This window comes from Lentzea sp. NPDC004789 (assembly GCF_053601075.1).
The window spans coordinates 56,608-114,278 of record NZ_JBSGBE010000001.1 but is presented as its reverse complement, the minus strand read 5'-3'; the positions used below and the strand labels follow the sequence as shown (position 1 = coordinate 114,278).

Genomic DNA, 57,671 nt, shown 5'->3' with positions numbered 1-57,671 from the left:
ACAGCGGCGGCCCGAAGTGCGGGCCCTGTCCGGCCGTGACGCCCAGCTCGCCCAGCCGCGCGGCCGAGGCCGCGGTCCGCACGTCCTCCGCGTAGAGCGGCAGGCGCAGGATCGACGCCCACTTCAGCAACGCCACCGACGCGCTCTCGTCCACCCGGTTCGCTCCGTCGTCCAGACCGCGCACGACGGCGCCGGTGAACTTCACGCCGCTCAACGGCAGCAGGCGCAGCCGGTCGACGCCGACGTTGCCACCGTTCACCTGGTCCAGCACGAGCCCGATGCCGCGCTCGGCGAGGATCGTCAGCTCTTCCAGCTGGTCGTCGTTCAACAACGACGGCAGGTGCTCGTGCAGCTCGAAGCGCAGCTGGGTGGCGGGCAGGCCGGTGCGGTCCAGCACCTGGGCGACCTCGGCGACCAGCTCGGGTTCCTGGCACAGCCGCAGCGGGAGGTCGATGGAGAGCACGGGCGCCTGAGAGCCCAGCGCGGCACACCACTCGGCGGCCTGTGCGCACGCCTCGGAGAGCGCCCACCGCACGAGGCGGACGATCATGCCGTTGTCGTTGGACTGGTCCATGAACAGCTCCGGGCACAGCACGCCGTGCACCGGGTGGTCCCAGACGATCTTCGCCTCCACGGCGAGCACGGCACCGTCGGCGAACGAGCGCACCGGGAAGTAGTCGACCCGGAACTGGCCCTCCTCCAGCGCGCCGGGGATCGACGCGGCGAGCGCGTACCGCTTCTTGTCGCGCAGGTCCCGGTCCCGGTCGTACAACGCCCACTGCGCCTTGCCGTCGCGCTTGGCCCAGCCGACCGTGACGTCCGCCGACCGCAGCAGGTCCACCGCGTCGCCACCGCGGGCGGCCCGCGCCACGATGCCCGCGCTGACCGTCACGCCGACGCCGTGCCCGCCGATCCAGATCGGCTCCTCCAGCCGCGCGGTGAAGTCCTCGACCAGCGCGATCACGCCCCGCACGTCGCGCGGGTCCTTGATCAGGACACCGAACTCGTCCTCGCCGATGCGCGCGACCTTGCCGACCCCCTCGGAGAAGACGGCCCGCAGGTGCGTGGCGACCTGCATCAGCACCCGGTTGCCCACCTCGTGCCCGAACGCGTCGTTCACACCGCGGAACCCGTCGACGTCGACCTGCACCAGCGCCAGCGTCTCCGGGCCCTTGGAGCCGACCGCGCCCTCCAGCCAGCCGAGGAACTGCGTCCGGTTCGGCAGCCCGGTCTGCATGTCGTTGAGGCTCTGGCGGACGAGCTGCGTCTGCAACGCCCGCATCTCGTTCATGTTCTCGATCATCGTGACGAAGTACGGCGGCGTGTCGTCGTTCTCGTGCACCAGCGAGATCGCCATGTGCGTCTGGATCGTCTCGCCGTCGCTGCGGATCATCCGCTTCTCGACCCTGATGTGGTCGAGGTCGGTGTTGATCAGCGTCTGGCCGATCTCCCGCAGCGCCTCGCGGTCCTCGGGGTGCGCGAGATCGCGGCCGGTGATCTTGTCCAGATCCTCGCGCCGGTAGTCGAGCATCGTCAGCAACGCCTCGTTGACGTCCATGATCTTGCCCTTGAGGTCGACCACGACGATCGGGAACGCGGAGCTCTGGAAGATCGCCCGGAACTTCGCCTCGCTCGCCCGCACCGCGTTCTCGGCGCGGCGCATCGTGTTGATCGCGGCCGTGCGGCTGATCTCCTGCTGGTCGAGCGTGCGGTCGCGCAGCCCCTCGGCGTACCCGGCGGCGAGCGCGGCCAGCTGGGCCGGCGTGGCGGGCGTGTGCTCACCGAGGTACGTGAGCGTCTGCTCCAGCGTCGCCGAGGAGATGAAGTCGTTCTTCACCATCGAGTGGCCGACCTGCCGCGCCGCGTCCACACCGCCACCGAGCAGCTGCTCGACGTACCCGCCGAGCAGTTCCTCGAGCTTCTCGCGAGTGAGGTTCGCGAGGAGGGTGCTGGAGATCGCCGCCGCCCAGGCAACGGCGGGCTCTCGGCTGTCGACCATGTTCATTCAGCTCAGGTGGCCATTCGTGGGGACCGGTGTGATCTGCTGATCGATCGTCGGGCGCCAATCGATACGCCTGCACTGACCCACTTCCGCCAGATTCGGTCGAACGGGTGACATCCCGCGCGGTACCACCACCGGGTGTGGGTCCAGCGAACAAGCTTACTGATCACGCCTGGCCTGTCCAACCGAACCCCGATTCCCGGTCACGCGTCCCGGGATCGGCCGACAATTCACCCTTTTGAACTAGTGAATCACCTTGTCGAACGGCAACGGACCTATCGTCAGTGGGTCCGCGTCCACGTCGAACAACGGCCGGTACCCGGTCGCGAGGTACAACGCCCTCGCCTCCGGCTGGCGCGGCCCCGTGGTCAGGTAGATCCGGCGGTAGCCGAACGCCCGTGCCTCCCTCTCCAGCTCCTCCACGATCCGGCGCGCGAGCCCGCGCCGGCGATGGCGCGAGTGCGTCCAGATCCGCTTGAGTTCCGCGGTCTGTTCGTCGTACCGCATGAACGCCCCGCCCGCGACCGCTTCGCCGGCCTCCACGAGCAGCAGGAACTGCCCGTGCGGCGGCTCGAACACGTCCGCCGGGCGCTGCATCTCCTGCGCGCCCTGTGGCCCGTAGCGGGTCGTGTACTCGTACGTCAGCTCGGCCACCAACGGCGCCGCGTCCGGATCGGACTGCCGGACGCGGCGCACTTCGAGGGTGGTCATGCGGCCTTGGCCCGGTCTCGCTTCGCGACCTCTTCGCGCACCAGCGGGATCACGTACCGGCCGAAGTCGATCGCGTCGTCCAGCAGGTCGTAGCCGCGTGCCGACAGGATGTCGACGCCGAGGTCGTAGTAGTCCAGCAACGCCTGCGCGACGGTTTCCGGCGTGCCGACCAACGCGTTGGAGTTGCCCGCACCGCCGGTGGCCTTCGCCGTCGGTGTCCACAGTGCACGGTCGAAGCGCTCGCCGCGTTCCGCGACGGCCAGAAGCCGTTGCGAACCGGTGTTCTCCGGACTGGTCAGCGAATGTCGGCGGCTCAACGGGCCGTTGGCCTTCCGCGCCTCGATCCGGTCCAGCGTCCGATACGCCTTCTCCCAGGCCAGTTCCTCGGTCGGCGCGATGATCGGCCGGAACGCCACCTGGATCCGCGGCACGTCGGTGCGGCCCGCGTTCCTCGCCGCCTGCCGGACGGACTCGATCTGCTGCGCGGTCTCGGCCAGCGGTTCGCCCCACAGGCAGAAGATGTCCGCCTCCGCGCCGCCCGCCTCGTAGGCCGCGGCGGAGGAGCCGCCGAACGACACGTTCGGACGTGGTTGCTGCACCGGGAAAACGTCGCTCACGAAGTCCGCGAAGTGGTAGTGCTCGCCGTCGTGATCGAAGGCTTCCCTGCTGAGCCAGGCCTTCTTGACGATCTGGATGTACTCGCGGGTGCGGCCGTAGCGCTGGTCCTTGGTCAGGTAGTCGCCCTCGCGCTGCTGCTCGTGGTCGGTGCCGCCGGTGATGAAGTGGACCGTGAGCCTGCCGTCGCTGATCTGGTCGAGCGTCGCGAACGTCTTGGCCGCGAACGTCGGGTACGACACGTTCGGCCGGTGCGCCAGCAGGATCTGCAGCTTGTCGAGCTTCGCGGCCAGGTACGCCGCCGCGGACGCGGGTTCCGGCGCGCCCGACCCGTACGCGAACAGCACGCGGTCCCAGCCGTGCTCCTCGTGCGCCCGAGCGAGCCTGATCGTGTAGTCCTTGTCGAACGCACGGCCTGAGCGCGGTGTCGTCTCCGACCCGTCGTTCGTGGCGGCGATCCCGAGAAACTCGACTGGCATGGCGGATTCCCCAGAGTTGGCGGTGAGATCTTCCGGTGCGTTGAGGGAGACGCCCTGCGAGTCCAGCACCGGCCCGCCCCGGTCGCAACGACGTCCACAGAGCGGGATTTGCTTGCACACGCGGGGTACTCTGGTGGTGTTCGCGTTGAGGGGCGCGGTTCGTTTCTCGTTGGCCGTCAACGGAAAGACGCGCATGCGCTCACTCGTGATCATCGGCGGCGGCCCTCGTGCCGTCGGCCTGCTCGAACGCATCGCCGCCCAGGAACCGTCGCTGGAGCTCGCGGTGCACGTCGTCGACCCGTTTCCGCCTGGTGCGGGCCGGGTGTGGCGGCATGCGCAATCACCGTTGCTGCGCATGAACTCCATGGCCGAGGACGTGACCGTCTTCACCGATTCCAGCTTCGGCGGCGCCGGTCCGGTTCGTCCTGGCCCGTCGCTGTCCGAGTGGTGCGACGTCGACCCGACGTCGTTCCCGTCACGTCAGGTGCAGAGCGGATATCTGTCGTGGTTCTTCGACCACGTGAGGGAATCTCTGCCGCAGAACATCTCGGTGACCGTGCATTCGGCACGGGCGTCGAAGGTCGTCGGCAACCGGGTGTGGCTCGACAGCGGGGAGTCGCTGCGGGCCGACGCGCTCGTGCTGGCGCTCGGGCACCTCGACGCCGAACCGGAGCCCGAGCACCGCAAGCTCGCCGAGCACGCCTCGGCGCACGGCCTGGTCTACGTGCCGCCGCTGTACTCCGCCGACGCTGATCTGTCGGAGGTCGCGGGAGACGTCGTGCTGCGCGGGTTCGGGCTCGCCTTCATCGACCTGATGGTGTTGCTGACCGAGGGCCGTGGCGGTGCGTACGTGCGCTCTTCGGATCGGCTGGAATACCTTCCGTCCGGTGCCGAGCCGACGATCTACGTGGGCTCGCGGCGGGGCGTGCCGTACCACTCGAAGACCAGCTATCGCCTGCAGGGGGAGAGGCCCGCGTTGCCGCGCTTCTTCTCCGGTCCCGTGCCCTTCAGCGCCGAGACGTGGCCGTTGATGGCCAAGGAGATCGCGTGGGGCCACTACCACGAGCTGTTCACCGGTCATCCGGAGCTGGTGCGCCTGCCGTTCGCGGAGTTCGAGGCCGCCTTCGCCGAGTTGCCCTGGTACAGCGACGAAATGCGCGCGCTGGAGGCCCGTGCGGTACCCGACGTGGCCGACCGCATCGACTTCGAGAAGCTCGACCGTCCGCTCGACGGCCTGACGTTCACGTCGTCGGCGGACTTCCAGGAACACCTGCGTTCCTACGTCGAGGCGGATGTGGCGCGTCGCTCGAATCCTCGGTACAGCGCGGATCTGGGCGCTTTCCTGGCGTTGCTGTCGGTGTACGGCCAGCTGGGCGCTTCCGACGGCTGGTGGCACGGCTACTTCAGCTACCTGGCCTCCGGCCCGCCACCGGACCGGTTGGAGGAACTGCTGGCGTTGTCCCGCGCCGGAATCGTGCGCTTCCTCGGCGCCGACATGTGGGTGGAGGCCGTGGACGGCGCGTTCCTGGCAGGCAGTCCGACCACGCCCGAGGTGGTGCGCGCGAACGGTCTGGTCGAGGCTCGCCTGCCTGCCCACACCCTGTCGCGCACCGCGGATCCGGTGTTGAAGTCGTTGCGCGCGACCGGTGACATCACGGAGGACTCGGCAGGACTGGTCAAGGTCTCCGCGGCCGGCCGGCTGATCAACGACCGCGGCGAGGAGGACCCGGTGAGGTTCGCCGTCGGCCCCTTCACGACCGGGAAGTCCTTCGCCGCGTTCGCCCGGCCCAACACGAACGCGCCGGCGTTCCGGCAGAACGACGTGGTGGCACGGGAGCTGCTGAAGGTCCTAGGCGACTGACGTGTAGCGCCCCTGGTGCCGCACCAGGGGCGCGACGATGTCCGAGTGCGTGATGTCCAGCGGTTCGCCGACGAGCGCGATGTGGTCGCCGACCGCGATCCTGCGCGCGGTCCGGCACCGCAGCCGTACCGGCGCGTCCAGCAGCAGCGGCACGCCGTCGTCGTCCGGCCGCCAGCGGGTCTCGGGGCCGAACCGGTCGACGTTCTTGGTGGCGAACAGGTCCGCGAGCCCGGTCTGCGCGGCGTCCAGCAGGTGCACGGCGAACAGCGGCGCGGTCCGCAGCACCGGCCACACCGAAGCGCCCTCGCCGATCCACACGACCACGAGCGGAGGTTCGAAACTGGCCGAGGTGAAGGAGGACACCGTCGTGCCCACCGGCCCGTCGGCGCCATGAGCGGTCACGATCGTGACGGCCTGAGCGTGGTGCCGCAACGCGTTGCGCAGTTGTTCCTTCATCGCAGCACCTTCAGCGCGTCCAGGTCGAAGTCGGTCACGTCGGCGGGCAGCGAGGCCTCGTTGAGGAACAACGCCTGCGGTACCACGGCACCCAGCTCGGCCAGCACCGGCCGCAGGTGCACCTCGACGGCCAGCGCGTGCCGGTCCGAGGCCGCGATCTGCAGCGGCACCACCACCTTGCCGCGCAACCACCCGGACGGCGCCTGGTCCAGCACGGCCTTCAGCAACCCGGTGTACGCGGCCTTGTACGTCGGTGTCGCCACCACCAGCACGTCGGCCTGGCCCAGCGTCTCCAGCGCGGCCTTGATCGTGTCCGGTTCCGTGAACACGGCGGGTGCGAGCGTCGCCGCGTCCACCACCGGGCCCTCGACGGGCACGCCCAGCGTGGAGGCGAGGGCCTCGCGCAGGGCCAGGGCCGCCTGCAGGGTGCGCGAGGCGGGCCGCGGGTTGCCGACCAGAACACCGATCTGCGTCATGCGTCCAGCACAGCCGCAAGCCGGAGGACCGTCAACCCGCGTCCACCACGCGGGATCAGTGCGAAATCTCTTTGGCGACCCACGAGTTGATGGCATCGACCCGCGCGTAGATCGCCGGTGTGTTCGGCCGCGCGCAGCCGTCGCCCTTCGAGACGAGACCGATCAGCCTGCCGCCCGCGACGAACGGGCCGCCGGAGTCACCGTTGCACGCGTCGATGCCGCCCTTCATGACCGCGGCGCACATCATCGAGCGGTTCTCGTAGAAGTCGTTGCCCTCGTCGTCCTTGCCCCAGTAGACGCGGCACGTCTCGTCCTCGAGGATCGGGATCGAGGCCTTCATCAGGTAACCGTTGGTGCTGCCGCCCTCCTTGACCGCACCCCAGCCCAGCACGGTGGCCGACTTGCCGGGTGCGTACAGGTGCCGGTCGGCCGCGCCGGCCATCCTGATCGGCTTCTGCTTGAGCGACCGGTCGAGCGTGAGCACCGCCGAGTCGAACGAGATGCCGTCGTACTTCGGGTTGATGACGATCTTCGTGAGCTTGGCGACGACACCCTCGTCGGTGCTGTGGACGTTCTCCCGTCCCGCCACGACCACGCGCTTGTCGAGCGGGATCGGCTTCGGTCCCGTCACGCCCTCGTCCACGCAGTGCGCGGCGGTGAGGATCCTGTCCGGTGCCACGACCACACCGGTGCAGAACGGGAGCCGGGTATCGCCCGTCGGTGCCAGGTACACCGCGAACGGACTGTCCTTGATGGACGCTCGCGTACCGCCGACCACCTGGGCGGACGGATCCGCGACCGCCGTGCCCGCCACCGTCAGCGCGAGCAGGACAGCCGCGATTCCACCTCGTAGAAGCATTCGCCGTTCCTTCCGCAGGGAACTCCGTTACGCGGCAAGGAACGGCGGATGATCCGTCTCAGTTCGGCTCGGTAACTTAGGAAACGGCGTCGGCCGCCGAACGTCCGGCGACGCGGCCGGAGAACAGGCAGCCGCCGAGGAACGTTCCTTCCAGCGCACGGTAGCCGTGCACGCCACCGCCACCGAAGCCGGCGGCCTCACCGGCGGCGTAGAGGCCCGGCAGCACCTCACCGGACGTGTCGAGCACCCGTGACGAAAGGTCGGTGTGCAGGCCTCCCAGCGTCTTGCGGGTGATCACCGACAGCCGCACGGCGATCAGCGGACCGGCCTTGGGGTCGAGCAACCGGTGCGGCTCGACCACGCGGATCAGCTTGTCGGTGAGGAAGTGCCGAGCCGCGCGGATCGCGTTGACCTGCATGTCCTTGCCCAGCCCCGAAGTCACCTGCCGGTCGCGCTCGACGATGATCTTCTCCAGTGCGGCGGCGTCGATGCGGTCGTCCCCGGTCAGCGCGTTCATGCCGCGCGCCAGGTCAGCGACGGTTCCGGCCTGGATGAACTCCTCGGACTTCTGCGCGAACGCCTCGACCGGCGCCACCGCGCCCGGCAGCGCGCGCTTGAGCACCGCGCGGGTGTCCTTGCCGGTCAGATCCGGGTTCTGCTCGGAGCCCGACAGCGCGAACTCCTTGCCGATGATCTTCTTGTTCAGCACGAACCACGAGTGCTCGTGACCGTGCGTCGTGATGTGCTGCAACGATCCCAGCGCGTCGAACCCCGGGAACAGCGGGATCGGCAGCCGGTTGCCGTCCGCGTCGAGCCACAGCGGCGACGGGCCGGGCAGGATGCGGATGCCGTGCCTGCCCCACACCGGCGCGTAGTTCGCGATGCCCTCGGGGTAGTGCCACATGCGGTCGGCGTTGATGATCGACGCGCCCGCCTTCTGCGCGACCTCCATCATGTGCCCGTCCACGAAGTCCGGCACGCCGGACAGCATGAACTTCGGCGGCGTGCCCATCCGCTCGGGCCAGTTCCTCCGCACCAGGTCGTGGTTGCCGCCGATGCCACCCGACGTGACGATCACGGCCTGCGCCGAGAGCGAGAAGTCGCCGACGACCGTGCGCGAGCTGGGTTCGGCCCTGTTCACCGCGGACGGTTCCAGCACCTCGCCGGAAACCCCGTCGCACACGCCGTTGGAGACGTTGAGGTGGGTGACCCGGTGCCGGAACTTCAGCGTGACGAGCCCCTTGGCCACGCCCTCGCGCACCCGGCGCTCGAACGGCTCGACGACGCCGGGACCGGTGCCCCAGGTGACGTGGAAGCGCGGCACGGAGTTGCCGTGCCCGTTGGCCAGGTAGCCGCCGCGCTCGGCCCACTGGACGAACGGGAACCAGCGCACCCCCATGTTGTGCAGCCACGCGCGCTTCTCGCCACTGGCGAAGTCCACATAGGCCTGTGCCCACAACCGCGGCCAGTGGTCGCTGTCCCGGTCGAACGCCGCCGATCCCATCCAGTCCTGCAGCGCGAGGTCGTGCGAGTCCTTGACCCGCAGCCTGCGCTGCTCGGGGGTGTCCACCAGGAACAACCCGCCGAACGACCACCAGGCCTGACCGCCGAGCGTCGCCTCCGGCTCCTGGTCCAGGAGAATGACCTTGCGGCCCGCGTCCGCGAGCTCTGCGGTCGCGACGAGACCTGCGAGGCCCGCGCCGACGACGATGACATCCGCGTCATGTGCCATCGACCGAGTCTAGATCCACCGCTGGTCACGCACGAGACCTGAATTAAGTTCACTTTCTGGGGAGTACTCGCATGACCTTCCGACCGGCTTCCGAGGTTGGCTTCGGCACGAGGATCACCCGATTCGTGGCACCCGGATCGGTGACGAACGGCGAGTTCGGCCTGTTCGAGTGGCGCATGGACGCCCACCAGCAGTGACACTTCCAGAAGCTGTTGGTTGGCGCGCCCGCCCGCACTTCCACAAGACCTTCTCCGAGTCGTTCTACGTGCTCGAAGGCGAGGTCTCGCTGTACGACGGGGACGAGTGGATCAAGGGCGGCGAGGGCGACTTCCTGTACGTGCCGCCGAACCGGCCGCACGCGTTCCGCAACGACAGCGAGGCGCCCGTCCGGATGCCGATCCTGTTCTCACCCGGCATCGCCCGGGAGAACTTCTTCCTGGAGGTCGGGGAGGCGAAGAACCTCGGCCCGGAAGAGCTTCGGGCGTTCTACGAGCGGCACGACCAGTACAACCTGCCTGAGTGAGGGTGCCGCCGACCGCCACAACCGGTGAGGGGGGTTTCCGGTGTGCCGGCCGACGGCGGGTTGACCGCGGCGCGAGCACGCGACGCCTGCGGAAGGGCTTTTCCGACCTGGGGGTGTCGGATCGCCCTTGGCGCGCAGCTCGAGCGCCCGCGGCCAACCACGTTGTTGAACGTACAACCGGAGCGTGGTGTTCCGGTCGGCTTTGACTGTGACCGGGCTCAATTCCTTCAGGTTCCCTTCAGCTTCGACCGGGGTATGTCACCTGGTGTGACGGATGAGCTGCCCACGATCACGAATCTCGCCGACCTGGTCGGCCTTCTGGGTGACGACGTCTACGTGCGCTGGTCGAAGGGCCCGGACGCGGACGCCGCCTCGACGTCACGCGACTCGCTGACCGGCGTGGACCTGCCCGGCCTGTCCGCGAGCCCGTTGCGCATCGAACCGTGGTGGGGCGACCGCTCCCACGAGCTGTGGGTGGCGCGCCGGCTGTACGACTACCGCCACCTGCGCGACCTGCGCGGCCCCGACGTCCGCGCGTGGGTGCTGCGCGGCGCGGAGGTGGGCCGCGGCCCGGACAACGAGCCCTTGGTTCGCTGCCTGGAGCCGCTGGCGTGGGTGGCCGACGAGGCGTTGACGGAGTGCTCGAAGCTGGTCGACGCCCAGCACTCCGCCGAGTGGGGCCCGCTGGACCGGTCTAGCTCAGATCGCTGAGCTTGCGTTCCGCGGCCTTGCGGGCCTTCTCCGCGGCCGCCGTGACCCGCTTGGCGTCCTCCAGCCGTTCCGCGGCCCGGTCGAACGCCCGCTGCGCCGCCAGCTGGTCGGCCTGCGCCTCCCCGAGGGCCTGCTCGGCCTCGTCCAACGCCTGCTGCGCCTCCGCGCGCCTGCGCTCCTGCCGCTCCCGGCGCTTGCGGGCCAGCGCGTCCTCACCGTCACTCGGCGCGGGCTCCGGCACCGGCAGCGCGAACCCGAACCCGGAGTACTCCAGCGCCTTCGTGAGGTGCCCGGCACGCACCTGCTCGGCCGACTCGGGGTCGGACATCGCGGCCGTCAGCGTGTTGCGCACCTGCGTGACGGCGTCGTCCGCGAGCGGCCCGGTCAGCTCCAGCGTGCGGTAGACCAGCGTCTCCAGCAGCTCCTTGCGCTTGCGGCCGAGCTCACGCATGGTCAGCTGCGCCGTGGACAGCCCCAGCGCCTCCTCCAGGCCCTCCGGAGCGTCGCGCACCAGCCGGTTCACCGCCCACGCGCCCACGGTCGGCTTGCGCAGGTCGGCGATGGCCTTCGCGAGGTCCTTGTCGTCGGCCTGCTTGGCGGCGGCGTTGCGGGCCGCGGTGAACTCCTTCGGGGGCAGCCCGTAGAGCTCGTCGGCGACCAGCTTGAGGTCCATGCGCGCAAGGTAGCGCCTGATCAGCCGTCAGTCCTGCTGAATCGACGCAAGCGCTGCCCCCAGCATGGCCGTGACCGTGTTGTCGTCACCGTGCTGCACCAGGGCGGTGGTCAGCGCACTTTCCAGCATGGACCTGCCCCGTTCTGCCTCACCGCTGCGGAAGAGGGCCGTTCCGAACCTGCCCTCCGCCGCGAGGGTGAATGGATGGTTGGGTCCGAAGGTCTCCTGGAACGCGGTCCACACCCGCTCATGGGCGAGCAGCGCATCCTCGCGGCGACCTAACAGGTCGTAGGCGTCACCGAGCGCTGAGTGCATACCGATCGTCACGAAGTCCTGCGCTCGTTCGGCCGGCTGCTTCTCGATGATGTGCTCAAGAACCGCGATTGCCTCCTCTGTTCGTCCGGCCTCTTTGTAGGCCTGTCCGAGCTCGTACAGCGCATTTGCCCACTCGGCATTGCTCAGCGGCTGATCTCGCCACGACCCCAGCACTTGTTCGAGCAAGACGATGGCCTGATCGGTACTGCCGAGAGACCAGTAGCACTGGCTCAACATCAACACCGTGGTGAGATCAGCTGGCTTCTCATCGAGTTCTTGCCGCAGCTCGCTCGCCAGCGCCTCCGTACCGGTGCCACCGGCGATCGAGACGAATCGCCGTGCGTAGTGCATCAGTGGATGGTCCTCGCAGAGACGGGCGACGGCTTCCCTGTAGATCACTTCGGCGAGAGCGGTCGCAGGGGATATGTACCCGAGCTTGCCCAGAAAGCTTGCTTCCCAGAGTCGCAACGCGATCGCCGGTTCGACCACCTCCAGCGGGCTCGCCGAATGGACGTGCTGCCACAACGCCTCGACCTGGCGGACCAGTTCGTAGCCTGTCCGGCGTTGTGCCCAGACGTCGTCTTCGACCAGGCGGCCCCGGTACGCGAGGAGGTGCGTCGCGTCCAACATCGCGTCCTGGCCGCAGTCGCGAACCACTCGCTGCACCAACCGGTGCATGACCACAGACGAGTCGCCGGCGAACTCCACCAATGACGCGTCGTGCAACGCGATCAGCTCGTCATCGATGTCGTCACCCAGGATCTCCCTGGACACACCATCCGGGGAGAGCACGGACAGCAGGCCCACGAGCTTGTTGTCCCGGAACGGTTCCAGCGCCATGAGGATCGCGGTGGCCGCGCCGAGCGGGTACGGGTCGCCGTCCCGTCGGCGCAGCTGCTTCTCGGCAGGGAACTTCCGGAAGTTCTCCAGGTACTTCGCGCAGTCCCACCGGGCGGCCTTGATCCGGGCTGCGGCCTGCGCGAGCGCGAGCGGCAGGTACCCGACCTCGGCGGCGAGCTCCGCAGCCAGCGGATCGTCGAGCCCTGTGGCCTCACGCAGAAACCGCAGTGCGGTCTCGGGCGAGAACACCTCGACCCGAACCTCGTGCTCGATCCGTGCAGTACTGGTGATCACGACCTGAGCCGGTCCGACGGACGGCAGGTACGGCTTGACCGCGTCGAGCGACACCACGTTGTCGAACACCAGCAGCGCAGGTCCGGATCTGGTCTGCAGGTGGTTGCGCACCCGGACCGCGTTGACCTCGGCACTGTCCTCCGGTCGGTACAACCCGAGCCGGTCGGCGAGTTCGACCAGCCCGGCCCTGGTCTGGTCGGGCGTCTCCGCACCGATCCACGCCACCAGCCACCCGTCGCGCACCCGCTGCCGGGCGAGAGCGGCCGCGACCTGCGTCTTGCCGACCCCGCGCGGTCCCGTCAGCACGCAGACCGGCGAACTCAACAACGCGAGGGCGGGAGGCGTTTGGAAGTTGGGAGGTTCGTGCGGGATCAGCCCGGTGACGACCTGGTCGGCGGGCACCGCGGGCAGGCCCCGGAACGAGGCCGACAGCGGCAGGTCCTGGTTTCGCACCGAACAATGCTAAGCGTGTACACAGGATGGGGAGATGCACACCAGGTGGAGATGGGTCCTCTTCGGGCTCGGCGGGGCAGTGGCCGCCGGCGGGCCGATCGCGATGGCGGACGGCCCGTGGTACGCCTACTTCTTCGGCGGCCTGTGGTTCCTGATGGGCGGCACGGTGGCGTGGCGCAGCTTCCGCATGGGCACGAAGCTGACGGCGGAAGGCATTGCGTCGAACAGTCTCGACCGGCAGACGACCATTCAGTGGTGTGACGTCCAGGCGGTCGAACCCCACCGCCGCCGCAACCTGATCTTCTTCCACACCATCGCGCCGATTGTCAGGTTGCGGCACGGCAAGGAGACGTTGACCGAGCTGAGTCTGCTCTCGATCAAAAAGGACGTCGTGCCCGAACGCACGAGACGTCAGGTGGCCGAGTTGCAAATTGCATTGCGGCACCATCGCGCGAACTGCGCGGCCTGTGGCGCACAGCAGAAAGTGCTCACGACCGGCCAGGGCGTCCTGGGACGGCTGTGGTCGCGACTGCGCTCAAGACATCGCGCAAACTCGTGATCCTGTTACACGCCAATCCCATTCACCGTTGACGCACCCCTTGACATTCCCCTCCTTCAGCTCTTGACTGGAGGGCAACTGCTCGTTCCACGAGGGAAATCGAACGCGCAGCACTGAAAGCGCGCCCGGACAAGCCGCTGAACAGTCCAATGTGGATCTGAGAAATAGCCCGGGAAGACTATTGCCCCTCACGAGGCGAAGAGATGTGCTTCGGAGCACTCTTTACCCCACGAAGGGCACATGCGCCGTGAAGAACTGGAGACGCCGCACCGGAACGGTCTTGCTGACCGCGGTGCTGGGCACTGCCGGGCTCGGCTTCGCCGCCACCCCCGTTATCGCGCAGAACGCCGCGCAGCAGGACAAGCCGGCCGCCGACAAGCAGCTGGACAAGCACGACCGCGAGCTCGTCGACCAGGCTGCCCGTGAGGGCAAGCCGACCGTCGACCTGCTGGTCGCCGCCGAGAACGGCAAGACCGACGCCGCCGTCAGCGAACTGAAGGCGCTCGGTGCCACGGTCCAGAAGACCGAGAAGGACGTCGACTACGTCAAGGTCACCATCCCGCGCGAGAACGCGGAGAAGGCGGCCAAGCTGAAGTCCGTCAGCACCGTGGACGTCGACGGTCTCATCCAGCTCGACGACCCGCGCCCGGACGGTTCCGAGCAGCCGGCTCCGCAGACGCCGCCGAGCTCGTCGACGCCGCGCACCAACCCGTACATGCCGACGCAGGACACGCAGGCGGCGCAGTTCGCCACCGCGCACCCGAAGTGGGACGGCCGGGGCACGACGATCGCCATCATCGACTCCGGTGTCGACCTGGACACGCCTGCGCTGCAGACGACCACCACCGGTGAGCGCAAGATCATCGACTGGTACAACGCGAACGCCACGAACTCCGGTGACGGCACTTGGGTCCCCATGACCAAGACCGGCACCGTCGGCAAGTTCACCAACGGCGGCCGCGAGTGGACCGCGCCGTCGACCGGTGGCCCCTACTCGTTCGGTCTCTTCCGCGAGACCGCGCAGGACCTCGGCCAGGCCGGCAGCGAGACCGGCGGTGACATCAACCGCGACGGCGACCGCACTGACGCGTTCGGTGTGCTGCAGGACATCACGACGAAGGAAGTCTTCGTCGACACCGACGGTGACGGCGACTTCACCAACAACAAGCGGATGCTCGACTACAAGGTCAAGCAGGACTTCGGTTTCTTCGGCACCGACAACCCCGCGACCGCCGTGGTCGAGCGGATGGCGTTCGTCGTGCAGACCGACCGCTCGATCTACGACAACCAGGGCACGCCGTACGTCAACCTGGGCATCGCGGGCGCCGCGCACGGCACCCACGTCGCCGGTATCACCGCCGCGAACAAGCTGTTCGACGGCAAGATGGCCGGTGCCGCCCCCGGTGCGAAGCTGATGGCCGTCAAGGCCTGCCTCACCTCGTCGGCCTGCACCAGCTCCGGCCTCATCGACGGTGTCCTCTACGCCGCGCGCAACGGCGCCGACGTCGTGAACATCTCCATCGGTGGCCTGCCCGCGCTCAACGACGGCAACAACGCCCGCGCGGAGCTCTACAACCGCACGATCAACGAGTACAACGTCCAGCTGTTCATCTCGGCGGGCAACTCGGGTGCGGGCGCCAACACCGTCGGTGACCCGTCGGTCGCCACGGACGCGGTGAGCGTCGGCTCGTACATCACCAGCCAGACCTGGCTCTCCAACTACGGTTCGACGACCGCGCAGAAGCAGGGCCTGCACGGCTTCTCGTCGCGCGGCCCGCGTGAGGACGGCGGCTTCAAGCCGAACATCGTCGCGCCGGGTTCGGCCATCTCCACCACGCCGCGCTGGCAGCCGGGTGGCCCGGTGGCGGGCACCTACGCCCTCCCGCCCGGTTACTCGATGTTCAACGGCACCTCGATGGCCGCCCCGCAGGCGACCGGTGCCGCCGCGCTGCTCGTGAGCGCGTTCAAGGCCGAGCACAACGGCCGCAAGCCGACGAGCGCCGAGCTGCGCTACGCGATCCAGCGCAGCGCCAACTTCATCAGCGGTCTCGGCGCGTACGAGCAGGGTGCCGGTCTGTTCAACACCAACGCCGCGTGGTCGTTGCTGGACAAGCACTCCGAGCCCAACCAGATCAAGACGTCGGTCCAGGTCAACACCGTCCTCAGTGGACTGCTGGCCACCCCGAACACCGGTGTCGGCATCCACGACCGCGAAGGCGTGTCCGTGGGCCAGGAGTACACCCGCACCTACACGCTGACCCGCACCTCGGGCGACGACCACGACACCCACAACGTGACGTGGAAGGGCAACGACGGCACGTTCAAGTCGGACCGGACCGTCAACCTGCCGCTGAACACCCCGGTGGAGTTCACGGTTCGGGTCAAGCCCAAGACCGCCGGCGTGCACAGCGCCATCCTGCAGATCGACAACCCGGAGACGCCCGGCATCGACTCGCAGACCCTGAACACCGTGTTCGCGGCGGAGAAGTTCAGCGCCGCCAACCAGTTCTCGGTCACCAAGTCGGGCACGATCGCGCGCAACCAGTCGACCAGCCTCTTCGTGAACGTGCCGAAGGGCACGACCGCGCTGAAGGTCGACATGACCGCCGGTGGTGAGGCCGGCAAGGGCCAGGTCCGCTTCCTGCGCTTCACCCCGCAGGGCGTCGGCTTCGACTCCAACGCCTCGACCAGCTGCTACAACCCGGACGCCGGTGCCGGTTGTGCCGGTGGCACGCCCACCAGCCGCACGCTGACCAGCCCGATGGCCGGTGTGTGGGAGATCGTGATCGAGGCGCGCCGCACCTCCGACGCCGACGAGGCGCCGTACTCGGTGACCGCGTCCGTGCTCGGCACGGCGATCAGCCCGAACCCGGACGTCATCGCGTCCGCGGCGCTGAACACCCCGCTGAACCGCAACTACACCGTCACGAACACGCAGGCCTCGTTCAACGGCCGGCTCGTGGCCGGTTCGGTCGGCAGCGCCGTGACGGCCCGTCCGAAGATCGCGAACCTGGAGACCAAGTTCTTCGACATCCAGGTCAAGCCGGGCGCGTCGCGGCTCACCGCCACGATCGGCAACCCGTCCGACCAGGCCGCCGACCTCGACCTGTTCCTGCTCAACTGCACGTCCGGCACGTGCGTGGTCGCAGGTCAGTCGGCTGACGGTGACTCCGAGGAGTCCGCGACGGTGGCCAACCCGGCCGCCGGCCTGTGGCGCGTCCAGATCGACGGTTTCGCGGTGCCTCAGGGCACCACGGAGTACGACTACTTCGACGCGTTCGTCGCTCCCGGTCTCGGCACGCTGAGCGCGACCGACAGCAACGCCGACCGCGCCGCCGGTGCGGCCTGGAACGTCGCGGGCGTCATCACGCCGCTCGGCGATCCGGGTGCGGGCCGCGTGCTGCGCGGTGAGTTCGAGGTGCGCACGTCGGACGAGAACACCGTCGGCAACGGCGCTGTGATCATCCAGTCCGTCAGCTAGTCCCGGCAAGAACGTAGAAAGCCCCGGGGTCCACGTGATCCCGGGGCTTTCTACGGTTCAGGGAGCTTGTTGCTCAACGGCTCGTCCAGGTCCACTTTGGACACGCCAGCGATGAGGTACGCGTCCTCCACCTTGTCCACCGGCATCTCGGCCCGCAGGTAGCCGATCCTGGGATCCCGCGACTCGACGGTCGCGCCCAGCTTCGTCAGTGCCCGCGCGACCTCCTCGTCACGTCCCGGCTGCACGGAGATCATCAGTGGCACGGTGAGGTGGCCGTCGCGTTTCGCCTGCTCGATCCGGAGCCTGTCCGGTTTTGCTGAAGCCACGGCCGGAACCTCCGCGTACGGCACGGTTGGGGTTCCGTTCGTACCACAGCTGCCGAGAGCCAGCGCGCAGAACGCGACGGCGAGCGGTCTTCTCATGCGCCTAGGACGGAACGGCCTCGGCGAGCGGTTGCATCTTCGTCTCCGGCACGGTGAGCATCATCATGACCACCCCGCCGACCACCACGACCCCGATCACCGCGAACGTCACCGGCAGCCCCAGCCGCGGCCAGAGGATCGCGCCGAGCAGCACCGGCACGAACCCGGCCCCGATCCGGCTGATCGTCGAGGCCCAGCCGAACCCGCTGGCCCGCAGGCGCGTCGGGTAGAGCTCGGGCGCGAACGCGTACAGCGCGGGGATCGCGATCTGGATCAGCATCCCGTAGAGCGTGATCCACGCCTTCGCGGCCGTGTCCACGTTGATCTGCACCGCGAACATGACCAGGGCGACCGACGCGAGGGGCGCGGTCACCGCGATGACCCACTTGCGGCCGAACACGTCCACGAGCCAGGCGCTGATCAACGCGGCGACGACACCCACCGCCACGGTCCCCGTCGTGACCATGAACGCCGCGTACGTGCCGTACCCCTGCGCCTTGAGGATGCTCGGCAACCACGTGACGGCCCCGTAGTACAGCAGGAACACCGCGAGGAACATCAGCCACATCGCGCCGGTGCGCCGCGGGTCGAACCGCCAGATGTCCTTGAGCTGCGTGAACATGGCACTGGGGGAGAGGCGTTGCACCTGCTGCGGTTCGGGGAGGCGCCACTGCTGCGGCGGCTCCCCGGTCTTCGCGACCAGGTCGTCGACGACCTTCTTGGCCTCGTCCGGACGGCCCTTGGCGACCAGGAACATCGGCGACTCCGGGATGCCGCGCCGCACCCAGAACAGCAGCAACGCGGGCAGCACCATCGTGAGCATGAGAAGCCGCCAGCTGCCCAGGCCGGAGAGGTAGGCCGCGGTGAGCCCGCACAGCGTGGCCCCCAGCGGCCAGAACCCGTCCATCGCCGCCAGCACCCGGCCGCGAACCCTGGCCGGCGTGAACTCGCCGACCAGCGCGAAGTCCACCGGAATGCACCCGCCCAGCCCCACTCCGGCGAGGAACCGGAACGCGCAGAACGTCACGAAGTCCTGCGACGCGGCGCCGGCCACGGTGAAGACCGAGAACATCAGGATCGTCAGGCTGAACGCCTTCTTGCGCCCGATGGTGTCCGCGATCGCACCCCACGCGAACGCCCCCACGGCCATGCCGATCAGGTTCGCCGTGCCGACCCACCCGCGTGCGCCGAGGCTCAACCCCCACTCGGCGCTGACCAGCGGAATCAGGAACGCGTTGAGCGTGACGTCCCACGCGTCGAACAGGAACCCGAGCCCGCCGATGACGAAGATGGTGCCCTGCGCGCGCCACCGCCACGGCAGGCTCTGGACTACCTGATCCCCGGTTCTCATGCAGTCAGTGTCGTGGATGCCTCACGGATCGTCGCGGCCAGAAGTTCCGGATTCGTCCGGTGCGCCACGTGCCCCTCGCCCCTGAGCGTGACGAACGTGCCGCCGGTGTCCCGCACGAGCTCCCGCGCAGCAGGCCCGAAGATGTGGTCGGTGCGCTCGCCCACGATGACCGTGACCGGGACCCGCAGATTCGGCGGCTGGTAGCGGTAGGCGTCGATCTCCTTGAGCTCCTCGAACGTCGTGTCGAGCAGGTCCTGCGCCTCGCTCCACCGCTGCGGGTTCGTGTCGCGGAACGGGTGCTCGCCGGAGATCTCGGTGACGATGATCTCCAGCGCCCGGTCCCGGTCGCCGGCGCGCAGGGCCTGCCCGAACCTCTCGATCGCGGCGCTGTCCAGGCGCAACGGCGGGTCGTACAGCACGAGCGCCGTGAGGTCGTCCCGCTCCTGGGCCGTCAGCAGGGCGATGAGCCCGCCGTAGCTGTGCCCGATGAGCGTCGGGCTCGTGTGCCGGTCCAGGACCTCGTGCAGGTCCTCGACCTCGGTGCGCAGGCTGTAGTCGCCGGGCAGCGGGACCCCGCCGCGTCCGCGCCGTTGGGGTACCTCAGCGGGTTCCAGCAGCGCCTTGACCTGGTCCCAGTCCGCCGCGACGTTCTGTCCGCCGTGCACGATCACGTTCATGTCATCGACCGTACGGATCGACGCAAGCGTCGAGGAGCGTTCTACCTGGGCCCCGCAAACGCTTGCTCCCGCTGCGCCCCGTCCACGCTCTCACCGAACACCCGCGCGTCCGTGTGCTGGTCGCTGGTGGGCTGCAGCCTCTTGGTCCCCGTGACGGCCCGCGTCCTGACCTGCGGCAACGCGCTGTTGTGGTGCCGCTGCAGCCAGTCCACCAGATGTTCGCGGACCAGGCACCGCAGGTCCCACAACTTCCCGGCGTCGGCCGCGCTGACCAGCGCCCTGAGCCGTACGAAACCCTGCGTGGCGGCCGTCACCTGCAACACGGACACCCGTCCGTCCCACAGGTCGTTGCCCTCCAACATGGACCGCATCTCCTGCCGCATGGCCTCCACCGGCACGGTCCAGTCCAGATCGAGCTCCACGGCCCCCAGCAACGCCGACTGCGTGCGCGTCCAGTTCTCGAAGGGAGTCTTGAGGAAGTACGAGGTGGGCAGCACGAGCCGCCGGTCGTCCCACAGGTGCAGCACGACGTACGTCAGCGTGATGTCCTCGACACGCCCCCACTCACCTTCGACCACCACGACGTCGTCCAACCGCACCGCGTCGCTGAACGCGATCTGCAGTCCCGAGATCAGGTTGCCCAGCAACGACTGCGCGGAGAACGCCGCCACCGCACCGATGACCGCCGCGGACGCCAGCACGGTCGATCCGACCGCCCGCGCACCGGGGAACGTCATCAGGATCGCGCCGACCGCCAGCACCCCGATGACCACCAGCACCAGCCGCCTGACCAGCGTGATCTGCGTGTGGACCCGCCGCGCGTGCCGGTTGTCCGTGACGTCCGTGCGGATCCGCGACAGCGAGATGTCCACCAGGGTGCTGATGAACGCCGACAACAGCCACGCCCCGGCCAGGATCAGCGCGATGCCCAGCACGTGCAGGGTGATCGGGGCGTCCATCGGGTAGACGCTGAGGCTTATCTGCGTGGCCAGCAACGCCCCGAACAGCTGGCCGGGCCGGTACATCCTGCCGCTGTGGGTGAAGCGGCGGACCAGGCGGTGAACCACTTCGACCGCCAGGAGTGCGAAGGCGATCGAGCAGCCGAGCACCACGAACAGCACGTTGTTCCTCCTCCCGTAACGGGTTCGGATACCCGGCGTCTGGGGAGCGGAACACCATGAGCCCGCTCACGAAACGGGCCTGCGAACGGCGAAGGGGGTACTACGAGTTCGAGGACTACGGCCACCAGAAGTGAGGTGTTGGCAGCTCAGAGCGGCAGCGCGGGCTCGAACAGCCAACGCGTGAGCAGATCGCGGTGCCCCGCCAGCGACAGGAAGTCCTCTGTGGTCACCACACCGTGCCGGTTCCGCGCACACCACTCCCGCAGCAGCGCGAAGAACGAATCGTCACCCATCGCGCGACGCAACGTGTGCACGGTCAACGCCCCGCGCTTGTAGACCCGGTCGTCGAACCAGTCGGCCCGCCCGGGCCGGCCGATCACCAGGTCCTGCGGCAGCCGCGTCAGCAGGTCCCGTGCCGCGGCGGCACAGGCGTCGGCGGAACGGCCACCGGAAGCCTCCGACCACAGCCACTCCGAGTAGCACGCGAAGCCCTCGTTGAGCCAGATGTGCTCCCACGACGCGATGCCGACGGAGTTGCCGAACCACTGGTGCGCCAGCTCGTGCGCCACCAGCCGTTCGGAACCCCGGCGGCCGTCGACGTGGTTGGCGCCGAACGTCGACAGCCCCTGGGCCTCGACCGGGACGTCCAGCTCGTCGTCGGTCACCACGACCGAGTAGCGGGCGAACGGGTAGGGGCCGAACAAAGACGAGAACAGCGAGATCATCTGGTTCTGCCGGGCGAAGTCGTGCGCCACGGCCCGACGCAGCCGCGCTGGCGCCCACACGCCCGGCAGCGCCTCGACGTACTGGCCGATCTGGACGGTCGCCAGGTAGGTGGCCATCGGGGCGGCCATCGAGTAGGTCCACCGGGTGGTGCTGCCGGACACCTTGCCGTCGACGAGAACCCCGTTGCACACCACCGTGTACGGCGACGGTGCGGTCACGTCGAGCAGGTAGGAGGCCTTCGACGAGGGCTCGTCCAGGCACGGGAACCACGACGGCGCGCCGATCGGTTGCGACGCGACGATCGAACCGTCGGTGAGCTCGTCCCAGCCGAGGTCGCCCCACTCCGGCGTGGACACCGGCACCGGCGTCCCGGAGTAGCGGACCTCGACCGAGAAGGAGCCGCGCACGGCAGCGCGGATGTTCAGCACGCCACCGGCGTGCGTGTAGCGGGCGGGTTTGCCGTTCACGAGCACCTTCGACACGCGCAAGGGGCCGAAGGACAAGGAGAACGACGACAGGGAAACGCACGAAGCCTGCAGCACCGCACGCCCGGAGAGGCGTGCGGAGTGCGGCTTGTAGTCAAGCTCTAATGCGTAGTGATGTACCGAGAAGCTCATGTCCACGCGGAGATCGGGTTGCCCAGCCAACGGGTTCCCGACGGTACATCCTCTCCGCGCATCACCAGCGAGGCGGGTCCGATCGTGGTGTCGGAACCGACGGACGCGCCCGGCAGGACGATGCCGTGCGGGCCCAAAGTGGCGCCGTTGCCCAGAACCACGCGGTCCATGCGCAGGATGCGGTCGTGGAACAGGTGCGTTTGGACGACGCAGCCGCGGTTGACGGAAGCGCCGACGCCCAGTGTCACCAGGTCGGCCTCGGGCAGCCAGTACGACTCGCACCACACGCCACGCCCGACCGAGGCGCCCAGCGCGCGCAGCCAGAGGTTCATGATCGGCGTGCCGCCGGAGAATCCGACGAGCCACGGCACCGCGAGCACCTCGACGAACGTGTCCGCCAGCTCGTTGCGCCACACGAACGCCGACCACAGCGGGTACTCGCGCACCTTGAAGCGGCCCACGAGCGCCCACTTGGCGATCACGGCGACCAGGCAGGCCGCGACGCCGGCGCCCAGCAGCACGACACCGGACCACCACACGCCGAACTCGCGAAGGGCGAACAGCACGAGCACGACCAGGGCGACGTTCAGCATCACCGGGACGAACCGGCAGAGCTCGACCAGCGCCCGCGCCCACATCAGGTGCCGCGGCGGGTCGAACGTGCGCGACTGGTCGGACACCTCGGCGGCCCGCGGCAGCTTCATCGGCGGCATGCCCAGGTAGGACGAGCCGGCCTTGGCGCGCTTGGGAGCGGCGGACAGCACGCCGACGAGCCCGCCTTTGGGCACCGTGCGGCCGGGTGCGGTCATGCCCGAGTTGCCCAGGAACGCGCGCTTGCCCACGCGGGCCGTGGCGATGCGCAGCCAGCCACCGCCGAGCTCGTAGGACGCGACCATCGTGTCGTCGGCGAGGAACGCGCCGTCGCCCACGCGGGTCATCTTCGGCAGTGCGACCACAGTGGACGCTTCGACGCGGCGGCCGACCTTCATGCCGAGCAGGCGCAGCCAGACCGGCGTGAACAGCGAGGCGTACAGCGGGAACAGGGCCGAGCGCGCGTTGTTCATGAGGCGTTCGGTCGTCCACGCCTGCCACGCGACGCGGCTGTGCACGGGGTAGTGGCCCTCGCGCATGCCGATGCCCAGCAACCGCACGGAGACCAGCACCAGCAGCGCGTACGAGCCGAACCAGATCGCCGAGGCGACCGGCACGTCCCACAGGGCGGAGACGAGCGTCACGGGCCGCCGCAGCACGTACAGCACGGCGGGAGCGGCCGCGAGCAACGGCAGCGCGCCCAGCAGACCGGACGAGAAGCCGTACATGAGGTTCCAGAAGTACGACCGGGACGGGCGGCGCGACGGGAACGAGCGCGCGGCCTTGCCCTCGCGGATCGCGGGCACACCGGCCCAGCGCTGGCCCGTCGGCACCGAACCGGCGACGCCGGAACCGGGTGCGACCTCGGCCCGCTTGCCGATGCGCGCACCGGGGAACAACGTCGAGCGCGCACCCACGGTCGCCCCCGCGCCGATCCGGATGCGGCCCAGCACCAGGCGGTCGCCGTCGAGCCACCAGCCGGACAGGTCGACCTCGGGTTCGACGGCGGCGCCGCGGCCCACCTTCAGCATTCCGGTGACCGGCGGCAGCGAGTGCAGGTCGACGCCGGGGCCGATCTTCGCGCCCAGCGCCCGTGCGTAGTGCGTGACCCACGAGCCGGAAAGCTCGGTGGCGCGCGACATCTGCGCCAGCATCTCGGCGGTCCACAGTCGCATGTGGACGGAACCGCCGCGCGGGTACGTGCCCGGCTTCACGCCGCGCAACAGCAGACGGGCGCCACCGGCCGAGATCGCGAGACGGCCGACCGGCGAGATGAACACCGCCCAGCCGGCGACGACCCACCACCAGGACACAGAAGTCCAGCCCAGCACGTTCGACAACGCCGTCAGCGCGACGACCCATCGTGCACCGGAGATGGTCAGCAGTGGGATCATCAGCAACGTCTGCAGCACACCGGTCCGCCGCGGCGTCGGCGCGACCTCGCGCACCTCGGCCGTGGCGCCGTAGGACTCCAGGCGGCGCGCAAGCTTGTGCAGCGTCGTGTTCTGGTAGACGTCCGACACCGACGTGCTCGGGTACCGCGTGCGCACCAGCGAGACGAGCTGCGCCGCGGACAGCGAGCTGCCGCCGGACGCGAAGAAGTCCGCGTCCTCGGACGCAGGTCCGGAGCCCAGCACGGCCGCCCACTGCTCGGCCAGCCAGCCTTCCAGGCCGGAGAACACCACACCCGCGGTGTCCATCGACTCCAGCGGCCACGGCAGCGCGGCCCGGTCGACCTTGCCGGACGTGCGGGTCGGCAGCGTGTCGACGACCGCGAGCAACGGCACCAGAGCCGCGGGCAGCTCACCCCGCAACCGTTCGACCGCGGCGGTCTGGTCGAACTCGCCGTCGACCACGACGTAGCCGACGAGGATCTGGTTGCCACCACGCGTCGTGCGCACGGCGGCAGCGGCACCGGCCACACCGTCCAGCGCGAGCAGGGCCGCGTCGACCTCGCCCAGTTCGATGCGGCGGCCGCCGAGCTTGATCTGCTCGTCCGCGCGGCCCAGGAACACCAGGCCTTCCGGTTCGGCGCGGACCACGTCACCGCTGCGGTACGCGCGGTCCCAGCCCATCGACGGCAGCGGCGCGTACTTCTCGGCGTCCTTCGCGGGATCGAGGTAGCGCGCCAGGCCGACGCCACCGATCACCAGTTCGCCGGGCTCGCCCATCGGCACGACCTCGCCCACCGCGTCCACGACGGCGAGCTCCCAGCCGTTCAACGGCAGACCGATGCGCACCGGGCCGGTGCCGGTCAGCTGCGCAGCCGTGGCGACAACGGTCGCTTCCGTTGGGCCGTAGGTGTTCCAGACCTCGCGGCCGTCGACGGCGAGCCGTTCGGCCAGCTCCGGTGGGCAGGCCTCGCCGCCGAAGATCAGCAGCCGGATGTCGTCCAGCGCTTCGACCGGCCACAGCGCGGCCAGCGTCGGAACCGTGGAGACGATCGTGATCTCCTGCTCGACCAGCCACGGGCCGAGGTCCATCCCCGTGCGCACCAACGAACGCGGTGCGGGCACCAGGCAGGCGCCGTGGCGCCACGCGAGCCACATCTCCTCGCAGGAGGCGTCGAACGCGACGGAGAGCCCGGCCAGCACGCGGTCGTCCGGGCCGATCGGCTCGTCCTGCAGGAAGAGCCGTGCCTCGGCGTCCACGAACGCGGCGGCGTTGCGGTGCGTCACGGCGACGCCCTTGGGCTTGCCGGTCGATCCGGACGTGAAGATGATCCACGCGTCGTCGTCGAGACCGGGCTCGCCCGGAAGGCCCAGCGGAGTGCCGTGCAGCACAAGGGATCGGCCTTCGCCGAGCACGGCACTCACTTGTGCCTCACCGAAAACGAGCTCCGCGCGCTCGTCCGGGTCCTCGAAGTCGACGGGCACGTAGGCCGCGCCCGCCGCGAGGGTGGCCAGGATCGAGACGTAGAGGTCGACCGTTCCGGACGGCACGCGGATGCCGACGCGGTCGCCGGTCCCGATGCCCTCGGCGGCGAGTTTTTCCGACAGTTCCAGCACTTCGGTGATCAGCGCGCGGTACGTGAGCGCGGTGGTGCCGTCGTCGACGGCCAGCGCGTTCGGGTGCTGTTCGGCACTCGCGCGCAAGATGTCCAGCAGTGTGCGCGGGGTGGGCGCATCCCCTGCCGTGAACATCGATCGAAGAACAACGGGTTCGGCCGCAATGGTCACGACAGCGTCACTTCTCACCCTCTCGGCAAACTGGTGGACCAGCCACTTTACCTCGGGTTAACGGACTACCTGTCTCCCGAGTAAGCCGACTCACAGGTGGTGTCAGTCACCGCAACACTTTCGAGTGACGCCTTCGCGTTGTGCCGCGCCAGGTTGAAGTCGCGCCAGTCCTGCTCGACGTCGCGATTCTTCAACCACCGCAACGCACACGTGCGTTCGTGGTCGGGCAACCGGACGAGCGCGGGCACCGCGTCCTCCGACAGCGTCGCGAGGTACCCCGTGTCGATCTTCTGCGTGGTCTCGAACCGCGACACGTTGTAGTCGGCGACCACCCGTTCGGGGTTCATCACCATCACCGCGAGCAGGAACGCCGACCCGGTGCCGACGATCGCCTTCGGCAACCAGTTGGCGCGCAACGAGATCCCGCCCGCGATCACCATCAGGTAGACGACGGCGAGCCACACCTCGCACGACGCGACGAGCAGCCGCAGCACCGTCCACCCGTACGCCTGCTGGTAGAACCACATGCGGCTCAACGCACTCGCCACGATCACCAGCGTCAGCACCGCGAGCGACCCGAGCAGCACCCGCAGCCACAACTGCTCCCGCGCGGTGTTCTTCGCCGCGAAGTGCGCCACCCCGGCGATGACGCCGAGCGCCAGGATCGAGACCCACAGCAGCTGCCAGAAACCGGACCGCGCGTACTCGGCGAACGTCACGCCCGCCGTCTCCATCACGTACTTCTCGCCACCGAACAGAACCGCGAGCTGCGTCCCCACGAACCCGGCGAACAGCACCACGAGCGCACCCACCGGCAGCGCGTAGTCCTTGACCCGCAACGCACCCGGCCTGCTCCGCGCGTCCTCGTTGATGTGCGCGGGCGCCGCCACGAGGTAGCACGCCCCCAACGCGCCGAACGCCGCCACACCACCGAAGAACGCCATCCGCACGAACACGCCGACTTCGAGGTCCGGCACCAGGCCTTCGAGGAAGTGGCTGAACCCCTGGTCCGCCCCCGCGAGCAGCGACCCGAAGATCAGCAGCAACGCCAGCGCCACCCCGACCGAGATGAGCGGCCGGAGCCCGATCGGCCCGCGCCTGCTGAGCCCCTTCGCCACCCACGGAATCGACCTCAGGCCGCCGAGCCCGACACCGAGCGCGCCGAAGACCAGCCCGCGCACGGTCTTCCCGCCCGCCATGGCGATCGACCCGCACAGGAAGGAGGCCATGAGGCACAGCGGGAAGATCCACTCGGCTGCCCGCAGGAAACCCATCGCGAGGAATGCGAGCGCGCCGGCCAGCCAGAGCGCGCGCTCGACGGACGGCTTGCCCGCGTAGTGGAGGACGGCGCCGACACCGACCAGGCCCGCCAGGAACCAGCCGATGCCGTTGTTCGCCGGGGCGAGGAACGCTCCGGCCAGGCCCGCGACGAGACCGGCGACGAGGACCTTCGCCGGGGCCGGGTCGGCCGGTGGGGTCCACCAGGGCATCAGCGGGACGCCCGCGGCGGGGACGACGACCGGACCGGCGGTGGGGTAGCGGGGCGGACCCTGCCAGGGTGAGGGCGGAGGCAGGGTCGCGGTGGCGACCTGAGCGGGCTGGACTGCCGGTTCAGGCTCGTCCGCCTTCTTCGGCTCCTCCACCTTCTCGACAGGCTGTTCCAGCTCTTCAGGTTCCCGATCTTCGGGCTCTGCGGAGCCCACCACCGGCCGGTACCCGATCCTCCGGAAGTTCCGGTACCGCCGCCGAGCAGCACGCTCGTCGCCGGCCGCGTTCGCCGAGTCAGAGTCAGAGTCAGACATTTCTCTCTCCCAAGCCCGAAAAAGGGCGCGCTTCACCGTCACACCGCCGCGCGGTGCGAACACGAACCAAGAAGTCAGCGAGGCAAGGTCACCCGGATGCACGACCCGGGATCCACCACGGCGATCGTCCCGCCGTGCAGGTCCACCACCCACCGGGCGATGGCGAGACCGAGTCCGGTCCCACCACCGCCCGCCCTCTCCCCTCGGGTGAACCTCTCGAAGATCCGCGACCGGTCGGCCGGGGCGATCCCCGGTCCCTCGTCCCGGACCTCCAGCACCACACAAGAACCGGCCGCACACCCGGACACGGACACCAACCCCCCGGTGGGTCCGTGCCGGGCAGCGTTGTCCACCAGGTTCACGAGCACCTGGTGCAGCCGTTCCCCGTCGGCCAGCACCATCAGATCGCCGGGCACGTCGATCGAGAACGACGCGGCCGGAGCCGCCACGGCCGCCTCGGCCACCACGTCGGCGACCAGGGACGACACCGACAGCGTCTCGCGGTTCAGCGACAGCACGCCGGCGTCGATCTTCGACAGGTCCAGCAGCTCGGTGACCAGCCGGCCCAGCCGTTCGGTCTGGGCCAGCGCGGTCCTCATGGTCGCCGCGTCGGCGACGGCCACCCCGTCGACCACGTTCTCCAGCACGGCCTGCAACGCCGAGATCGGTGTCCGCAGCTCGTGCGACACGTTCGCGATCAGCTCACGTCGTTGCTGGTCGGCGGCGGCGAGGTCGGCCGCCATGACGGTGAACGCCTCGGCCAGCTGCCCGACCTCGTCCGACGACGTCGCCCGGACCGACCGCGAGTAGTCGCCGGACGCCATCGACCGGGCCGCCGACGTCATCTCCCGCAGCGGCGACGTCATGCCGTGCGCGAGCAGCTGCGACGTCAGCAGGCCCAGCACGAGAGCGATCAACGTGGTCCGCGGCGGCAGCCACCCCGTCACGTACCGGAAGTAGGCGAACGACACGCACCCCGAGACCACGATGACGATCCCGAGCTTCAGCTTGATCGACCGCACCGAGTCCAACGGCCGCGGCAGCATGTCCAACCAGCCCAGCAGCGTCTTCACCGAGACACCTTCTTCTGGGGAACCTCCAGCGCGTACCCCACCCCGTGCACGGTCCGGATCAGGTCAGCGCCGAGCTTGCGCCGCAACGCCTTCACGTGACTGTCGACCGTCCGCGACGACGCCCCCTCGTGCCACCCGCACGCCTCCGCGAGCAACCGTTCCCGCGCCTGCACAGCGGACGGCCGCTCGGCCAGGAACACCAGCAGGTCGTACTCGGTGGGCGTCAGGTGCGCCTCGACGCCCGACCTGGACACCCGCCGGGCCGCCAGATCGATCACCAGGTCCCCGAGCTCCATCGACTGCGAGGCGACCGCCCGCGACACCCGGCGCAGCAGCACGTGCACCCGCGCCGCCAGCTCGCGCATCGAGAACGGCTTCGTCAGGTAGTCGTCGGCCCCCACGGCGAGCCCGACCAGCAGATCGGTCTCGTCCCCCCGCGCGGTCAGCATCAGCACCGGCACCGAACGCGACGCCTGGATGCGCCGGCACACCTCAAGGCCGTCGAACCCCGGCAGCATCACGTCCAGAACGACCAGGTCAGGCGTGAAAGAAGCGGCCGTGGCGACCCCCGACGGCCCGTCGTGGGCCACCGCCACCACGAACCCCTCCGCCCGCAGCCTCGCGGCCACGGACTCGGCGATCGTGATGTCGTCCTCCACGACGAGCACCCGGCGCTGACCTGTCATGCCGGTGACTTTATGGGCATGTCGTGGAGGACGCCGGGACAAGTTGTGAAGATCGTGTGCAGACGTTCTGTAAGTTCGGGACATGAACGTCCTCGAAGCGGTCCTGGAGAGGATCACCTACGCCAACGAGGACAACGGCTACACCGTCGCCAAGGTCGACACCGGCCGCGGTGACCTGGTCACGGTCGTCGGCGCGCTGCTCGGCGCCCAGCCGGGCGAGTCGATCCGCATGCGCGGCCACTGGGGGTCGCACCCGCAGTACGGCAAGCAGTTCCACGTCGACGACTACACGACGATCCTGCCCGCGACGATCCAGGGCATCCGCCGCTACCTGGGCTCCGGCCTGATCAAGGGCATCGGTCCGGTGCTCGCGGACAAGATCGTCACCCACTTCGGGGTCGCCGCGCTGGACGTCATCGAGAACGAGCCGGAGCGCCTCATCGAGGTCCCGAAGCTCGGCCCGAAGCGCACCAAGGCCATCGCGGAGGCCTGGGAGGAGCAGAAGGCCATCAAGGAGGTCATGGTCTTCCTGCAGGGCGTCGGTGTCTCCACGTCGCTGGCCGTCCGGATCTACAAGCAGTACACCGACGAGGCCATCGAGGTCGTCAGGGAGGAGCCGTACCGGCTGGCGAACGACGTCTGGGGCATCGGTTTCAAGACCGCGGACGTCATCGCGAAGGCCGTCGGCATCCCGCACGACAGCCCGCAGCGCGTCAAGGCGGGCCTGCAGTTCACGCTGTCCGAGGCCACCACCGACGGCAACTGCTACCTGCCGGAGCAGTCCCTCATCGCGGAAGCCATCAAGATCCTCCAGGTCGACGCGGGCCTGGTCATCGAATGCCTCGCCGAGCTCGTCGAGGAGGAGGGCGTCGTCCGCGAGGAGTTCGGGGACGACGAGGTCGCGATCTACCTGATCCCGTTCCACCGCGCGGAGATCTCGCTGGCCGCGCAGCTCAAACGCCTGCTGCACGCCGACACCGACCGCATGCCGAGCTTCCGGGACGTCAACTGGGACAAGGCCTTCGCGTGGCTCGGCACGGAGCTCGAACAGCACCAGGCGGACGCGGTCAAGCTCGCGCTGACGCAGAAGGTCGCGGTGCTGACCGGCGGACCCGGCTGCGGCAAGAGCTTCACCGTCCGCTCGATCGTCCGGCTGGCCCAGGCCAAGAAGGCCAAGATCGTGCTGGCCGCGCCCACCGGCCGGGCGGCCAAGCGCCTCACCGAGCTCACCGGCCACGAAGCCCGCACGGTCCACCGCCTGCTGGAGCTGAAACCGGGCGGCGACGCCGCGTACGACCGCGACCACCCGCTCGACGCCGACCTGGTCGTGGTCGACGAGGCCTCGATGCTGGACCTGTTGCTCGCCAACAAGCTCGTGAAGGCCGTCCCGCCCGGCGCCCACCTGCTGCTCGTGGGCGACGTCGACCAGCTGCCGTCAGTGGGCGCGGGGGAGGTGCTCAGAGACGTGCTGGCCGAGGGAAGCCCGATCCCGCACGTCCGGTTGACGCACATCTTCCGCCAAGCCCAGGAGTCCGGCGTCGTCACGAACGCGCACCGCATCAACAGCGGCGACTACCCGCAGGTCCAGGGACTACCGGACTTCTTCCTCTTCAGCACCGACGAGGCAGAGGAGGCCGCGACGATGACCGTCGACGTCGTCGCGAACCGCATCCCGCGCAAGTTCCGGCTCGACCCGCGCAAGGACATCCAGGTCCTCGCCCCGATGCACCGCGGCCCGGCCGGCGCGGGCGCGTTGAACACCGTGCTGCAGGAGGCGCTGACGCCGTCCCGCGACAACCTGCCGGAGAAGCGCTTCGGCGGCAGGGTGTTCAAGGTCGGCGACAAGGTCACCCAGATCCGCAACAACTACGACAAGGGCAAGAACGGCGTCTTCAACGGCACGTTGGGCGTCGTCACCGCGTTGGATCCTGTCGAGCAGAAGCTGACCATCCGCACCGACGAGGACGAGGACGTCGACTACGACTTCTCCGAACTGGACGAGCTCAGCCACGCCTACGCGATGACCATCCACCGGTCGCAGGGCAGCGAGTACCCGTGCGTGGTCATCCCGATCACGACCAGCGCGTGGATGATGTTGCAGCGCAACCTGCTCTACACCGCCGTGACGCGTGCGAAGAAGCTCGTCGTGCTGGTGGGCAGCAAACGAGCCATCGGCCAAGCCGTCCGCACCGTCGGCGCGGGCCGCCGCCACACGGCTTTGGCCCACCGCCTCCGCACTTCTTGACGGCACGCGGGGCCACTTCTTGACGGCACGCGGGGCCCTTTCGTCCTCCAGAAGAGTACGAAAGCTCCCCGCGTACTCTTACACCCGCGTAATTACACCGACGTCAGGTAGTCCGTGATCAGACGCGCCCACGGCATCGCGGACTCCAGCGCGATCGCGTGCCCACACGCGATGTCGGTGTACTTCGACCCCGGAATCAGGTCCGAGACCTCCTTGCCGAGGTGACGCGACAGCAGCTGGTCACCGGACGCGCCGATCACCAGCGTCGGCTGCGTCACCCGCGGCAGCACGTCGGTCAGGTCGATCTTCAGGATCAGGTCGACGTGCGCGGGCGACCCGGTCGGCACGCTCGCCCCGATCAGCTCGGCGAAGCCCTCCGCCTGCGCGGGCGTGAGCCTGGCCAGGTACTCCTTGCTGCACATCACCGACAGGATGAACCGCGACAGCACCGCGCGCGAGCCGTCCAGCAGCGACTTCCACTCGTCGATCTTCGCCCGCGTCGCGGCGTCGATCCTGGTGAACGGCGCGCTCAGCACCAGCCCGCGCACCCGCTCGGGGTGCCGCACCGCCGCCGTGACCGCGACGGCGCAGCCCATCGAGTAGCCGGCGACGAAGAACGACTCGTGCCCGGCCTTGACCGCGACGTCCACGAGGTCGTCGGCGAGCTTCTCCAGGTCGAGCGGGCCGGCCGCCTTCGGGGAGCCGCCCGAGCCCGGCAGGTCCGGTGCGATGACCGTGAAGTACTGGGTGAGGGTCCCGATGATCGGGCCGTAGTTGGCCTGGACGCTGCCGCCCGCGCCGTGCACGAGCAGCAGGGCCGGGCCGGTGCCCTTGACGACGGTGGACAGGCCGGACATTGGGGACCCCCGGGGTTTCGTCAGTCCATGCTGCGGACGATGGTCGGCTCCAACCCCTCGTCGTCGTCCGTGAGAGAACCGCGCCACGGGAAGTCGAGGGAGATCTCAGCGACGGTGTCGTTGTAAAGATGATCCATGGTTTGCACTCCCGTAACTCCCACGACTTTTCTGCGGAACCTCGCTGTTGTCGAGTCGGTTTCGGCCTACCAGCACAATAACCGCTGCGATGCTGGGTGAAATACTATTGACTTTCGTCACAGGGTACCAAGTGGCCGGTTTCTCGATCCCAAGCACCGGACGGTAATCATCCGGTCGGTCGAACGAACTGGCGCGACTCGTCCGGACGGCCCATCATCGTCGATCATGCGGATCGCACTGGCCCTGCTCGCCTGTCTGGGTCTTCTCCTCAGCCCTTCTCCGGCACCGGCCGACGGTCCACAGTCGACGTTCGTGCTGCGTGTGCCCGCTCCGCTCGGCGATTCCGCGCAACGGTTGCTCGGCCTCGGCTACGACGTCGCCGAGCAGCGCGACGGCACCGACCTGTTCGTGATCGGCGACGCGCACACCGCCGACAGGCTCCGCGCGGACGGGTTCCAGTCAGCTGTTGAGACGGTGATGCCTCCGTCTCAATGGGCGCCGCGCTCTCTCGCGGATTCGACCTACTACGGCGGCTATCACACCGTCACCGCACATATCGCCCATCTCGACGAAGTAGCCGCCGCGCATCCCGATCTCGCCACCGTCGTCGACTACGGCGACTCCTGGCGCAAGACCCAGGGCGCCGGCGGATATGACCTGAAAGCCATCTGCATCACGCAGAAGCACCCAGGTGACTGCGCATTGACGCCCACGGCGCCGAAACCGCGCCTGTTCGTGATGGGACAGCTCCACGCGCGCGAAATCACCACCGGCGACATGGCGTGGCGGTTCATCGACGACCTGGTCGGCTCGGACCTCACCGCCATGCTCGGCTCGGTCGAGGTCTGGGTCGTGCCGATCGCCAACCCGGACGGCGTCGACATCGTCGAGTCCGGCGGCGACTCGCCCGTGCTGCAGCGCAAGAACGCCCACGGCGACTGCACGTCGGGCCAGCGCGGCGTCGACCTGAACCGCAACGCGGGTTCGCACTGGGGCGAGGTCGGCACGTCGGCCAACAAGTGCAGCGAGATCTACCGCGGCCCGCGCGCCGACTCCGAGGTGGAGACGCAGGCCCTGGAGTCGCTGTGGCGCAAGCTCTACCGCGACACCCGCGCGCCCGGCGACACCGCGGCGGCCTCCCCGGACACCACCGGCGCCGTGATCTCCATGCACAGCTACGGCAACTACGTGCTCTTCCCGTGGGGCTGGAGCACGCAGAAGACCGGCAACGACGCCGCGCTGCGCAAGATCGCGCAGGACATGGCCGCGCTGTCGGGTTTCACGGCCGGGCAGCCCGGCGAGGTGCTCTACAACGCCTCCGGCGCCACGGACGACTGGGTGTACGAGGACCTGGGCGTGCCGAGCTTCGTGTGGGAGATCGGCGCGTCGTCCGGCACCTGCGGTGGTTTCCTTCCGCCGTACTCGTGCCAGAAGGACGTGCATTGGCCGAAAGTGCGGTCGATGCTCGTTTCGGCCATGAAAGCGGCGCAGAAGCCCTACTGACGGCCTCCTGGCGGCATCTTGGACGCCATGGGGACTCGCTTACTGGCAACCACTGCCGCCTTCAGCCTGATTTTCACCGGCTCGGCCGTCGCAGACGACCAGCAAATCGACCGCAAGATCGTCCAGCAGGCGCTGGACCAGATCACGAGCACGGCAGCCCAGGGCGCGCAGCTGCGCGTCACCGAAGGCCGCCACGGCTTCACCGCCCGTTCCGGCACCGCCGAGCTGGACAGCACCCGGCCGGTGCCGGTCAACGGGAGGTTCCGCGCGGGCAGCATCACCAAGACGTTCACCACGACGGTCGTGCTCCAGCTCGTCGGCGAGGGGAAGGTCGAGCTGGACGCACCCGTCGACCGCTACTTCCCGGGTCTGGTGGACGGCCGCATCACCGTCCGCCAGCTGATGCAGCACACCAGCGGCCTGTTCAACTACACCAACGCCATCGGGTTCAGCCCGCAGGCCTTCGAACCGATCAGGTACAGGCACTGGGAACCGGAGGAGATCATCGCGATCTCGACCAGCAGGCCGCTGCAGTTCGAGCCGGGTACCAAGTGGGAGTACAACAACACCGGCTTCGTGATCCTCGGCCAGCTGATCGAGAAGATCACCAAGCAGCCCTACGAGCGCGTGGTCCGGCAACGCATCCTGACGCCGTTGCACCTCAACGACACCACGTCGCCCGGCGACGACGCGGACATCCACGGCCCCCACGCCCACTCGTACGGCCTGGTGAACGGCAAGGCGACCGACACCACCCGGTTCAACCCGTCGGTCTTCTGGGCCGTCGGCGACATCGTCACGACGACCAGGGACCTCGACACCTTCTACCGCGCGCTGCTCGGCGGCAAGCTGCTCAAGCCCGCTCAGCAGGGCGAACTGCTGAAGACCACGCCGGCGAGCCCCGAGTACGGGCTCGGCCTGTTCGTCCAAAAGGCCCCGTGCGGTACGACGATCGTCGGCCACACCGGCAGCGTGCCGGGCTTCGGCAGCTACGCGTTCTACACGCCGGACCTGAAGCGCCGCGCGGAACTGTCCGCCACCGCGGGCCTCGGCACCGGTGACCCGGCACCCGGCTACAACGCGCTCCTCAACGAGATCTTCTGCTAGGAGCAGGGGTTCGGAGCAAGGGATGTCCCTGAGGGCGGTTCAGACTCAGGGACGATGTGTCGATCCCCGTGCCTCGCCAAGGTGGGAGGCATGGGGATTCGACTGGTAGCCACCGTTACCGCAGCAAGTCTGCTGGCACTGACCACCGCGGGCACCGCTCTCGCCGACGAGCAGGGTGTGGACCGCAAGGTCGTCCAGCAGGCGTTGGACCAGATCACGCAGGGCGGGGGAGCGCTCGGCGTGCAGGCCAGGGTCACGGACGGACGGCAGCGCTTCACCGCCCGTTCCGGCAAGGCCGACCTGAACAGCGACCGGCCCGTGCCGGAGAACGGCCGGTTCCGCGTCGGCAGCATCACGAAGACGTTCGTGTCGACGGTGTTGTTGCAGCTCGCGGGCGAGGGCAGGCTCGAACTGGACGCACCGGTCGTCCGGTACCTGCCCGGCCTGATCGACAGCCGCATCACCGTCCGCCAGGTCATGCAGCACACGAGCGGCCTCTACAACTACACCAACGCGCTGCCGCTCAGCCCGGAGGAGTTCGAGAAGATCCGCTACAAGCACTGGACGCCGCAGGAGCTCCTCGCGCTGTCCACGAGCAAGCCGCTCGACTTCGAGCCCGGCACGAAGTGGAGCTACTCCAACACCAACTACGTCGTCGCCGGCCTGCTCGTCGAGAAGCTGACCGGCAGGCCCTACGAGAAGGCCGTCGAGCAGCGGATCCTGAGGCCGTTGCACCTCGACGACACCGAGGTGCCCGGCGACAACCCGAACATCAACGGCCCGCACGCGCGCGCCTGGTGGACCGTGGCCGGCCAGCCGTCCGAGATCACCCGCCTCAACCCGTCGGTCGCCTGGTCCGCCGGTGAGATGATCTCCACGACGCGCGACCTCGACACGTTCGTGACCGCGTTGTCGAGCGGGAAGCTGCTCAAGCCCGCACAGCAGCAGGAGATCAGCAAGACCACCGCGGTCAGCCCCGAGTACGGCCTCGGGCTCGAGGTCCTGACCCTTCCGTGCGGCACCAAGGTCTGGGGCCACAGCGGCGGCATCCCCGGCTACTCCTCGGAGATGCTGACCACGCCGGACACCAAGAAGCGCCTGGAACTCAACGCCACCAGTGCGCCGGTGGCCGGAAACCCCGGTGACGCGCTGAACAAGCTCCTCACGGCAGTCTTCTGCTGACGATGAAACTGGTAGCCGCACTCACCGCGGCCACCCTGCTCGCCACCGCCGGTGTCGCGTCCGCGGCACCGGCCGGTCAGCAGGCGGCCGTGCAACAGACGCTCGACCGGCTCGTCACGTCCACCAACGCGCTCGGGATCCAGGCGCGGATCACCGGACTCGGCGAGTTCCGCTCCGGCCTCGCCGAGCTCGGGTCGCGCAAACCCGTGCCGCACAACGGAACGTTCCGCATCGGCAGCGTCACCAAGCCGTTCGTGGCGACGGTGGCGCTGCAGCTGGCCGGCGAGGGCAGGCTCGGCCTCGACGCGCCGGTCGGCCGCTACCTGCCCGGCCTGGTCGACTCGCGCATCACCGTTCGTGAGCTGTTGCAGCACACCAGCGGCCTCTACGACTACACCGAAGCGCTGCCGCTCGACCCGCGGGGGTTCCCGTCGATCCGCTACCGGACGTTCGATCCGCGCGAACTGGTCGCGATCGCCACCAGCCGGCCGCTCGGGTTCGAACCCGGCACGCAGCACAGCTACTCCAACACCAACTACGTCGTCATCGGCCTGCTCATCGAGAAGATCACCGGCAGGCCGTACGCGAGGGCGGTCGAGCAGCGAATCCTGAAACCGTTGAGGCTCAAGGACACCGTCGTGCCCGGTACGGACGTCGACCTGCCCGGCCCGCACGCGCACGGCTACTTCCCCGACGCGGCAGGCACACCGGTGGACGTCACGCGCCTCAACCCGTCGTGGGGCGGAGCGGCGGGAGAGATGATCTCGACGACGCGCGACCTGGACACGTTCCTCCAAGCGCTGCTCTCCGGCCGGCTGCTCGAACCCGAGCAGCAGAAGGAACTCACGAGGACCACGGCCGCGAGCCCGGACTACGGCCTGGGCATCTCGGTCCTGCGGTTGTCCTGCACCACGCTGTACGGCCACGACGGCACGATTCCCGGCTACGGCGCGATGATGATCGGCACGCCCGCGAAGCGGATCACGTTGTCGGTCAACGACGCCGCGAACGGCCGCACGCCCGGCGACGGTTACGTCAAGCTGGTGGAGTCCGTTTTCTGCTGAGCGCGAACGAAAGGGGAGCTGGGCTGACCAGCTCCCCTCCCGGCGTTGCGAAGACTGCGGCTATCCGAGCGCGTTCTTCATCGCTGTGATCAACTCTCCGTCCGCGGTGTCACCCGTGAGCTCCCAGAAGAACGCGCCGCCGAGGCCCTGGCCGCGGGCCCAGGCGATCTTGGACGCGATCGTCTGCGGGGTGTCGTAGCTCCACCACTGGCCGTTGCAGAACGCATAGGCCGTGCCGGCCACCGTGCCCGTGGCGGGGCACTTGGTCTTGAGCACCTTGTAGTCCTCGATGCCCTGCTCGAACGTGCCGGGAGCCGGACCCGTCGCCGTGCCACCGGGAGCCGCCTGCGTGACGCCCTGCCAGCCGCGGCCGTAGAAGCCGATGCCGAGCAGCAGCTTGCCGGCCGGAACGCCCTTGCCGCGCAGCTTGGTGAGCGCGGCCTCGGAGTTGAAGCCGGCGGTCGGGATGCCGCTGTAGCTCGTCAGTGGCGAGTGCGGGGCCGTCGGACCCTGCGCCGCCCACGCACCGAAGTAGTCGTACGTCATGACGTTGTACCAGTTGACGTACTGCGCCGCGCCGCCGTAGTCGGCCGCGTCGATCTTGCCGCCGCTGGAGCCGTCAGCGGTGATCGCCGAGGTGACGAGCAGCGAGCCGAACCGCGCCCGCAGCGCCTGCATCAGGTTCTTGTACGCCGCGAAACCACTGGTGTCGCAGCTGTTGCCACAGGCGTTCGGGTACTCCCAGTCGATGTCGATGCCGTCGAAGACATCGGCCCACCGCGAGTCCTTGATCAGGTTGTAGCAGGACTCGGCGAACGCCGTCGGGTTGGCCGCGGCCTGACCGAAGCCACTGGACCAGGTCCAGCCGCCGAACGAGTACAGCACCTTGAGGTTCGGGTACTTCTTCTTCAGCTTGCGCAGCTGGTTGAAGTTGCCGCGCACCGGCTGGTCCCACGTGTCGGCGACGCCGTCCACGCTCTCCGCCGCCGTCATCGCCTTCTCGATGGCGGGGTAGGACTCACCGATCGTGCACTGCCCGTTCGACACGTTGCCGAACGCGTAGTTGATGTGCGTGAGCTTCGCCGCCGAACCCGAGGTGTCGATGTTCTTCACCTGGTAGTTGCGCGCCGGGTAGACACCCCACTCCGCGAAGTAGCCCAGGTTGATCTTCCCGGGAGGCGGCGGCGGACCGGTCGTGGTCGTCGTCGTGGTGGTGGTCGTGGTCGTCGTAGTGGTGGTGGTGCTCGTGGTCGTCGTGGTCGGGTTCGTCCCGCCCGCGTCGCACGAACCACCGTTGAGCTTGCAGTTGGTGGGCGGGGCGAACGTACCCGTGTACGCGCCGTTGAAGCCGAAGCTCACCGACTGACCGACGCCGACGTTGCCATTCCAGGTGTTCTTCACCGTGACGACCTGACCGGACGTGGTGTAGCTACCGTCCCAGAGGGAGGTCACGCGGTGGTTGGCCGGCATGGTGAACTCAACAGTCCACGACGTCAGGGCCGCCGTGCTGTTGTTCGTGATCGTGTACTTGCCCTCGAAGCCCGTTCCCCAGTCCGAACCCTTGGAGAACGTGGCGGACACGCCACCGGCACCGCTCGCGGCGGGCACGACGACGATACCGAGGACCATCGCGGCGACGGCCGCGAAGAGAGCAGCAAGATGCCATCGGAACTTGGACATCGGTCTCCTCAGTCGCAGGGGTAACCGGAACGATGTGGTTTAGACCACTATGGGGTCAAGGTCTAGACCTCTGCCGTCACTCGAACGGAGTAGTCTGCAAACGGTTCCGGGCAGGCGACCGCACAAAGGGGACGGTCGGTCCGCGAGTTCGGTGATGCCTGTTGCCGCCTAAATGCGAATGTCGACGCGTTCTTCCGCGCCGTCAAGGCTCGCGAGCAGGCGCAAGCCGTCGTCGGCAGGACTCCCGGGAGCCGCCGACAGCACCAGCAGCTCCATCCCCGACTTGTCCGGCAGCGAGAAGTTCTCCTGGTGCAGCTCCAGCAGTCCCACCAGCGGGTGCCGGTACATCTTGCGTCCGTGCCCACGAGCGCGCACGTCCGCACGCGCCCAGAGCCGGCGGAACCGTTCGCTGCCCATCGACAGCTCGCCGATGAGCGAGGCCAGCCGCGGATCGTCCGGGTACTTGCCCGCGGCCAGCCGCAGGTGCCCGACCACGTCGAGGGTGCACTGCTCCCACTCCGCGTAGAGGTCGGTCTCCTCCAGGAAGATGTGCCGCGCGGTGTTCATGCCCCGCAACGGCCGGCTGTAGAGCAGTCCGGCGAGGCGGTTCCCGGCGAGCACGTCCATGCGGTGGTTCATGATCACCGCGGGTGCGTCGGTGATCAGGCCGAGGACGCGCAGCAGTTCCGGCCGGACTCGGCTGCTCGGCGCCTTCGCGGTGCGGCGGCATTGCCGGCCGAGGCGGTGGAGGTGTTCGCGTTCGGTGTCGTCGAGGCGCAGGACGCGGGCGAGCGCGTCGAGGACCTGGCCGGACGGCTGAGTCGCGCGGCCCTGTTCCAGGCGCACGTAGTAGTCGACGCTCACGCCTGACAGGTGCGCGACCTCTTCGCGGCGCAGGCCGGCGACGCGGCGGTGCCGGTCGACGGGGATCCCGACCGACTCCGGGGTGACTCGGGAGCGCCGGATCCGCAGGAAGTCCGCAAGATCGTCCACGTCTCCAGTATGGCCCCGGTGGCGGGGGTGAGGGTGGTACTGCCGTTACCAGGAAGCCCAGGCCCTGAACGCCGAGGTGGTGAGCGCCGCAGGATCGGAAGCACCTGATCCGAAGGAGTTCGCAGTGAAGACGTTGATCGTCCACGCCCACCCCGAGCCGAAGTCGCTGAACGGCTCGTTGAAGGACCTCGCGGTGTCCACATTGGAGAGTGCTGGGCACGAGGTGCGGGTGAGCGACCTGTACGCGATGAACTGGAAGGCGGTCGTGGACGCCGCCGACTTCGGGTCCGCGGCGTCAAGCCCGCTGAACGTGGGCCTGGACTCCGGCCGGGCCTTCGACACCGGGACGCTCACCCCGGACATTCGCGCCGAGCAGGAGAAGCTGCTGTGGGCGGACACGATCATCTTCCAGTTCCCGCTGTGGTGGTACTCGATGCCCGCGATCCTGAAGGGGTGGGTCGAGCGGGTGTTCACCTACCACTTCGGCTACGGCGTCGGTGAGCACAGCGACACGAAGTACGGCGAGCGCTACGGCGAAGGCACCCTCGCGGGCAGGAGGGCCTTGTTGTCCGTGACCGCGGGTGGCCCGGAGCCGCACTACGCCGCCCGCGGGATCAACGGGCCGATCGAGGACCTGCTGTTCCCGATCCACCACGGCATCCTCTACTACCCCGGCATCGAAGTGCTGCCGCCGTTCGTGGTCTACGGTGCCAACCGCATGACCGGCGAGGACTACACCGTTGTCGCCAAGGCCTGGGAGCAGCGGCTGCTCACGCTGACCTCGACCGAGCCGATCCCGTTCCGGCGGCAGAACTTCGGCGACTACGAGATCCCCTCGCTGAACCTGAAGGAGGGGCTGGAGCCCGCCGGACGCAAGGGGTTCGGGCTGCACGTGCGCTGACCGTCAAGTGTGAGTAAACCTTTGCACGATCAGCCGATCGCCCGCTCCGCGCCCCAGGCCGCGATGTCCTCCCGGCTCTGCAGCCCCAGCTTCTCGCGCAGCCGCTGCAACCGGGAGGCCACCGTCCGCACCGACACGCCGAGCCGGTTCGCGATCTGCTGGTTCGTGAGACCGGTGGCCAGCAACGCGATCAGGCGCCGTTCGTGGTCGTCCAACGAGTCGTGTGCCGCCTCTGTGCGGTCGAGCCACACCTCGTCCTGAATGACCGCCTCGATCTCGGTAGCGGTCAACGGTGTGGAGGCGGCCTCCGCGCGCGCAACGGACAACATCAGCCGTGCGGTGCGCATCGCGCCCGCAACTTTCTCCGCCCAGAACGGATCCGGCACCACCCCGACCGAGCGGCGCAGCGCTCGTCCGGTCGCCTCAAGCCGTAGCGCGCGCTCGGCCTGACCTCGCATCAACGCCACGATCGCCAGCCCTTCCAAGGCATCAGGCGCGGTCAGCGGGTTCACTCCGTCCATCCGCAGTGCCTCCTGGAAGGCGTGCGCCGCCTCGTCCAGGTCGCCCTGCACCAACGCAACGGCGCCGCGTGTGTTCAGAGCGGATGCGATGCGCGCGGGCGCGCCTGACGTGCGCGAGATGGGCAACGCCTTCATGACAGCCCTTTCGGCCCGTTCGTGCTTGCCGAGCGACAACGCCGTACGGGCCAAGTCCACCAAACAGGTCGCACGGGCAAGAGGTTCACCCAACAACTCGGCGACGCGCAGGCACTCGGTGTTGTTCTCGTCCGACGCCTCCCACTCGCCGGAAGACTGCTGCACGGCGGCCAACGTGCTGCGGGAGCTCATCACCAACGCCGGATGGCCGATCGAGCGCACCAACCGGGAAGCCTCGCCCGACAGTTCGATCGCCTCGTCGTGATCGCCCTGCTCGGCCGCGAACCGGGCGGCGTGGTTCAGCGCCACGCAGCGGTAGTCGTCCCGCGTGGACGGTCGCCGCAACGCGTCCCTCAGCAGCACGCGCGCCTGCCGGAGCCGGCCGCGCCTGGCTGCGCAGTCCGCCAGCGCGGAAGTCAGCAGCAGCAACCGCTCGTCGGAGCGCTCGGCCGCCCACTCGACCGTTCCGAGCAGGCTGTCGACGTGGTTGTCGAGCTTGTCCTGCACCTCGAACGGCACCGACAGCGGCGAAGTGATCAGCACGTCCGACAGGTCGGTGAACCAGCGCGCCAGGGCTTCGTAGGCGATGTCGAGCTCACCCGCCGCGACGAGCTTCTCCCGTGCGTGCAACCGGACCGACTCCAGCTGCCGGAACCGCGTCGTGCCGGGGACGGCCGTCACGAGCGACTTGGCCTGCAGCCGCGACAACACGTCCAGCACGGGTTCCGCCGACCGTTCCGACGAGCAGACCTCGGTGGCCGCGGTCAGGTCGAAGCCGCCGTCGAAGACCGACAACCGCCGCAACGCGAACTGCTCGTCCGGCCGCAGCAACTGGTAGCTCCAGTCGATCGCCTCGCGCAGGGAACGCTGCCGGGACGGCGACTTGCGGCAGCCCAGCGTCAGCAGTTCCAGCGGCTCGTCCATCCGGTCGCAGATGTCCGCGACGGGCAACAGCTGCACCCACCGCGCCGCCAGCTCGATCGCGAGCGGCATGCCTTCCAGCCGGGCGCACAACAAGGCGACCGCGGCGGTGTTCGACGGCGTCAACCGGAAGTCGGGCTTGCGCTCACGCGCGCGTTCCACGAACAGCTTCACCGCCTCGGAGCGCGGTGCCGCCGTCGTGACGAGGTCGCGGTCCGTCGACGGCACCGGCAGCCCCTCGACGTGGAAGCTGACCTCACCGGTGATCCACAGCGCCTCGCGCGACGTCGCCAGCACCCGGACGCCGGGGCAGCGGTTGAGCAGCAGGTCGGTGAGCTCGGCGCACGTGTCGAGAAGGTGTTCGCAGTTGTCGAGGACCACGACCACTTTCATGTTCACGAGCGTTTCCAGCACCGTGTCGCGCAACGGCTCGTCCGGCTGTCCGACGACACCCAGTGCCTGCGCGACGGCGGGCATGACGTCCTGAGGGCTGGTCACCTCGCCGAGCTCCACGAGCAGGACCCGGTCCGTTCTCCCGCGCCGCAACCGGCCCGCGGCCTCCAACGCCAGCCGGGTCTTACCCGCACCCGCACTGCCGACGAGCGTGACGAGACGGTGCCTGCGCATCAGCTGGTCGAGCTTCGACAGCTCCTGTTGGCGGCCGACGAACGTGTCGCGCGCTGCGGGAAGATTCGAGAGCACGCGCAAGTTCCTGCTGCTCGCCGCAGTGGGCGCGGGAACGGCCGCGCGACGGCGATAAGCCCTTTGGCGGCAAGCGTTGGAGCAGTAGGACCTGCGCTGCTCGGAGGTGGCGGGAGGCAGCGTGCCGGCGCACAGGGCGCAACGTCCGGTGCTCGTCATGAGGTCCTCTCCTCCAGCCGTAACGGCAGGCCGCACCCGTCTCGGTCCGGCAGAGCCGCAGGTCGTCGGTGATGACCTGCCCCGTGCAGCCCGTTACACGTCTTCGTGTGCGAGACGGTTCGCACTGTGCTCGTTATGCCTGCCTTCCCCAGATCCTCGTTCGGGAACAAACTGGCCACTGGTCCGGTCTGACAGGGAGTCCGCATGACGTTGACAACCAGCACCTCGTGGGCGAGTACAGGTCTGCAACTGGTGGACAAGCCGCGCACGATCACCGTCGGCATCGCCGACGACGAGGTTCTGATCCGCACCGGCGTCCGCGGCGTGCTGGAGCGTTCCGGCAACGTCGTGGTGGTCGGCGAGGCGGGGGACGGCGGCGGTGCCGTCGAGCTCGCGCGGCGCCACCGTCCGCAGGTGCTGCTGATGGACGCCGCGATGCCCGGCATGGAGGGCCTCGGGGCGGTGCGCCTGGTGCGCAGGCACGTGCCGGGCACCCAGGTGATCATGCTGTGCACCCCGCAGACCGAGGAGATGTTGTTCCCGGCCCTGCGCGCCGGTGCGGCGGGATTCCTGTTCAAGAACGGCGAACCCGACGCTCTGGTCAACGCCGTGCGCGTGGTCGCCGCGGGAGAGGCCGTCCTGTCGCCGTCCGCGACACGCGCGCTCGTCGACCACTTCACCGGCGCCGACTCGGAACGCCGTGACGCCGCGCGCAGCCGCATCAGCCTGCTCACCCGGCGGGAGCAGGAAGTGCTGGTGTACCTCGCACAGGGCATGGCGAACGCACGCATCGCAAGGCTCATGTACCTCTCGGAAGGGGCGATCAAGGCCCACGTCAGCCGACTGCTGACGAAACTGCGGTGCGACAACCGCGTCCAAGCCGCTCTCATCGCACGCGACGCCGCCCTTCCCTGCTGAACTGACTGTTGCACAACGGCGCTGCCGCCAGACTAGCCAGGAGAGATCGCGTCGCGAAGCAGGTCACCCGGTTGGCCCCGTCCAGATTGATGTCGCTTTCCCGCCAGCGTCTCGGTTGGAACCACGTCATGCTGGTGCGCATGCGCTTGAACACGTTCACGAAACGCTTGCCGTTCAAGGCACCTCTTTGCCGTGACAACCTTTTTGGTCACCTGATCGCGACCGCGGTGCCCGGTGTGGAGGAGTGGCGCGACGGCGTGTACCGGCGCTCATTGCGTCTCCCTTTCGGTTGCGGGATCGCGTCTTTGCGACCCTTGACCGATCACGTCGAGTGCACTGTGGAGCTGTCCGACGAACGTGATCTGGCCAAAGCTCTAGACCTTTGCCGTTTCCTGCTTGATCTCGACGTCGATCCGGTCGAGGTCGACGACGCGTTGTCTTCTGACCCGTTGTTGGCACAACTGGTGTTTCGTGCGCCAGGGCGCCGTGTGCCACGCACGGTCGACGGCGCGGAGTTCGCCATCCGTGCCGTGCTGGGCCAACAGGTTTCCACGAAGGCCGCGCGCACGCACGCCGCCCGTCTCGTGTCGCGTTACGGCACACCGGTCGGGGACCTGTTCCTGTTCCCGCTGGAGTTCGACGTCGCCGAGCTCGCGATGCCCCAGTCCCGGCGCCGCACGATGGCCGCGCTGCTGGACGCGCTTCAGTCCGGTTTGGACCTGTCTCCCGGCGCTGATCGCGCGGTCGCGCGCGAGTGGTTGTCGACGCTGCCGGGCTTCGGTCCGTGGACCGTCGAATCGATCGCGATGCGTTCGCTGGGCGACCCGGACGCGTTCCTGCCGACCGATCTCGGAATTCGATTGGCCGCCAAGGCTTTGGGCCTGCCTTCGACGCCCGGCGCGTTGGTCAGGCGTTCGGAGGTGTGGCGGCCGTGGCGGGCGTACGTGGTGCAACACCTGTGGGCGACCGGTGATCACGAGGTGAACCGGATCCCGGCCTGAGCTGGACGCTCGCGTACATCGCCGCCGCGGACGGGTGGTGCACGAAACCGGGCAATGGCGGCGGATCCTGCGCAAACCGTTGCAAATCAACGAAAACGTCGTGGGCGCTGGCCGGGCGCGCCTCGGGGTCCTTGGCCAGCAACCGCTGCACCACGGGGTCGAGCGGGCTGCGCAGCCGGCGCGGCGGTTCCTTGACGTGCTTGTCGAACACCGCGTACGCCGTCGGCCCGGTGAACAGCTGTTCACCGGTCAGCATCTCGTGCAGCACGCATCCGAGCGCGTACAGGTCACTGCGCGGTTCGGCGGTACCGCGCTGGATCTGTTCGGGCGCCATGTACGACGGCGTCCCGAGGATCTGACCGGCCCGGCTGAACGGCGCCACGTCGCTCTCCCTGAGCAGCGCGAGCCCGAAGTCGAGCACCTTCACGGCGCCGTCCGGGCACAGCATCAGGTTGGTGGGCTTGAGATCGCGGTGGCAGATGCCCTGCCCGTGCGCTTCGGTGAGCACCGCGGCCGCCTGTGCCGCGATGTTCGCCGCCCACGCCTCCGGCAGCGGGCCGAACTCGCCGACCAGGTCCGCGACCGTGACGCCGTCCACGAACTGCATCACCTGGAACAGCCGCTGGTCGTAGGTGCCGAAGTCGTACAGGACCGGCACTCCCGGGTGCTCCAGCCTGGCCACGATCCGGGCCTCGCGCGCGAACCGGTGCTGCACCTCGTCGTCGCTGCCCGGCAGCCGCAGGAGCTTCACGGCCACCCGGCGGTCCAGGCGCAGGTCCCGGCCTCTGTGCACGGCGCCCATGCCGCCCCGCCCCAGCGGCAGGTCGTCGATCTCGTAGCGGTCGGCGATCAGCACGTGGGAAGCCTAACCGCCACGAGCTGTTCGCTGACCCCGCGCGCTTCCTCGTATGCGAGGCGAACGGTGACAGCGTTTCGGGACATCACGATCGGGTGAATCTGACCTGGTCACGCCGGGCCGATCTGTCCGCTCAGCAGCCCATGATAGCCCAAACGGACCAGCGCCGCCGCGTCTTCCAGGCCGGATTCCAGGGCCTTGAGCTGTGTGAACACCTGTCCGTACCGGCGTTGCGCGTGGATCGGCAGCGACGGCACCTGTGTGCGGCGCACGTCCAGCCGCGTGGATCCGGTGGGGGTGCGGGCGAACGCGGCGCGCAGCACGCCTTCGAGGAAGTCCGGGTCGACCCGGTCCGGGTCGATCTCGTAGGTGGCGCCGGTGGGGGAGGTGACGACGTGCGTGCCGGGGGCGCCGCGGACCAGTTCGCCGATCGTGGTCATCGGCGGTTGGGCCTGTTCCTGCAGCTCGGGGAGGGCGGGGAGGGCGAAGTCCGGTTGGGCCGCGAGGTAGGACGAGGCGTCGGTGCGGCTGTGGCGGGCGGGGCTCAGGTCGACGTCGTCGTCCAGCAGGTCGATCACGCGCGTGTTCGGCTCGACCGGTCCCGGCGTCTCCAGCAGCGCGATCCGCTCGGGCACGCGGCCGATCGGGTTGCGCAGCAGCCACAGGTCGCGGCCGGGCTGCACGGTGATCACCGCGCGGATCGCCCCGGCGCGCAACAGGTTGCCGCGGATCCGCTTGCCCGGCCGCCTCGACGCGGCCGCGGACGGCAGCAGCACCGCCACCTGACCGCCGGGCTTGGTGAGCGACAGGCAGTGCTGCAACCAGGCCAGTTCCGGTTCGCCGCGCGGCGGCAGGCCGTAGATCCACCTGGGGTCGCCGACCAGCTCCTCGTGCCCCCACGTCCGGTCGTGCCACGGCGGATCGCACAGCACCGCGTCCGCCTTCTGGGCGATCCCGTTGTGCCGCAAGGAGTCGCCGGTGATGATCTGCGCCTCGGGCAGCCGCCGCCGCGCGATGACCGCCGAGACCGGATCCAATTCCTGCCCGATCTTGTGGCGCGCTTTCGACGCCTTCAGCAGGTTTCCGGTCCCGCACGCCGGATCGATCACCGTGTCGCCGTCGGTCGTGGCCAGCACGACGTTGACGACCTCGGCGGGAGTGGGGTTGAGCAGCCGAGAGTGGGCCTCCAGGTAGCGCTCGTGCAGGAACTCGAAGGTCCGCGCGTCGGCGTCGACCGTCGCCAGCGCCTCGCCGAGCCGCAGGTCGTCGACGGTCCGCAGCTGGGTCCAGAGCCGCTCGGCCGGCGACACGCGAAACGGCTTGCCGTTGCGCCGCAACCACGCCTCGACGTCGCGCAGCAGGTACAACGGACTGGACGCCGTCCCGCCGACCGGCGACGGGAAGTCCTCGAACCGCCGCCGCCAGTTCGACACGGCCGCCCGCCCCACGTCGGCGAGGCGCGCGATGTCCCCGGCGTTGACCGTCTCATCCATAGTTCACAACCGTATTGCTTGTGAAGTCACTTCACAAGTGATCTACTGATCGCATGACACACGAGCTGCGCATCGCCGTGGCGACCGATCCCGGTCTGGTGCGCGAGCACAACGAGGACTCGGTCTACGCCCGCCCGGACCTGCAGGCCGTGGCCGACGGCATGGGCGGTCACGAGCACGGCGAGCTGGCCAGTGCCATCGCGGTGAACGTCCTCGCCTCCTGGCGGGGTGACCTGGGGCCCGCGGTCGCCGAGATCGCGCGCAGGCTCGACGCGGAAGCCCCGCAGGGCGCGGGCACCACGCTGACCGCGATGCGCTGGGAGGGCCTCGCGTTCCAGCTCGCCCACATCGGTGACTCCCGCGCGTACGTGCTCCGCGAGGGCGAGCTGCGGCTGCTCTCCCACGACCACACCATGGTGCAGGCCCTGGTCGACGCGGGCCGGATGACGCTGGAGGAGGCCGCGAACCACCCGCGGCGCGCGTACGTGCTGCGCGCCCTGCAGTCCGGCAACTCGCACGACCCGGACCTGTCGTGGCACCAGGCCCGGATCGAGGACCGCTACCTGCTCTGCAGCGACGGGCTCACGGACTACGCGCACCTGGAGGACGTCCGCGACATCCTGCTGTCCACTGAGGACGGTACGGAGGCGGCCTGGCAGCTGGTCGCGCTCGCCAACGGCAACGGCGGCCCGGACAACATCACGTGCGTGATCATCGACGTGGTCAAGAAGAAGTGGTGGCAGCGCTAGGAAAAGTGGAAACGGGCCCCGGCACACCGTGCCGGGGCCCGCAGCTCTACAGGTTGGCCGGCATGCCCGACTCGTCGGCCGCCGCCGTCGTGGAACCGCTGAGCAGGTCCTTGACGATCTTGTTGGCCTCCCTGACCGCCGGCGTGATCATCTTGATCTTGATCTTGCCGTTGGTCATCTTGCCGCCGACCTCGTAGGTCTTGTCCTCGTGCGGCAGCGGGACTCCCTGGCAGCCGGTGAACTGCTTGCGCGGGGTCGCACCGGTCTGGAAGTAGAAGACGATCGGGTCGTCGACGCAGTCCGTGTTGTACGGGAAGATGCCGTGCGAACCCTCGTTGTCGACGCTGATCAGCTTGGCGTTCGGCAGCGCCTTCGCCGTCGCGAGACCACCCTCGTACGCGGTGGCCGCGTCGAGCTCGGCCTGCGCCATCATGATGCGCGGGAACGTCTTCTTGTCCGGCTTCGGCATCGAGTTCTTCGTCGGCCAGTACGCGCACAACGGCGTGCTCATGAACGGCGCGATGAACGGCGCGTTCACGGTCAGGTCGGCCAGCCAGTAGTTCCAGTAGTGCAGGTTCTGGTTCCACTGACCGTCCTGGCAGCGGATCGCCTCGAACGTGGCGTCCCAGGTCTCGACCTCGGCCGCGGCGGTCGTGGCCTTCACCGCGACGCGCTCCTTCTTGGCGATGGCGGCGAGCGCGTTCTGCTCGCCCTTCGCGATGAACGCCTTGTTCTCGTCGGTGAGATCCGGCGTCGTCAGCATCTTCGCGACGATCCGCTCGACCTTCTCCGAGTCGGTGGCCGTGCTCGGGGTCTTCGAGGCGTCGATCACCGAGGCGACCGCGGACGCCGCCGCGTGGTACTGCGTGGTGTCGTACATCGCCGGGATCACGAACCACGCGGCGAACAGCTGCCCGACGAACTCGCGGGTGCCGCCGGCCTTCTCCCAGTTGCGGCGGATCTCCATCGGGTCGGTGCCCTGCCCGTACCGGGCGTTGTCCCGCGCCATGAACGGCAGCAGCGCCTCCTGGAACTGGCGGTCGCGGGTGCGCGGCTGCAGGTTCCAGGTGTTCTCGAGCGTCGACTGCGAGGCGTCGACGGCCGAGTCGAGCAGCATGCGGTGGACCTTGGCCGGGAACGTGGCGGCGTACCAGGTGCCGAGCCACGTGCCGTACGAGTAGCCGATGTACGAGGTCTTCTTCTCACCGAGCAGGACGCGGATGAAGTCCATGTCGTAGGTCGTCTGCTCGGTGGTGATGAACTCGGTCAGCGGGTTCTGGAGACAACCGTCGACCTTCGCCTTGTTCAGCACGTTGACGTCGGTGCTGGTCGGCACGGTGTAGCTGCACGTGAGCGGCGTGGAGAGGCCGACGCCGCGCGGGTCGAAGCCGATGAAGTCGTACTGACCGGCGAGCACCGGGGCGCGCAGGGCCATCGCCGCACCCCACGGCAGCCCCGAGCCGCCGGGGCCACCGGGGTTGACCAGCGCGATGCCCTGGCGGCTGGTGCCCTTGTAGGCGGTCTCGGTCTTGGAGACCCGGATGCCGATCGTGTTCCCGTCCGCCGGGTTGTGCCAGTCGCGCGGCACCTGGACGGTGGCGCAGGCCAGGCCCTTGACGGTCTTGAACTTCGCGACCGTCGCCTCGGCGACGCCGGGGAAGGTGCACTCCTCCCAGTTGATCTTCTGGGTGGTCAGCGCACCCGCGAGCTTCGCGGTGTCCGGGTCCTGCTTCGGCGCCGCGCCCGCCGCCGGCGCGAGCACGAGGCCGGCGGCCAGCACCCCGGTCAGTGCGGCGATGCCGCCCCTGAAGTACTTCCTCAAGATCGATCCCCTTCTGCCCCCGCACGGCCTGGTGAGGCCGTGCTTGCATCAGGGGAGGAAGGCGATTCGCCTCATTTGACACTCGCGGGCGGTGGCAGAAAGTCGCCATGTCCGGAAACCGTCAGAGCCAGCCGCGCCGTGACGCCTGCACGCCGAGCTGGAACCGCGTCTGCGCGCCCAGCAGCTGCTGCAGCCGGCTCACGCGCCGATGCACGGTCCGTTCGCTGACGCCCAGCTCGCGTGCGATCGATTCGTCCGTCAAACCCGCGCTGAGAAGGGCCATCAGCCTGCGCGTCGCCGTCGTCGGTTCCTCGTGGGCGTCCTCCTGGCCTCCCGGCGTGATCGACACGGCCATCCGCCAGAACGCCTCGAACAGCTCGATCAACGCGCTCAGCAGCACCGACGGGTGAATGAGCAACGCCACGACGTTCCCGCCGGTGACCGTCGGCACCGCGATCAACGCCCGGCCCGAGTCGGCGATCACGAGCTTGAGCGGCACTCCGGGAAACGCCCGTGCCTGCTCGCCCGCCGCGATGCTCTCCTGCACCGACGCGAACCCGAGCGCGTCCTGCAGCAGCGCCGACTCGTAGACCACCCGGTACCCGATGCCGCGGGCCAGTGCGGGAGGCTGTGCTGGGCTCGCCTCCGGCCGCGGGCTGAGGTACGAACCGGGGTCGAGCGCCCTGATCTCGGTCCTGGCCTGGCTCTGCATCTCCTCGAAGGTGCTGATCACCTCGTCCGCGCCTGCGAGGACCTCGACGAAGTCGACCTCCTTGGCGCCGTGCTCGGCATAGGCCCGTGCCAGCACCTCGGCCGTCTCGCGGGCCCTGATGGCCGCCGCCTCGTGACTCGACGCGATGGCCGCCAACGCCGACCGCGGCGGCCGCACCTCGTTGTCCCTGATCAGCCCGAAGCGTTCGAGCTCTTCGTGCACCGCACCGGGTTCACTCGTCGCGCCTCGCAGCATCGCCAGGTACAGCTGCTCGGCTTCCGGCGACAGCCCCTCGTGCACACGACTCCCCTCGGTGGTCCTTGATCCGAAGGTACCGAGGCCGGCCGCTAGGCGAAGCGCCGCAGCGCACCGAGGAACATCGCGTCGAACGCCCGGTCCGGCAACACCTTGCGCGCGAACAGGATCGGCCGCGCCCCGAAGCCCGCCGCGTACCGCGTCCGCGGCCTGCGGGCCTGTGCGGCCTTGACGATGACGTCCGCGATGACCTTCGGCTCACTGCCGCGATCGGCCTGGGAGAACAGCGCGGACAACTGCCTGACCTGCCCCGCGTAGGCGCCACCGCCCGAGGTCTTCTTCAGGTTGTCGACCGCGATGCCGCCCCACTCGGTCTTGATCCCGCCGGGCTGGATCACCACGACGTCGATGCCGAACGGCTTCAGCTCAAGCCGCAGCGAGTCGCTCAACCCCTCCACCGCGAACTTCGTCGAGTGGTACCAGGCCCCGAGCGGTTCGTAGATCCGCCCGCCGATCGACGAGACGTTGATGATCCGCCCGCGCCCCGCCTCCCGCATGTGCGGCGCCACCAGCTGCACGAGCCGCGCCAGCCCGAACACGTTGACCTCGAACTGGTACCGCGCCTCGTCCAGCGGCACGTCCTCGACCGCGCCGTACGACCCGTACCCGGCGTTGTTCACGAGCACGTCGATCCGGCCGGCCTCGGCGACGATCTTCTTGACGCCCTCGACCATCGACTCGTCGCGCGTCACGTCCATCTCCAGCACCCGGATGCCCTGCGCGGCCAGTCCTTCCATCCGCTGCACCCGCCGTGCGGCCGCGTACACCGTGTAGCCGGCTTTGTGCAGCTCAACGGCCGTGGACTCGCCAATGCCCGACGAGGCGCCCGTGACCAGTGCGACCTTCATGACCCTCTCCCAACTAACCGGTTGGTTGCTTAACTCCAGGCAACCACGACGCGGCTCGCCTGTCAACCAACTAGTTGGTTAGACTGGTCGCGTGGTGAGGGACAGGGAAGCGACCAAGGCCAAGCTGCTCGAAGCGGCGTTGACCGAGTTCGCCACGCACGGCATCGCCGGCGCGCGCGTGGATCGCATCGCCGCCGAAGCGGGCTGCAACAAAGCGATGATCTACGCCTACTTCGGCAGCAAGGAGGGCCTCTTCGACGAGGTCCTGAACATCCAGCTCGCCCAGGTGATCGAAGCCGTCCCGATCACGCCGGACGACCTGCCGGGCTACGCGGGCCGCCTCTTCGACACCTACCAGCGGCAACCCGAACTGCTCCGTCTCGCGGGCTACCACCGCCTGGAGAACGGCTTCGAGGCGATCAGCAAGGCCGAGGCGGACGCGCACACCGAGAAGGTCGCCGCCGTCGCCGAGGCTCAGCGCGACGGACTGCTGCCGGCCGAGTTCGAGGCTGAGGAACTTCTCGCGCTCGTCGTGCACATGTCGATACTGGCGTTCTCGACGCCGGTCGCCACCCGCGAACTGGTCGTGAAGGCCGTGACCCGGCTGCTCGACTAGGACCTGCGCAGCAGGTAGGTGTCCATGATCCAGCCCTTGCGGGCACGGGCTTCCTCGCGCAGCTCGCGGATCCGCGGCGCCACGTCCCCGACCCGTCCGGACACCAGGATCTCGTCGGGCATGCCCAGGTAGGCACCCCAGTAGATCCACGTGTCCGGGTCGACACCTTCGAACGAGTACTTCGCGTCCAGCATCACGGCCACGTCGTCCACATCGGACGGCCACCCGGCCGCGAGGCGCCGGCCGGTCGTGATCTGCACGGGCTTGCCGACCTGGTTGAGCGACACCCGGTGGCCGGCCGTCAGCGCCGCCACCGACGTCACGCCGGGGATCACCGAGACCTCGAACGACTCACCGCGGGCGGCCAGGTCGTCGAGGATCGCGAGCGTCGAGTCGTACAGGGACGGGTCGCCCCAGACCAGGAACGCGCCGACCTCGTCGTCGCCCAGTTCTGAGAGCAGCGAAAGGCACACGTCCGCGCGGGCCCGGCGCCAGGCGTCGATCGTGGCCTCGTAGTCGGACGGGTTGCGGTCGCGGTCCGGGTCGCGGCCCTCGACCCAGCGGTACGGGCGCGTCACGTGCTCGGCCAGGATCGACGCGCGCAGGTCTACCAGTTCCTGCTTCACCGAACCCTTGTCCAGCACGAAGAAGACGTCGACCGTCTGCAACGCCTTGACGGCCTGCACCGTCAGGTGGTCGGGGTTGCCCGCGCCGATACCGATGACCAGGATCTTTCGCACCCGGACACCCTAACCGAGCGGATCGGCGGGTTGACTCCGATGCGAAGCTGGTGCGCGTGGAGCCCTTCTTACGCGCCGAGGATCCGGCCGATGCCCTGCGCTCGTTGCCGGAACCGGCTCGGCGGATGTTCCTGACCTTGTGCTGCATCAACGAAAACGACCGCTACACGTACGTCGTGGGTGACGCCGACGATGAGCTCGCGGTGCTGTCCGAGCACGGGCTGGTCGAGATCGAGGGTCAGCGGCTGCGCCTGCACCCCGGCGCGGTGGCGGCCGGGCGGGCGATGGCCGAGCTGGCGGACAGCCGGTTCCACGTCGTGAACCAGCTGGCCGTCATCGAGGACCAGCAGGGCAACCACGGCCGTGCCGTAGAGCTCAAGGCCGAGGCGCTCGGACTCGCTTACGCGGCGGGCGAACCGCACGAGATCAGCAAGCAGCACCACGACTACGCGGTGTTGCTCGGCCGCGTCGACAACGGGTCTCCGCGCGTGCTGGCGCACTACTTCGCGGCGGCCGCCATCGCGGTCAGGACGGACGCGCCCACGTTGCGGGACGAGATCGAGATGCTGGCGATGTTCGCCTTCGCCTTCGGCCTGCCCGAACGGATGTCGTTGAACGACGACATCTGCGCGCTCGCCGAGGAGGTGGAGGGCGTGCGGCTGTGGGACCTGCTGGAGAGCCTCCCGCAGCGCACGCCGGACGACCTGAGCCAGCTGGTCACGCGCGCGATGGAACGGGCGCACGAGACCATGCGGGACTGGTCGCCTCTCATGACCGCCGTGGTGCTGCAGGCGGAGGGCGACCGGACGCACGCCGATCGGCTGGAGGCCGAGCTCGCCGGCCTGGAGCAGAACCCCGGCGCGGTGCCGATGACGCAGGCGTTCCGTCGCGTCCTGGCCGGCGAACGAGGTCCGGAACTGCTGACCGGCCTCGGCATGCTGCCGTTCGGAATGGTGTCGAAGATCCTCGCTACTCTGCGAGAACGTGCAGGATCCTGACGGGCTTCTTCGGTGCGCCGTCGAGGGTTCCGTCCGGCTGCGGCACGATCCCGGCCCGCACGATGCGGTCCAGCGTGTCCATGCCGTGCGTGACGTGTCCCATCACGGTGTACGCGGGCTTGATGTTCGCGAACGAGTGGACGATGAAGAACTCGCTGCCGTTCGTGCCCGGCCCCTGGTTGCCGTACGCGATGGTGCCGCGCGGGTAGGTCTCCTGGCCGGTCACCTCGTCGGCGAACCGGTAGCCGGGGCCGCCCTCCTCGGCGCGGTAGATGTCACCGCACTGCAGCACGCCGAGGCGCTTGGTGTCGGTCAGCCGCCAGCACCGGGACATCGTGTAGAACCAGCTGCGGGCCAGGTGGGCGAAGTTCTCCACCCCGCACGGTGCGTTGGCGCGGTCCAGCTTCGCGACGACCACGCCGTAGTTGGTCGCGATGGTGACCTTCACGGTGCCCTTCGCCGGCACCGTCGCGGGCGGCGGCTGAACCGGGCGGGCCGCCGGGTTCTCCGGGGTCGGGATGAAGTCGCACTTCGCGGTCGGCGGTGCGGCCTGGGCGGTGGCGGGCGCGAGGACGACCATCATCAACACAGCGAGCAGTAGCCTCATGACTGCCGACCGTAGCCGTCAGGGCCGTCACGCGGGAACGGTTTCCCGTTGCTCGGCGGCGGCACGACGCCGTGCGGGCCTGCGTTCCAGCCACCACTGCGAGATCAGCAGCGGGATCGTCCAGCCGGCCCACGTCGAGATCCCGGCGATCGTGCCCGGCAGCTGCGCCTCCGGCACGCGGTCGGCCAGCAGCAGGAAGGCGACCACGCCCCAGATCCGGTTGCTGATGATCGACAGGGTCAGGGTGAAGCTGCGGATCATCCACTTGCGGTGGTCGCGGAACCGCCGCTGCCGGGCCGCGCGCCACGCCAGCCAGGTGAACAGCAGCCACAGCGAGGCCATCAGCACGCTGCTGACCATCGAAACCGGACCGAACGGCGTCATGTAGCCGAGGACCCAACCGGACAGTCCGGCCGGGAGCACACCGGCCAGCACGTAGACCCGGCCGATCCGGCGGTGCCATGCGGGGAACTGGCCGCGGAACCACGGCCAGATCTGCACGACGGACGTCAGGATGGCGATCGAAGCGCACACGACGTGCACTACCAGCAGGGGATAGTGCGGTCCCCAGTCCGACTGCACACGCGCCGATGCACGGTCACCGGTCAGATAAGGCGGCAGCGAGAACGCCACGAACGCCACCACCACGAAGGCCAACGGGCCTACCCAAGGCTTGCGCAACCACGTCATGCGGTCACGATGACCAACGCCGCTGACCGTTCGCGCACCGCTCGCTGACGTCCATGATTTGTCCACTGATTGGTCGTTTCGCGAAACGTCGCTCGGCTCCAAACTGACGCGATGACTCCCGAGTCGTTGGCCGCCGCCCTCGACACGATGCCGGAACAGCGGCAGGCCATCGCCGACGGCGCGGCCACCTCCGACACCTACGAGGCCGTCGCCCAGCGCGTGGCGGTCCTGGAGGCGCTGGGCAAGGGCTGTGCCGGTCTCGCCGCGATCGACGAGGCGGACTGGCCCGGGTTGCAGCAGCACGTGGCCGTCTGCGCGCTGTGCAGGCCGGCCGATCCCAAGCGGCTCAGGGAACGCGTCGAGTACCTCGCGCCGGGGCTGGTGGCGATGCCGGAGGAAGAGGAACGTCCTTGGCTCGCGTTTCTGAACAGCCCGGTGCGCACGATGTCCGACGTCGTCACCAGACCACTGCGCGCACTGACCGGGCTCATGACGAGGACGGCTCCGGCGCTGGCCGACCCGCAGGTCCTCAAGGCCGCTGCCGGTGTCGTGGCCTTCGTCGTGTGCCTGCTCGCGGTGCCGAGCTCCGAACGGGTGGAGCCGCCGCCGGGCGGTGGGCTCGCCGCGCAGGAACCGTTGCCGCCGCCTGGTGGTCTCGCGGGCAACGAGACCACCACGCCGCCGGTCGCGGGCCCGTCCGTGCCGGCGTCCAGCGCGGTGCCCGCGGCGACCACCGGCACGACGATCATCGCCCCGGCTCCGCCCGGCACGGCACCGCAGCGCACCGGAGCGTCCACAGAGGACCCCACGACCGCTTCGGCGAACCAGTGGGCCTATGCGACCACGTCGTTCGGTCAGTACGACCAGCCCGTCGGTCAGCAGGTCGAGATGGACCGCAAGTGGCAGTGGGGAACCTGGCGCCGCAACGGCGTCGAGCGCTACATCACGCTGGTCCGGCAGGGTGAGGGCGACTACCTGGTGCGGCTGCCGGAGGTCGGTGCCGCCGGCGGCACCGTGCACGCCGAGCTCAGCATCGGCTGGGGCTACTACCAGCCGTTCTCCTGTCAGACCGCGGGAACGCGCGGCGAGGGCAACGACCTGCTCGTCGACGTGGCCTGCTTCAACCCCGGCGGCACGCGGAAGAACCTGCCGTTCACGGTCGTCTTCGTGAGCGATGGCCCGGCGATTCACTACCGCGGCGGCGCGAGCGGGGTGACCAAGGTCGGGCCGGGGCAGTACGACGTGACCGCGTTGGGCGGCAACGGGTTCGCGATGGTCTCGCCGGTCGGCGCGAACCGGGCGGTGTGCCGGACGATGCTCGATCCCTCCCGGATCAGGGTCGCGTGCGACACCGACACCGACTGGAACCTCACCTACACCGGCGGTGCCGCGATCCACCACGACCCGTCCGCGCCGGCCGCCGACCTGGAGACCGGCAACAACAGGTCGTGGGCCAGCAACGGCGAGACGCCTTCGGTGACCCGGACGGCGGTCGGCCGGTACGACGTCCAGTACCAGGCGATCGGCAACCCGAAGGTCTGGCCGGGCGAGGCCGTGCTGGTCAGCGCGACCGGGCCGGAGCCGAGGTACTGCCGGATCTGGGCGTGGAACGGCTACTCGTACCCGCCGAAGGTGCTCGTGCAGGTCTACTGCTACGACCTCGCGGGCGCCGCGGCCGACTCGTCGTTCGCGCTCGCCTATCTGCGAAGTCCATGATTTGTCCACTGTTCGGCCGTATCCACGTGGGGCCGAACGGCTCCAGGATGGTGTGGTGATGCGCAAGTCGCTGGGCGCCGCCCTCGACACGATGCCGGAACAACGGCAGGCCATCGCGGATGGCGTGGCCACGGAGGAGACCTTCCGGCTCCTCGCCGAACGGGTCGCGGTGCTCGCCGCGCAGTCCAGGTCGGCGT

At 69.0% G+C, this 57,671-nt stretch carries 49 protein-coding genes (2 of these 49 only partly in view); 19 read left to right on the top strand and 30 right to left on the bottom strand.

The features are described 5' to 3' along the window. From ACWEIJ_RS00505 to ACWEIJ_RS00495, 3 genes are all read right to left on the bottom strand, one after another. A protein-coding gene (locus tag ACWEIJ_RS00505; protein ID WP_449835075.1) for a putative bifunctional diguanylate cyclase/phosphodiesterase crosses the window boundary here: on the bottom strand, positions 1-1,999 show its 5' portion. The gene continues 35 nt to the left of window position 1, outside the view; 1,999 of the gene's 2,034 nt are visible here — the first part of the coding sequence; it begins with the start codon at positions 1,997-1,999; the stop codon falls past the left edge of the window. A gap of 246 nt (positions 2,000-2,245) precedes the next feature. Further along, positions 2,246-2,713 carry a GNAT family N-acetyltransferase gene (locus tag ACWEIJ_RS00500; protein ID WP_449835074.1) on the bottom strand — a complete coding sequence of 156 codons (468 nt, stop codon included), beginning with the start codon at positions 2,711-2,713 and terminating at the stop codon, positions 2,246-2,248. Continuing rightward, the gene (locus ACWEIJ_RS00495) at positions 2,710-3,807 is read right to left on the bottom strand and encodes an LLM class flavin-dependent oxidoreductase (protein WP_449835073.1); all 1,098 of its coding nucleotides are present in this window, start codon (positions 3,805-3,807) and stop codon (positions 2,710-2,712) included. The genes ACWEIJ_RS00500 and ACWEIJ_RS00495 overlap by 4 nt, the downstream gene beginning before the upstream one ends. Before the next feature lie 193 nt (positions 3,808-4,000). On the opposite strand from ACWEIJ_RS00495, the gene ACWEIJ_RS00490 reads away from it, so the two are divergent. After that, entirely contained in the window at positions 4,001-5,668 is a 1,668-nt protein-coding gene (locus ACWEIJ_RS00490) for an FAD/NAD(P)-binding protein (RefSeq protein ID WP_449835072.1), read from the top strand. Here the strand turns inward: ACWEIJ_RS00490 and ACWEIJ_RS00485 are convergent. The 4 genes from ACWEIJ_RS00485 to ACWEIJ_RS00470 form a co-directional block, all read right to left on the bottom strand. Next, a complete protein-coding gene (locus ACWEIJ_RS00485; RefSeq protein ID WP_449835071.1) occupies positions 5,657-6,124 on the bottom strand; it encodes a flavin reductase family protein in 468 nt (155 codons plus the stop codon). The genes ACWEIJ_RS00490 and ACWEIJ_RS00485 overlap by 12 nt on opposite strands. Beyond that, positions 6,121-6,600 (bottom strand): NADPH-dependent FMN reductase, encoded by a 480-nt coding sequence (locus tag ACWEIJ_RS00480; protein WP_449835070.1) that lies wholly within the window; start codon positions 6,598-6,600, stop codon positions 6,121-6,123. Before ACWEIJ_RS00480 ends, ACWEIJ_RS00485 begins: the two co-directional genes overlap by 4 nt. Positions 6,601-6,655: 55 nt before the next feature. Then, a complete protein-coding gene (locus tag ACWEIJ_RS00475; RefSeq protein WP_449835069.1) occupies positions 6,656-7,459 on the bottom strand; it encodes a S1 family peptidase in 804 nt (267 codons plus the stop codon). A gap of 76 nt (positions 7,460-7,535) precedes the next feature. Next, positions 7,536-9,191 (bottom strand): FAD-binding dehydrogenase, encoded by a 1,656-nt coding sequence (locus ACWEIJ_RS00470; RefSeq protein WP_449835068.1) that lies wholly within the window; start codon positions 9,189-9,191, stop codon positions 7,536-7,538. Between the two features lie 71 nt (positions 9,192-9,262). On the opposite strand from ACWEIJ_RS00470, the gene ACWEIJ_RS00465 reads away from it, so the two are divergent. From ACWEIJ_RS00465 to ACWEIJ_RS00455, 3 genes are all read left to right on the top strand, one after another. Continuing rightward, positions 9,263-9,388 (top strand): hypothetical protein, encoded by a 126-nt coding sequence (locus ACWEIJ_RS00465; RefSeq protein ID WP_449835067.1) that lies wholly within the window; start codon positions 9,263-9,265, stop codon positions 9,386-9,388. Beyond that, entirely contained in the window at positions 9,385-9,714 is a 330-nt protein-coding gene (locus ACWEIJ_RS00460) for a cupin domain-containing protein (RefSeq protein ID WP_449835066.1), read from the top strand. Before ACWEIJ_RS00465 ends, ACWEIJ_RS00460 begins: the two co-directional genes overlap by 4 nt. Before the next feature lie 267 nt (positions 9,715-9,981). Then, the gene (locus tag ACWEIJ_RS00455) at positions 9,982-10,425 is read left to right on the top strand and encodes a DUF6098 family protein (RefSeq protein ID WP_449835065.1); all 444 of its coding nucleotides are present in this window, start codon (positions 9,982-9,984) and stop codon (positions 10,423-10,425) included. Here the strand turns inward: ACWEIJ_RS00455 and ACWEIJ_RS00450 are convergent. Then, entirely contained in the window at positions 10,409-11,098 is a 690-nt protein-coding gene (locus ACWEIJ_RS00450) for a hypothetical protein (RefSeq protein ID WP_449835064.1), read from the bottom strand. The genes ACWEIJ_RS00455 and ACWEIJ_RS00450 overlap by 17 nt on opposite strands. A gap of 27 nt (positions 11,099-11,125) precedes the next feature. Further along, positions 11,126-13,000 carry a tetratricopeptide repeat protein gene (locus ACWEIJ_RS00445; protein ID WP_449835063.1) on the bottom strand — a complete coding sequence of 625 codons (1,875 nt, stop codon included), beginning with the start codon at positions 12,998-13,000 and terminating at the stop codon, positions 11,126-11,128. Between the two features lie 79 nt (positions 13,001-13,079). On the opposite strand from ACWEIJ_RS00445, the gene ACWEIJ_RS00440 reads away from it, so the two are divergent. Both ACWEIJ_RS00440 and ACWEIJ_RS00435 read left to right on the top strand, forming a co-directional pair. Beyond that, positions 13,080-13,559, top strand: coding sequence for a hypothetical protein (locus tag ACWEIJ_RS00440; protein WP_449835062.1), 480 nt, complete (start codon positions 13,080-13,082; stop codon positions 13,557-13,559). Between the two features lie 247 nt (positions 13,560-13,806). Then, positions 13,807-17,040 (top strand): S8 family serine peptidase, encoded by a 3,234-nt coding sequence (locus ACWEIJ_RS00435; protein WP_449835061.1) that lies wholly within the window; start codon positions 13,807-13,809, stop codon positions 17,038-17,040. Between the two features lie 50 nt (positions 17,041-17,090). Here ACWEIJ_RS00435 and ACWEIJ_RS00430 read toward each other — a convergent pair whose 3' ends face one another. The 9 genes from ACWEIJ_RS00430 to ACWEIJ_RS00390 all read right to left on the bottom strand — a co-directional run bounded on the left by ACWEIJ_RS00430 (position 17,091) and on the right by ACWEIJ_RS00390 (position 29,285). Beyond that, positions 17,091-17,462 (bottom strand): hypothetical protein, encoded by a 372-nt coding sequence (locus ACWEIJ_RS00430; protein ID WP_449835060.1) that lies wholly within the window; start codon positions 17,460-17,462, stop codon positions 17,091-17,093. A 4-nt stretch (positions 17,463-17,466) separates the two neighbouring features. Further along, positions 17,467-18,813: an MFS transporter gene (locus tag ACWEIJ_RS00425; protein ID WP_449835059.1), complete on the bottom strand. Its 1,347-nt coding sequence runs from the start codon at positions 18,811-18,813 to the stop codon at positions 17,467-17,469. Beyond that, positions 18,810-19,490 (bottom strand): alpha/beta fold hydrolase, encoded by a 681-nt coding sequence (locus ACWEIJ_RS00420; RefSeq protein ID WP_449835058.1) that lies wholly within the window; start codon positions 19,488-19,490, stop codon positions 18,810-18,812. Before ACWEIJ_RS00420 ends, ACWEIJ_RS00425 begins: the two co-directional genes overlap by 4 nt. A 41-nt stretch (positions 19,491-19,531) precedes the next feature. After that, entirely contained in the window at positions 19,532-20,611 is a 1,080-nt protein-coding gene (locus tag ACWEIJ_RS00415; RefSeq protein WP_449835057.1) for a mechanosensitive ion channel family protein, read from the bottom strand. A gap of 146 nt (positions 20,612-20,757) precedes the next feature. After that, positions 20,758-21,954 carry a M1 family metallopeptidase gene (locus ACWEIJ_RS00410; protein ID WP_449835056.1) on the bottom strand — a complete coding sequence of 399 codons (1,197 nt, stop codon included), beginning with the start codon at positions 21,952-21,954 and terminating at the stop codon, positions 20,758-20,760. After that, entirely contained in the window at positions 21,951-25,688 is a 3,738-nt protein-coding gene (locus ACWEIJ_RS00405; protein WP_449835055.1) for a Pls/PosA family non-ribosomal peptide synthetase, read from the bottom strand. Before ACWEIJ_RS00405 ends, ACWEIJ_RS00410 begins: the two co-directional genes overlap by 4 nt. Positions 25,689-25,789: 101 nt before the next feature. Further along, a complete protein-coding gene (locus tag ACWEIJ_RS00400) occupies positions 25,790-27,526 on the bottom strand; it encodes a DUF4153 domain-containing protein (RefSeq protein WP_449835054.1) in 1,737 nt (578 codons plus the stop codon). A 74-nt stretch (positions 27,527-27,600) separates the two neighbouring features. Further along, positions 27,601-28,572, bottom strand: coding sequence for a HAMP domain-containing sensor histidine kinase (locus tag ACWEIJ_RS00395; protein WP_449835717.1), 972 nt, complete (start codon positions 28,570-28,572; stop codon positions 27,601-27,603). Positions 28,573-28,595: 23 nt separating this feature from the next. Next, the gene (locus tag ACWEIJ_RS00390; RefSeq protein WP_449835053.1) at positions 28,596-29,285 is read right to left on the bottom strand and encodes a response regulator transcription factor; all 690 of its coding nucleotides are present in this window, start codon (positions 29,283-29,285) and stop codon (positions 28,596-28,598) included. 82 nt (positions 29,286-29,367) lie between these two features. Here ACWEIJ_RS00390 and recD2 point away from each other — a divergent pair, with 82 nt between their 5' ends. Beyond that, a complete protein-coding gene (recD2, locus tag ACWEIJ_RS00385) occupies positions 29,368-31,530 on the top strand; it encodes an SF1B family DNA helicase RecD2 (protein ID WP_449835052.1) in 2,163 nt (720 codons plus the stop codon). A 92-nt stretch (positions 31,531-31,622) separates the two neighbouring features. Here the strand turns inward: recD2 and ACWEIJ_RS00380 are convergent, their stop codons facing one another. Next, positions 31,623-32,387 carry an alpha/beta fold hydrolase gene (locus ACWEIJ_RS00380; protein ID WP_449835051.1) on the bottom strand — a complete coding sequence of 255 codons (765 nt, stop codon included), beginning with the start codon at positions 32,385-32,387 and terminating at the stop codon, positions 31,623-31,625. Between the two features lie 363 nt (positions 32,388-32,750). On the opposite strand from ACWEIJ_RS00380, the gene ACWEIJ_RS00375 reads away from it, so the two are divergent. The 4 genes from ACWEIJ_RS00375 (at position 32,751) to ACWEIJ_RS00360 (ending at position 37,381) form a co-directional block, all read left to right on the top strand. Then, a complete protein-coding gene (locus ACWEIJ_RS00375) occupies positions 32,751-34,028 on the top strand; it encodes a M14 family zinc carboxypeptidase (protein ID WP_449835050.1) in 1,278 nt (425 codons plus the stop codon). Positions 34,029-34,055: 27 nt separating this feature from the next. Continuing rightward, on the top strand, positions 34,056-35,135 hold the full coding sequence (locus ACWEIJ_RS00370) for a serine hydrolase domain-containing protein (RefSeq protein ID WP_449835049.1): 1,080 nt from the start codon (positions 34,056-34,058) through the stop codon (positions 35,133-35,135). Positions 35,136-35,225: 90 nt separating this feature from the next. Continuing rightward, complete coding sequence (locus ACWEIJ_RS00365) at positions 35,226-36,317, top strand: serine hydrolase domain-containing protein (protein WP_449835048.1); 1,092 nt, start codon at positions 35,226-35,228, stop codon at positions 36,315-36,317. Between the two features lie 2 nt (positions 36,318-36,319). Then, entirely contained in the window at positions 36,320-37,381 is a 1,062-nt protein-coding gene (locus ACWEIJ_RS00360) for a serine hydrolase domain-containing protein (protein ID WP_449835047.1), read from the top strand. A 60-nt stretch (positions 37,382-37,441) separates the two neighbouring features. Here the strand turns inward: ACWEIJ_RS00360 and ACWEIJ_RS00355 are convergent, their stop codons facing one another. After that, positions 37,442-39,061 (bottom strand): glycosyl hydrolase family 18 protein, encoded by a 1,620-nt coding sequence (locus ACWEIJ_RS00355; RefSeq protein WP_449835046.1) that lies wholly within the window; start codon positions 39,059-39,061, stop codon positions 37,442-37,444. A gap of 168 nt (positions 39,062-39,229) precedes the next feature. Then, positions 39,230-40,054, bottom strand: a complete 825-nt coding sequence (locus tag ACWEIJ_RS00350; RefSeq protein WP_449835045.1) for a helix-turn-helix transcriptional regulator — start codon at positions 40,052-40,054, stop codon at positions 39,230-39,232. A 124-nt stretch (positions 40,055-40,178) separates the two neighbouring features. Between ACWEIJ_RS00350 and ACWEIJ_RS00345 the strand changes: the two genes are divergently transcribed. Further along, positions 40,179-40,955 (top strand): NAD(P)H-dependent oxidoreductase, encoded by a 777-nt coding sequence (locus tag ACWEIJ_RS00345; protein WP_449835044.1) that lies wholly within the window; start codon positions 40,179-40,181, stop codon positions 40,953-40,955. A gap of 29 nt (positions 40,956-40,984) precedes the next feature. Here ACWEIJ_RS00345 and ACWEIJ_RS00340 read toward each other — a convergent pair whose 3' ends face one another. Further along, positions 40,985-43,234, bottom strand: a complete 2,250-nt coding sequence (locus tag ACWEIJ_RS00340; RefSeq protein ID WP_449835043.1) for an ATP-binding protein — start codon at positions 43,232-43,234, stop codon at positions 40,985-40,987. Positions 43,235-43,597: 363 nt separating this feature from the next. Here ACWEIJ_RS00340 and ACWEIJ_RS00335 point away from each other — a divergent pair, with 363 nt between their 5' ends. Both ACWEIJ_RS00335 and ACWEIJ_RS00330 read left to right on the top strand, forming a co-directional pair. Next, a complete protein-coding gene (locus ACWEIJ_RS00335; protein ID WP_449835042.1) occupies positions 43,598-44,311 on the top strand; it encodes a response regulator in 714 nt (237 codons plus the stop codon). 89 nt (positions 44,312-44,400) lie between these two features. Then, entirely contained in the window at positions 44,401-45,312 is a 912-nt protein-coding gene (locus tag ACWEIJ_RS00330) for a DNA-3-methyladenine glycosylase family protein (protein ID WP_449835041.1), read from the top strand. Here ACWEIJ_RS00330 and ACWEIJ_RS00325 read toward each other — a convergent pair. Next, a complete protein-coding gene (locus ACWEIJ_RS00325) occupies positions 45,218-46,168 on the bottom strand; it encodes a serine/threonine-protein kinase (RefSeq protein ID WP_449835040.1) in 951 nt (316 codons plus the stop codon). The two genes, ACWEIJ_RS00330 and ACWEIJ_RS00325, sit on opposite strands and share 95 nt — an antisense overlap. A 110-nt stretch (positions 46,169-46,278) precedes the next feature. Then, positions 46,279-47,661 (bottom strand): HsdM family class I SAM-dependent methyltransferase, encoded by a 1,383-nt coding sequence (locus ACWEIJ_RS00320; RefSeq protein WP_449835039.1) that lies wholly within the window; start codon positions 47,659-47,661, stop codon positions 46,279-46,281. Positions 47,662-47,714: 53 nt separating this feature from the next. Here ACWEIJ_RS00320 and ACWEIJ_RS00315 point away from each other — a divergent pair, with 53 nt between their 5' ends. After that, positions 47,715-48,410, top strand: a complete 696-nt coding sequence (locus tag ACWEIJ_RS00315; RefSeq protein ID WP_449835038.1) for a PP2C family protein-serine/threonine phosphatase — start codon at positions 47,715-47,717, stop codon at positions 48,408-48,410. Between the two features lie 46 nt (positions 48,411-48,456). Here ACWEIJ_RS00315 and ACWEIJ_RS00310 read toward each other — a convergent pair whose 3' ends face one another. The 3 genes from ACWEIJ_RS00310 to ACWEIJ_RS00300 all read right to left on the bottom strand — a co-directional run bounded on the left by ACWEIJ_RS00310 (position 48,457) and on the right by ACWEIJ_RS00300 (position 52,107). Beyond that, the gene (locus tag ACWEIJ_RS00310) at positions 48,457-50,232 is read right to left on the bottom strand and encodes an alpha/beta hydrolase (protein ID WP_449835037.1); all 1,776 of its coding nucleotides are present in this window, start codon (positions 50,230-50,232) and stop codon (positions 48,457-48,459) included. Positions 50,233-50,353: 121 nt separating this feature from the next. After that, positions 50,354-51,244: a helix-turn-helix transcriptional regulator gene (locus ACWEIJ_RS00305; RefSeq protein ID WP_449835036.1), complete on the bottom strand. Its 891-nt coding sequence runs from the start codon at positions 51,242-51,244 to the stop codon at positions 50,354-50,356. Positions 51,245-51,291: 47 nt separating this feature from the next. Beyond that, complete coding sequence (locus ACWEIJ_RS00300; protein ID WP_449835035.1) at positions 51,292-52,107, bottom strand: oxidoreductase; 816 nt, start codon at positions 52,105-52,107, stop codon at positions 51,292-51,294. A gap of 91 nt (positions 52,108-52,198) precedes the next feature. Here ACWEIJ_RS00300 and ACWEIJ_RS00295 point away from each other — a divergent pair, with 91 nt between their 5' ends. Continuing rightward, positions 52,199-52,723, top strand: coding sequence for a TetR family transcriptional regulator (locus tag ACWEIJ_RS00295; protein ID WP_449835034.1), 525 nt, complete (start codon positions 52,199-52,201; stop codon positions 52,721-52,723). Here the strand turns inward: ACWEIJ_RS00295 and cobF are convergent. Beyond that, positions 52,720-53,463: a precorrin-6A synthase (deacetylating) gene (cobF, locus tag ACWEIJ_RS00290; protein ID WP_449835033.1), complete on the bottom strand. Its 744-nt coding sequence runs from the start codon at positions 53,461-53,463 to the stop codon at positions 52,720-52,722. The genes ACWEIJ_RS00295 and cobF overlap by 4 nt on opposite strands. A 56-nt stretch (positions 53,464-53,519) precedes the next feature. Here cobF and ACWEIJ_RS00285 point away from each other — a divergent pair, with 56 nt between their 5' ends. Continuing rightward, positions 53,520-54,461: a hypothetical protein gene (locus ACWEIJ_RS00285; RefSeq protein WP_449835032.1), complete on the top strand. Its 942-nt coding sequence runs from the start codon at positions 53,520-53,522 to the stop codon at positions 54,459-54,461. Here ACWEIJ_RS00285 and ACWEIJ_RS00280 read toward each other — a convergent pair. Then, positions 54,433-55,068, bottom strand: a complete 636-nt coding sequence (locus tag ACWEIJ_RS00280) for a peptidylprolyl isomerase (RefSeq protein ID WP_449835031.1) — start codon at positions 55,066-55,068, stop codon at positions 54,433-54,435. The two genes, ACWEIJ_RS00285 and ACWEIJ_RS00280, sit on opposite strands and share 29 nt — an antisense overlap. Before the next feature lie 27 nt (positions 55,069-55,095). Then, positions 55,096-55,758, bottom strand: coding sequence for a DUF2306 domain-containing protein (locus ACWEIJ_RS00275; protein WP_449835030.1), 663 nt, complete (start codon positions 55,756-55,758; stop codon positions 55,096-55,098). A gap of 111 nt (positions 55,759-55,869) precedes the next feature. Between ACWEIJ_RS00275 and ACWEIJ_RS00270 the strand changes: the two genes are divergently transcribed. Both ACWEIJ_RS00270 and ACWEIJ_RS00265 read left to right on the top strand, forming a co-directional pair. Beyond that, positions 55,870-57,474, top strand: a complete 1,605-nt coding sequence (locus ACWEIJ_RS00270; protein WP_449835029.1) for a hypothetical protein — start codon at positions 55,870-55,872, stop codon at positions 57,472-57,474. A 58-nt stretch (positions 57,475-57,532) separates the two neighbouring features. Next, positions 57,533-57,671, top strand: partial view of a hypothetical protein gene (locus tag ACWEIJ_RS00265; protein WP_449835028.1) — the beginning only. 1,379 nt of this gene lie beyond the right edge of the window; the window shows 139 of its 1,518 coding nt (coding positions 1-139); it begins with the start codon at positions 57,533-57,535; the stop codon falls past the right edge of the window.

What these genes read in the sequence shown, in the direction of transcription:
- ACWEIJ_RS00420 (WP_449835058.1), bottom strand. Translation starts at nt 19,490, where the DNA reads ATGAACGTGATCGTGCACGGCGGACAGAACGTCGCGGCGGACTGGGAC.
- ACWEIJ_RS00330 (WP_449835041.1), top strand. Translation starts at nt 44,401, where the DNA reads ATGTCGCTTTCCCGCCAGCGTCTCGGTTGGAACCACGTCATGCTGGTG.
- ACWEIJ_RS00485 (WP_449835071.1), bottom strand. Translation starts at nt 6,124, where the DNA reads ATGAAGGAACAACTGCGCAACGCGTTGCGGCACCACGCTCAGGCCGTC.
- ACWEIJ_RS00395 (WP_449835717.1), bottom strand. Translation starts at nt 28,572, where the DNA reads ATGCTGCCGCGGCCGTTGGACTCGGTGCGGTCGATCAAGCTGAAGCTC.
- ACWEIJ_RS00480 (WP_449835070.1), bottom strand. Translation starts at nt 6,600, where the DNA reads ATGACGCAGATCGGTGTTCTGGTCGGCAACCCGCGGCCCGCCTCGCGC.
- ACWEIJ_RS00370 (WP_449835049.1), top strand. Translation starts at nt 34,056, where the DNA reads ATGGGGACTCGCTTACTGGCAACCACTGCCGCCTTCAGCCTGATTTTC.
- ACWEIJ_RS00300 (WP_449835035.1), bottom strand. Translation starts at nt 52,107, where the DNA reads ATGAAGGTCGCACTGGTCACGGGCGCCTCGTCGGGCATTGGCGAGTCC.
- ACWEIJ_RS00400 (WP_449835054.1), bottom strand. Translation starts at nt 27,526, where the DNA reads ATGTCTGACTCTGACTCTGACTCGGCGAACGCGGCCGGCGACGAGCGT.
- ACWEIJ_RS00375 (WP_449835050.1), top strand. Translation starts at nt 32,751, where the DNA reads ATGCGGATCGCACTGGCCCTGCTCGCCTGTCTGGGTCTTCTCCTCAGC.
- ACWEIJ_RS00360 (WP_449835047.1), top strand. Translation starts at nt 36,320, where the DNA reads ATGAAACTGGTAGCCGCACTCACCGCGGCCACCCTGCTCGCCACCGCC.
- ACWEIJ_RS00275 (WP_449835030.1), bottom strand. Translation starts at nt 55,758, where the DNA reads ATGACGTGGTTGCGCAAGCCTTGGGTAGGCCCGTTGGCCTTCGTGGTG.
- ACWEIJ_RS00410 (WP_449835056.1), bottom strand. Translation starts at nt 21,954, where the DNA reads ATGAGCTTCTCGGTACATCACTACGCATTAGAGCTTGACTACAAGCCG.
- ACWEIJ_RS00320 (WP_449835039.1), bottom strand. Translation starts at nt 47,661, where the DNA reads ATGGATGAGACGGTCAACGCCGGGGACATCGCGCGCCTCGCCGACGTG.
- ACWEIJ_RS00475 (WP_449835069.1), bottom strand. Translation starts at nt 7,459, where the DNA reads ATGCTTCTACGAGGTGGAATCGCGGCTGTCCTGCTCGCGCTGACGGTG.
- ACWEIJ_RS00280 (WP_449835031.1), bottom strand. Translation starts at nt 55,068, where the DNA reads ATGAGGCTACTGCTCGCTGTGTTGATGATGGTCGTCCTCGCGCCCGCC.
- ACWEIJ_RS00390 (WP_449835053.1), bottom strand. Translation starts at nt 29,285, where the DNA reads ATGACAGGTCAGCGCCGGGTGCTCGTCGTGGAGGACGACATCACGATC.
- ACWEIJ_RS00490 (WP_449835072.1), top strand. Translation starts at nt 4,001, where the DNA reads ATGCGCTCACTCGTGATCATCGGCGGCGGCCCTCGTGCCGTCGGCCTG.
- ACWEIJ_RS00355 (WP_449835046.1), bottom strand. Translation starts at nt 39,061, where the DNA reads ATGTCCAAGTTCCGATGGCATCTTGCTGCTCTCTTCGCGGCCGTCGCC.
- ACWEIJ_RS00380 (WP_449835051.1), bottom strand. Translation starts at nt 32,387, where the DNA reads ATGTCCGGCCTGTCCACCGTCGTCAAGGGCACCGGCCCGGCCCTGCTG.
- ACWEIJ_RS00405 (WP_449835055.1), bottom strand. Translation starts at nt 25,688, where the DNA reads ATGTTCACGGCAGGGGATGCGCCCACCCCGCGCACACTGCTGGACATC.
- ACWEIJ_RS00270 (WP_449835029.1), top strand. Translation starts at nt 55,870, where the DNA reads ATGACTCCCGAGTCGTTGGCCGCCGCCCTCGACACGATGCCGGAACAG.
- ACWEIJ_RS00335 (WP_449835042.1), top strand. Translation starts at nt 43,598, where the DNA reads ATGACGTTGACAACCAGCACCTCGTGGGCGAGTACAGGTCTGCAACTG.
- ACWEIJ_RS00425 (WP_449835059.1), bottom strand. Translation starts at nt 18,813, where the DNA reads ATGAGAACCGGGGATCAGGTAGTCCAGAGCCTGCCGTGGCGGTGGCGC.
- ACWEIJ_RS00495 (WP_449835073.1), bottom strand. Translation starts at nt 3,807, where the DNA reads ATGCCAGTCGAGTTTCTCGGGATCGCCGCCACGAACGACGGGTCGGAG.
- ACWEIJ_RS00430 (WP_449835060.1), bottom strand. Translation starts at nt 17,462, where the DNA reads ATGAGAAGACCGCTCGCCGTCGCGTTCTGCGCGCTGGCTCTCGGCAGC.
- ACWEIJ_RS00315 (WP_449835038.1), top strand. Translation starts at nt 47,715, where the DNA reads ATGACACACGAGCTGCGCATCGCCGTGGCGACCGATCCCGGTCTGGTG.
- recD2 (WP_449835052.1), top strand. Translation starts at nt 29,368, where the DNA reads ATGAACGTCCTCGAAGCGGTCCTGGAGAGGATCACCTACGCCAACGAG.
- ACWEIJ_RS00465 (WP_449835067.1), top strand. Translation starts at nt 9,263, where the DNA reads ATGACCTTCCGACCGGCTTCCGAGGTTGGCTTCGGCACGAGGATCACC.
- ACWEIJ_RS00500 (WP_449835074.1), bottom strand. Translation starts at nt 2,713, where the DNA reads ATGACCACCCTCGAAGTGCGCCGCGTCCGGCAGTCCGATCCGGACGCG.
- ACWEIJ_RS00470 (WP_449835068.1), bottom strand. Translation starts at nt 9,191, where the DNA reads ATGGCACATGACGCGGATGTCATCGTCGTCGGCGCGGGCCTCGCAGGT.
- ACWEIJ_RS00450 (WP_449835064.1), bottom strand. Translation starts at nt 11,098, where the DNA reads ATGGACCTCAAGCTGGTCGCCGACGAGCTCTACGGGCTGCCCCCGAAG.
- ACWEIJ_RS00365 (WP_449835048.1), top strand. Translation starts at nt 35,226, where the DNA reads ATGGGGATTCGACTGGTAGCCACCGTTACCGCAGCAAGTCTGCTGGCA.